Annotated in this window: 53 protein-coding genes (1 of these 53 only partly in view); 19 read left to right on the top strand and 34 right to left on the bottom strand. The window is 59.5% G+C overall.

Annotated features, from left to right (window positions below; all coding sequences use genetic code 11):
• Nucleotides 1-1,070, bottom strand: the 5' portion of a protein-coding gene (locus tag ACPF7Z_RS13985; RefSeq protein WP_425193862.1) for a class-II fumarase/aspartase family protein. Its footprint begins 268 nt before the window's first position; the window shows 1,070 of its 1,338 coding nt (coding positions 1-1,070); its start codon is at nt 1,068-1,070; its stop codon lies off the left edge, out of view.
• Nucleotides 1,071-1,191: 121 nt separating this feature from the next.
• On the opposite strand from ACPF7Z_RS13985, the gene ACPF7Z_RS13980 reads away from it, so the two are divergent.
• Nucleotides 1,192-1,983 carry an IclR family transcriptional regulator domain-containing protein gene (locus ACPF7Z_RS13980; RefSeq protein ID WP_425193861.1) on the top strand — a complete coding sequence of 264 codons (792 nt, stop codon included), beginning with the start codon at nt 1,192-1,194 and terminating at the stop codon, nt 1,981-1,983.
• Nucleotides 1,984-2,015: 32 nt separating this feature from the next.
• On the opposite strand, the gene pobA is transcribed toward ACPF7Z_RS13980, so the two are convergent.
• The 4 genes from pobA to ACPF7Z_RS13960 are packed head-to-tail and all read right to left on the bottom strand — an operon-like array spanning nt 2,016 to nt 6,098.
• Nucleotides 2,016-3,200, bottom strand: a complete 1,185-nt coding sequence (pobA, locus tag ACPF7Z_RS13975; protein WP_425193860.1) for a 4-hydroxybenzoate 3-monooxygenase — start codon at nt 3,198-3,200, stop codon at nt 2,016-2,018.
• Between the two features lie 55 nt (nt 3,201-3,255).
• On the bottom strand, nt 3,256-4,545 hold the full coding sequence (locus ACPF7Z_RS13970) for a TRAP transporter large permease (RefSeq protein WP_425193859.1): 1,290 nt from the start codon (nt 4,543-4,545) through the stop codon (nt 3,256-3,258).
• Entirely contained in the window at nt 4,535-5,062 is a 528-nt protein-coding gene (locus tag ACPF7Z_RS13965; RefSeq protein WP_425193858.1) for a TRAP transporter small permease, read from the bottom strand. Before ACPF7Z_RS13965 ends, ACPF7Z_RS13970 begins: the two co-directional genes overlap by 11 nt.
• Before the next feature lie 13 nt (nt 5,063-5,075).
• Nucleotides 5,076-6,098 carry a TRAP transporter substrate-binding protein gene (locus ACPF7Z_RS13960; RefSeq protein ID WP_425193857.1) on the bottom strand — a complete coding sequence of 341 codons (1,023 nt, stop codon included), beginning with the start codon at nt 6,096-6,098 and terminating at the stop codon, nt 5,076-5,078.
• A 494-nt stretch (nt 6,099-6,592) separates the two neighbouring features.
• On the opposite strand from ACPF7Z_RS13960, the gene ACPF7Z_RS13955 reads away from it, so the two are divergent.
• On the top strand, nt 6,593-6,727 hold the full coding sequence (locus ACPF7Z_RS13955) for a hypothetical protein (protein WP_425193856.1): 135 nt from the start codon (nt 6,593-6,595) through the stop codon (nt 6,725-6,727).
• A 39-nt stretch (nt 6,728-6,766) separates the two neighbouring features.
• Here the strand turns inward: ACPF7Z_RS13955 and ACPF7Z_RS13950 are convergent, their stop codons facing one another.
• The 9 genes from ACPF7Z_RS13950 to ACPF7Z_RS13910 form a co-directional block, all read right to left on the bottom strand.
• Nucleotides 6,767-7,978, bottom strand: coding sequence for a benzoate/H(+) symporter BenE family transporter (locus ACPF7Z_RS13950; RefSeq protein ID WP_425193855.1), 1,212 nt, complete (start codon nt 7,976-7,978; stop codon nt 6,767-6,769).
• A gap of 115 nt (nt 7,979-8,093) precedes the next feature.
• Nucleotides 8,094-9,332 carry a benzoate/H(+) symporter BenE family transporter gene (locus ACPF7Z_RS13945; protein ID WP_425193854.1) on the bottom strand — a complete coding sequence of 413 codons (1,239 nt, stop codon included), beginning with the start codon at nt 9,330-9,332 and terminating at the stop codon, nt 8,094-8,096.
• A 123-nt stretch (nt 9,333-9,455) separates the two neighbouring features.
• Complete coding sequence (gene benD, locus ACPF7Z_RS13940; RefSeq protein ID WP_425193853.1) at nt 9,456-10,250, bottom strand: benzoate diol dehydrogenase BenD; 795 nt, start codon at nt 10,248-10,250, stop codon at nt 9,456-9,458.
• Nucleotides 10,247-11,278 carry a benzoate 1,2-dioxygenase electron transfer component BenC gene (gene benC / locus ACPF7Z_RS13935; protein WP_425193852.1) on the bottom strand — a complete coding sequence of 344 codons (1,032 nt, stop codon included), beginning with the start codon at nt 11,276-11,278 and terminating at the stop codon, nt 10,247-10,249. The genes benD and benC overlap by 4 nt, the downstream gene beginning before the upstream one ends.
• 28 nt (nt 11,279-11,306) lie before the next feature.
• Entirely contained in the window at nt 11,307-11,798 is a 492-nt protein-coding gene (benB, locus tag ACPF7Z_RS13930; RefSeq protein ID WP_425193851.1) for a benzoate 1,2-dioxygenase small subunit, read from the bottom strand.
• Nucleotides 11,799-11,832: 34 nt separating this feature from the next.
• Entirely contained in the window at nt 11,833-13,203 is a 1,371-nt protein-coding gene (locus tag ACPF7Z_RS13925; protein WP_425193850.1) for a Rieske 2Fe-2S domain-containing protein, read from the bottom strand.
• A 34-nt stretch (nt 13,204-13,237) separates the two neighbouring features.
• Entirely contained in the window at nt 13,238-14,176 is a 939-nt protein-coding gene (catA, locus tag ACPF7Z_RS13920; protein WP_425193849.1) for a catechol 1,2-dioxygenase, read from the bottom strand.
• 41 nt (nt 14,177-14,217) lie between these two features.
• Entirely contained in the window at nt 14,218-14,508 is a 291-nt protein-coding gene (gene catC, locus ACPF7Z_RS13915; protein ID WP_425193848.1) for a muconolactone Delta-isomerase, read from the bottom strand.
• Nucleotides 14,509-14,554: 46 nt separating this feature from the next.
• Nucleotides 14,555-15,673: a muconate/chloromuconate family cycloisomerase gene (locus ACPF7Z_RS13910; protein WP_425193847.1), complete on the bottom strand. Its 1,119-nt coding sequence runs from the start codon at nt 15,671-15,673 to the stop codon at nt 14,555-14,557.
• Nucleotides 15,674-15,777: 104 nt separating this feature from the next.
• Between ACPF7Z_RS13910 and ACPF7Z_RS13905 the strand changes: the two genes are divergently transcribed.
• The 3 genes from ACPF7Z_RS13905 (at nt 15,778) to ACPF7Z_RS13895 (ending at nt 18,110) form a co-directional block, all read left to right on the top strand.
• Nucleotides 15,778-16,680, top strand: a complete 903-nt coding sequence (locus ACPF7Z_RS13905) for a LysR family transcriptional regulator (protein ID WP_425193846.1) — start codon at nt 15,778-15,780, stop codon at nt 16,678-16,680.
• Between the two features lie 222 nt (nt 16,681-16,902).
• Nucleotides 16,903-17,451, top strand: coding sequence for a porin family protein (locus ACPF7Z_RS13900; protein ID WP_425193845.1), 549 nt, complete (start codon nt 16,903-16,905; stop codon nt 17,449-17,451).
• A gap of 206 nt (nt 17,452-17,657) precedes the next feature.
• Nucleotides 17,658-18,110 carry a DUF2501 domain-containing protein gene (locus ACPF7Z_RS13895; protein WP_425193844.1) on the top strand — a complete coding sequence of 151 codons (453 nt, stop codon included), beginning with the start codon at nt 17,658-17,660 and terminating at the stop codon, nt 18,108-18,110.
• 70 nt (nt 18,111-18,180) lie between these two features.
• On the opposite strand, the gene ACPF7Z_RS13890 is transcribed toward ACPF7Z_RS13895, so the two are convergent.
• A complete protein-coding gene (locus tag ACPF7Z_RS13890) occupies nt 18,181-19,890 on the bottom strand; it encodes a potassium/proton antiporter (RefSeq protein WP_425193843.1) in 1,710 nt (569 codons plus the stop codon).
• Nucleotides 19,891-20,088: 198 nt separating this feature from the next.
• Between ACPF7Z_RS13890 and ACPF7Z_RS13885 the strand changes: the two genes are divergently transcribed.
• Both ACPF7Z_RS13885 and ACPF7Z_RS13880 read left to right on the top strand, forming a co-directional pair.
• Nucleotides 20,089-21,255: an ABC transporter substrate-binding protein gene (locus tag ACPF7Z_RS13885; protein WP_425193842.1), complete on the top strand. Its 1,167-nt coding sequence runs from the start codon at nt 20,089-20,091 to the stop codon at nt 21,253-21,255.
• Nucleotides 21,256-21,273: 18 nt separating this feature from the next.
• Entirely contained in the window at nt 21,274-22,665 is a 1,392-nt protein-coding gene (locus ACPF7Z_RS13880) for an exonuclease domain-containing protein (protein WP_425193841.1), read from the top strand.
• Between the two features lie 20 nt (nt 22,666-22,685).
• Here ACPF7Z_RS13880 and ACPF7Z_RS13875 read toward each other — a convergent pair whose 3' ends face one another.
• The 3 genes from ACPF7Z_RS13875 to ACPF7Z_RS13865 form a co-directional block, all read right to left on the bottom strand.
• Nucleotides 22,686-23,504 (bottom strand): alpha/beta fold hydrolase, encoded by an 819-nt coding sequence (locus tag ACPF7Z_RS13875; protein WP_425193840.1) that lies wholly within the window; start codon nt 23,502-23,504, stop codon nt 22,686-22,688.
• 26 nt (nt 23,505-23,530) lie between these two features.
• Nucleotides 23,531-24,196 carry a 7-cyano-7-deazaguanine/7-aminomethyl-7-deazaguanine transporter gene (locus ACPF7Z_RS13870; RefSeq protein WP_425193839.1) on the bottom strand — a complete coding sequence of 222 codons (666 nt, stop codon included), beginning with the start codon at nt 24,194-24,196 and terminating at the stop codon, nt 23,531-23,533.
• 133 nt (nt 24,197-24,329) lie between these two features.
• On the bottom strand, nt 24,330-26,240 hold the full coding sequence (locus ACPF7Z_RS13865; protein WP_425193838.1) for a propionyl-CoA synthetase: 1,911 nt from the start codon (nt 26,238-26,240) through the stop codon (nt 24,330-24,332).
• 383 nt (nt 26,241-26,623) lie between these two features.
• On the opposite strand from ACPF7Z_RS13865, the gene ACPF7Z_RS13860 reads away from it, so the two are divergent.
• The gene (locus ACPF7Z_RS13860) at nt 26,624-26,938 is read left to right on the top strand and encodes an ArsR/SmtB family transcription factor (protein ID WP_425193837.1); all 315 of its coding nucleotides are present in this window, start codon (nt 26,624-26,626) and stop codon (nt 26,936-26,938) included.
• Nucleotides 26,939-26,973: 35 nt separating this feature from the next.
• Here the strand turns inward: ACPF7Z_RS13860 and sohB are convergent, their stop codons facing one another.
• Nucleotides 26,974-28,014 (bottom strand): protease SohB, encoded by a 1,041-nt coding sequence (sohB, locus tag ACPF7Z_RS13855; RefSeq protein WP_425193836.1) that lies wholly within the window; start codon nt 28,012-28,014, stop codon nt 26,974-26,976.
• A 135-nt stretch (nt 28,015-28,149) separates the two neighbouring features.
• Between sohB and ACPF7Z_RS13850 the strand changes: the two genes are divergently transcribed.
• On the top strand, nt 28,150-28,467 hold the full coding sequence (locus ACPF7Z_RS13850; RefSeq protein WP_425193835.1) for an SCP2 sterol-binding domain-containing protein: 318 nt from the start codon (nt 28,150-28,152) through the stop codon (nt 28,465-28,467).
• On the opposite strand, the gene nudC is transcribed toward ACPF7Z_RS13850, so the two are convergent.
• The 4 genes from nudC to ACPF7Z_RS13830 are packed head-to-tail and all read right to left on the bottom strand — an operon-like array spanning nt 28,458 to nt 31,294.
• Nucleotides 28,458-29,225 (bottom strand): NAD(+) diphosphatase, encoded by a 768-nt coding sequence (gene nudC, locus ACPF7Z_RS13845; RefSeq protein ID WP_425193908.1) that lies wholly within the window; start codon nt 29,223-29,225, stop codon nt 28,458-28,460. The two genes, ACPF7Z_RS13850 and nudC, sit on opposite strands and share 10 nt — an antisense overlap.
• The gene (gene dnaQ, locus ACPF7Z_RS13840; protein ID WP_425193834.1) at nt 29,225-30,001 is read right to left on the bottom strand and encodes a DNA polymerase III subunit epsilon; all 777 of its coding nucleotides are present in this window, start codon (nt 29,999-30,001) and stop codon (nt 29,225-29,227) included. The genes nudC and dnaQ overlap by 1 nt, the downstream gene beginning before the upstream one ends.
• 53 nt (nt 30,002-30,054) lie before the next feature.
• Entirely contained in the window at nt 30,055-30,525 is a 471-nt protein-coding gene (gene rnhA / locus ACPF7Z_RS13835; protein ID WP_425193833.1) for a ribonuclease HI, read from the bottom strand.
• Complete coding sequence (locus tag ACPF7Z_RS13830) at nt 30,518-31,294, bottom strand: methyltransferase domain-containing protein (protein ID WP_425193832.1); 777 nt, start codon at nt 31,292-31,294, stop codon at nt 30,518-30,520. Before ACPF7Z_RS13830 ends, rnhA begins: the two co-directional genes overlap by 8 nt.
• Nucleotides 31,295-31,404: 110 nt before the next feature.
• Between ACPF7Z_RS13830 and gloB the strand changes: the two genes are divergently transcribed.
• The 6 genes from gloB (at nt 31,405) to ACPF7Z_RS13800 (ending at nt 39,190) form a co-directional block, all read left to right on the top strand.
• Complete coding sequence (gene gloB / locus ACPF7Z_RS13825) at nt 31,405-32,172, top strand: hydroxyacylglutathione hydrolase (protein ID WP_425193831.1); 768 nt, start codon at nt 31,405-31,407, stop codon at nt 32,170-32,172.
• 45 nt (nt 32,173-32,217) lie between these two features.
• Nucleotides 32,218-33,381, top strand: coding sequence for a transglycosylase SLT domain-containing protein (locus ACPF7Z_RS13820; RefSeq protein WP_425193830.1), 1,164 nt, complete (start codon nt 32,218-32,220; stop codon nt 33,379-33,381).
• A gap of 196 nt (nt 33,382-33,577) precedes the next feature.
• Complete coding sequence (locus tag ACPF7Z_RS13815) at nt 33,578-35,407, top strand: extracellular solute-binding protein (protein ID WP_425193907.1); 1,830 nt, start codon at nt 33,578-33,580, stop codon at nt 35,405-35,407.
• Nucleotides 35,408-35,425: 18 nt separating this feature from the next.
• The gene (locus ACPF7Z_RS13810; RefSeq protein WP_425193829.1) at nt 35,426-36,502 is read left to right on the top strand and encodes a microcin C ABC transporter permease YejB; all 1,077 of its coding nucleotides are present in this window, start codon (nt 35,426-35,428) and stop codon (nt 36,500-36,502) included.
• Nucleotides 36,502-37,608, top strand: coding sequence for an ABC transporter permease (locus ACPF7Z_RS13805; RefSeq protein ID WP_425193828.1), 1,107 nt, complete (start codon nt 36,502-36,504; stop codon nt 37,606-37,608). Before ACPF7Z_RS13810 ends, ACPF7Z_RS13805 begins: the two co-directional genes overlap by 1 nt.
• A complete protein-coding gene (locus ACPF7Z_RS13800; protein WP_425193827.1) occupies nt 37,598-39,190 on the top strand; it encodes an ABC transporter ATP-binding protein in 1,593 nt (530 codons plus the stop codon). The genes ACPF7Z_RS13805 and ACPF7Z_RS13800 overlap by 11 nt, the downstream gene beginning before the upstream one ends.
• Here ACPF7Z_RS13800 and ACPF7Z_RS13795 read toward each other — a convergent pair.
• The 3 genes from ACPF7Z_RS13795 to ACPF7Z_RS13785 form a co-directional block, all read right to left on the bottom strand.
• Nucleotides 39,187-39,846: an endonuclease gene (locus ACPF7Z_RS13795; protein WP_425193826.1), complete on the bottom strand. Its 660-nt coding sequence runs from the start codon at nt 39,844-39,846 to the stop codon at nt 39,187-39,189. The two genes, ACPF7Z_RS13800 and ACPF7Z_RS13795, sit on opposite strands and share 4 nt — an antisense overlap.
• 64 nt (nt 39,847-39,910) lie before the next feature.
• On the bottom strand, nt 39,911-40,612 hold the full coding sequence (locus tag ACPF7Z_RS13790; protein WP_425193825.1) for a pseudouridine synthase: 702 nt from the start codon (nt 40,610-40,612) through the stop codon (nt 39,911-39,913).
• On the bottom strand, nt 40,612-41,415 hold the full coding sequence (locus tag ACPF7Z_RS13785) for an amidohydrolase (protein ID WP_425193824.1): 804 nt from the start codon (nt 41,413-41,415) through the stop codon (nt 40,612-40,614). Before ACPF7Z_RS13785 ends, ACPF7Z_RS13790 begins: the two co-directional genes overlap by 1 nt.
• Before the next feature lie 193 nt (nt 41,416-41,608).
• Here ACPF7Z_RS13785 and rarD point away from each other — a divergent pair, with 193 nt between their 5' ends.
• On the top strand, nt 41,609-42,526 hold the full coding sequence (gene rarD / locus ACPF7Z_RS13780) for an EamA family transporter RarD (protein WP_425193823.1): 918 nt from the start codon (nt 41,609-41,611) through the stop codon (nt 42,524-42,526).
• On the opposite strand, the gene ACPF7Z_RS13775 is transcribed toward rarD, so the two are convergent.
• The 5 genes from ACPF7Z_RS13775 to ACPF7Z_RS13755 all read right to left on the bottom strand — a co-directional run bounded on the left by ACPF7Z_RS13775 (nt 42,527) and on the right by ACPF7Z_RS13755 (nt 47,407).
• Entirely contained in the window at nt 42,527-43,537 is a 1,011-nt protein-coding gene (locus tag ACPF7Z_RS13775; protein WP_425193822.1) for a hypothetical protein, read from the bottom strand.
• A gap of 223 nt (nt 43,538-43,760) precedes the next feature.
• The gene (locus tag ACPF7Z_RS13770) at nt 43,761-44,873 is read right to left on the bottom strand and encodes a sulfotransferase family protein (protein ID WP_425193821.1); all 1,113 of its coding nucleotides are present in this window, start codon (nt 44,871-44,873) and stop codon (nt 43,761-43,763) included.
• Entirely contained in the window at nt 44,870-45,616 is a 747-nt protein-coding gene (locus tag ACPF7Z_RS13765) for a hypothetical protein (RefSeq protein WP_425193820.1), read from the bottom strand. Before ACPF7Z_RS13765 ends, ACPF7Z_RS13770 begins: the two co-directional genes overlap by 4 nt.
• A gap of 94 nt (nt 45,617-45,710) precedes the next feature.
• Nucleotides 45,711-46,064 (bottom strand): hypothetical protein, encoded by a 354-nt coding sequence (locus ACPF7Z_RS13760; protein WP_425193819.1) that lies wholly within the window; start codon nt 46,062-46,064, stop codon nt 45,711-45,713.
• Nucleotides 46,061-47,407: an arylsulfotransferase family protein gene (locus ACPF7Z_RS13755; protein ID WP_425193818.1), complete on the bottom strand. Its 1,347-nt coding sequence runs from the start codon at nt 47,405-47,407 to the stop codon at nt 46,061-46,063. The genes ACPF7Z_RS13760 and ACPF7Z_RS13755 overlap by 4 nt, the downstream gene beginning before the upstream one ends.
• Nucleotides 47,408-47,643: 236 nt before the next feature.
• On the opposite strand from ACPF7Z_RS13755, the gene ACPF7Z_RS13750 reads away from it, so the two are divergent.
• Both ACPF7Z_RS13750 and ACPF7Z_RS13745 read left to right on the top strand, forming a co-directional pair.
• Nucleotides 47,644-49,350: a SulP family inorganic anion transporter gene (locus ACPF7Z_RS13750; protein ID WP_425193817.1), complete on the top strand. Its 1,707-nt coding sequence runs from the start codon at nt 47,644-47,646 to the stop codon at nt 49,348-49,350.
• Between the two features lie 217 nt (nt 49,351-49,567).
• Complete coding sequence (locus ACPF7Z_RS13745; RefSeq protein ID WP_425193816.1) at nt 49,568-50,953, top strand: nicotinate phosphoribosyltransferase; 1,386 nt, start codon at nt 49,568-49,570, stop codon at nt 50,951-50,953.
• A 17-nt stretch (nt 50,954-50,970) separates the two neighbouring features.
• Here ACPF7Z_RS13745 and ACPF7Z_RS13740 read toward each other — a convergent pair whose 3' ends face one another.
• Both ACPF7Z_RS13740 and cysQ read right to left on the bottom strand, forming a co-directional pair.
• Entirely contained in the window at nt 50,971-51,381 is a 411-nt protein-coding gene (locus ACPF7Z_RS13740; protein ID WP_425193815.1) for a hypothetical protein, read from the bottom strand.
• Nucleotides 51,382-51,593: 212 nt separating this feature from the next.
• On the bottom strand, nt 51,594-52,424 hold the full coding sequence (gene cysQ / locus ACPF7Z_RS13735; protein ID WP_425193814.1) for a 3'(2'),5'-bisphosphate nucleotidase CysQ: 831 nt from the start codon (nt 52,422-52,424) through the stop codon (nt 51,594-51,596).
• Between the two features lie 108 nt (nt 52,425-52,532).
• Between cysQ and ACPF7Z_RS13730 the strand changes: the two genes are divergently transcribed.
• The gene (locus ACPF7Z_RS13730; protein WP_425193813.1) at nt 52,533-54,536 is read left to right on the top strand and encodes a RecQ family ATP-dependent DNA helicase; all 2,004 of its coding nucleotides are present in this window, start codon (nt 52,533-52,535) and stop codon (nt 54,534-54,536) included.
• Between the two features lie 30 nt (nt 54,537-54,566).
• Here ACPF7Z_RS13730 and ACPF7Z_RS13725 read toward each other — a convergent pair whose 3' ends face one another.
• Nucleotides 54,567-55,799: a cation:proton antiporter gene (locus tag ACPF7Z_RS13725; protein WP_425193812.1), complete on the bottom strand. Its 1,233-nt coding sequence runs from the start codon at nt 55,797-55,799 to the stop codon at nt 54,567-54,569.
• Nucleotides 55,800-56,403 lie beyond the last annotated feature (604 nt).

Genomic DNA, 56,403 nt, shown 5'->3' with positions numbered 1-56,403 from the left:
TCCAAGTTACGGCGCATGGCTTCTGAATGTACCTCCAGCCCCTCGAACAACTCCACCAGTCGTTCCAGCGCCCCTTCGACCAGCAAGGCACTATCCACCAGCGGCGCCCATTCCGCATGCCATTCCCCCAGCCCCCGTTCCAGGGGTTGGGCGGTGGCATTGAGGATCACCGTCGTGTGGCCATGCACCTGACGCACCGCCCCGCGAATCAGGGCACAGCGCACCGGGTTGCGCTTGTGGGGCATCGACGAGGATTCGCCCATGCCCTCGCCGCCGGGCTCGCTCACCTCGCCGACTTCTGTCTGGGTCAACAAGGCGATATCCAGGGCGGCTTTCTCGGCGGCACCGGCGACGGCATCCAGAGCCGTGGCCAAGGCATGGATCGGTTGCCGATCGGTGTGCCAGGGCAGCACCGGAGTGGCCAGTCCCAGTTTCTGTGCCAGCATGACCATGAGTTCGACCCCCTGCTCTCCCCAGCCCGAATGCACGCCCACTGCGCCGCCGAACTGCACCGGCAGCCCACTCTCGATCAAGGGCGCAAGACGCCGGCGCGCCTGCTCAAGCCCCAGCGCCCAGTGGGCAACCTTGACGCCGAAAGTGATCGGTAGCGCCTGCTGCATCAGGGTGCGGCCGACCATAGGCGTCTCGGCATGAGTGTTCATCAATACGAGGGAGGCTGATTTGGTACGTTGGAGCAGATGATCGATTGCTTTCAGGCGCGGCTTGAGTAGCAGCATCAAGGCCGTGTCGAGCACGTCCTGGCTGGTGGCACCCTGATGCCAACAGGATTTGAGATCTTCGGGGAGCGCGGCGCGGCCCTGCTTGACGAAGGGAATGGCGGCGTTGCCACCGCTGGCGATTCCCGAGGCGATGGCGTCGAGATCGAAGGCATGGTCCCAGAACGCCGTCGTCATGCGCTGACTCGTGCCCTTGGGCAAGATGCCGGCGGTCTCCTGCACCTCGGCCAGGGCCAGCTCGAAGGCCAGCATGGCGCGAACCATCGCCTCGTTGGTACATGTGTTCAGGGCGCCAGTACTCATGAAAGGGTGCTGGATCAGGGCATCAGGCATGACGAGTTCTCCAAGTGATCAGGGCATCAGTCTGCTGCAAGGCTACGCACGTATGTTCGTCATTCGAACATTATGCTAGATTGAGCCCTAGCGCCAAGCAACATGCCAAGGAAGAGATTCGATGAACGCCCCGCTACAAGACGATACCCTGACCGCCGATGATCGCGATTTCGTCACCGCACTGGCCAGCGGTCTGGAGGTCATTCTGGCCTTCGATGCCGCCAATCCGCGCATGACGCTGAGCGAAGTGGCGGCACGCACCGGCATGAACCGTGCCCGCGCCCGACGCTTTTTGCTGACGCTGCACGCCCTGGGCTATGTACGCAAGGAACAGCGCCACTTCACACTGGCGCCCAAGGTGTTGCAACTCGGCTATTCCTTTCTTTCGGCCAACAACTATCGCTCGGTGATCCAGCAATATCTCGAGGACATCACCCATGAAAGCGGCGAGTCCTCGTCGCTGGGCGTGCTGGATGGCGACGAGGTCATCTACGTGGCCCGCTCCGCCGCCAAGCATCGCCTGATGGCGATCTCGCTTTCCGTGGGCACGCGCCTGCCCGCGGCCTACACCTCCATGGGCCGAATGCTGCTGGCGCAATTGCCGGACGATGAGCTCGAGGCCTATCTCGCCAGGGTCACCCTCGAGCGCCATACCGACAAGTCCATCGTCGATCGCGCCCAGTTGCGCAACTGCCTTCTCAAGGTGCGCCAGCAGGGTTACTGCATCGTCGATCAAGAACTGGATTCAGGATTGCGCTCCCTGGCGGTGCCCGCCTTCGATGCCAATGACAGACTGCTGGGCGCAATCAACATCAGCACCAATGCCTCGCGCATCGACTTCGAAACCCTGCGCGATACTTTCCTGCCGCTGCTGCAGGACAAGGCCCGGCTGATCCGTGCCAATGTCAGTTGACACTTGCCGCGCCTCGTTCGCTGATTTTTCCGCTACTCCAGCGATTCGTAGGGCAGCCCCACATAGTTCTCGGCAATGACCTTGAGCCCTGCCTCGGAGCCGGTGTAGTAGTCGAGCTCGGCCCGCTGCATGCGCGCATTGAAGTCCTCTTCCTCGGAAAACTTGTGCAGTATCGAGGTCATCCACCAGGAGAAACGCTCTGCCTTCCAGATGCGCCGCAGACACACCTCGGAATAGCGCTCGATCAGATCGGTACGCCCTTCCTGATACACCTTGACCATCACGCGATAGAGCGTGTTGACGTCGCTGGCGGCTAGATTGAGGCCCTTGGCCCCGGTGGGCGGCACGATGTGGGCGGCATCGCCCACCAGAAACAGGCGGCCATACTGCATGGGCTCGGCGACAAAGCTTCTCAGTGGCGCGATGCTCTTTTCAATGGAGGGGCCCGTGACCAGATTTGCGGCGACGTCGTCGGGTATCCGGCGCTTGAGCTCCTCCCAGAAACGCTCGTCGGACCAGTCTTCGACCCTTTCCTCGTTGGAAACCTGCACGTAGTAGCGGCTGCGGGTCTTGGAGCGCATGCTGCACAGGGCAAAGCCCCGGGCGTGACTGGCGTAGATCAGCTCCTCCGCCACCGGCGGTGTATCCGAGAGCATTCCCAGCCAGCCAAAGGGGTAGTCTCGTTCGAAGGTGTTGATACGATCGGCGGGGATCGACTGACGTGCCACCCCATGGAAGCCGTCGCAGCCTGCGACATAGTCACAGTCCAGACGATGGACCTCACCATCCTTCTCGTACGTGACATAAGGACTATCGCTTTCCAAATCGTGAGGCTGAGCGTTTTCCGCTTCGTAGATCGTCTGGGCACCGACGGCCTCGCGGGCTTCCATCAGATCCCGAGTAACTTCGGTCTGGCCGTAGACCATCACTGTCTTGCCGCCGGTCAACTCCTTGAGATCGACCCGCTCGCGTCGATTGTCGAAGGCCAGCTCGAAGCCCTCGTGGGGTAGCCCTTCCGCATCCATGTTCTCGTCGACGCCGGCCTCGCGCAGCAGGTCGACCATGCTCTGCTCCAGCACCCCGGCGCGAATGCGGCTCAGCACATACTCGCCGGTACGCCGCTCGAGAATGACGTTCTCGATACCCTGGCGCTGAAGCAACTGGCCCAGCAGCAAGCCGGACGGCCCCGCACCGATAATGGCCACTTGTGTTTTCATGAAGGCACCTCTTCGCAGTGTGGTTGTCGGTACGTCGATAAAAACACTGTCTGTTTCAGAGCAGGAACAGCGTGGTCAGGACCGGGAACAGGATCAGCAGTGCCAGGCGCAGGAAGTCCGAGACGATGAAGGGGGTCACGCCCTTGAAGATCTCCCCCAGCCCCACATGGGGCGCCATCGCCTTGATAACGAAGACGTTCATGCCCACCGGCGGGGTGATAAGACCGAGCTCTACCGTGAGCACTGTGATAATGCCGAACCACACCGGATCAATGCCGAGCGATTGGATGATCGGAAAGACCACCGGCACCGTGATCACGAGCATCGCGATAGCGTCCATGAACATGCCGAGCACGAAGTACAGCAGCAGGATGCACAGCACCACCACCATCGGCGACAGGTCCATGGTGTATAGCAGATCGCTGATCGAGAACGCGATGCGCGACACCGAGATGAAGTAGCCCAGGGTCTCGGCCCCTACGAGCATGAAGAACACCACCGTGGAAAGCGCCAGGGTTTCCTGTACCGCCTGCCACAGCTCCCTAGCGCGCAGCCCCTTGATCAGCGCATAGAGCAAGGTGGCGAAGGCCCCCACGCTGGCTCCTTCCGTGGGGGTGAAGGCGCCGAAGTAAATGCCCAGGATGATTATCAGAAAGACCACCAGGAAAGGCACTAGCCCCACCAGAGAGGCAAATTTCTCTTTCCACGAGGTCGATTCCCCGGCGGCGACCAATCCTGGCTTGAGGCGCACCATCACCATGACCGTCAAGGCATACATCGCCATTCCCATTAGTCCCGGCACCAGCCCGGCCATGAACATGTCGCCCACCGACTGCTCGGTGAGGATGGCGTAGATCAGAAGCGCAATACTCGGCGGGATCATGATGCCCAGGGTGCCACCGGCGGCCAGCGCCCCTGTGGCCAGGCCGCGATCGTAGCCGTAGCGCTCCATCTCCGGCAGCGCCACCCGGGTCATGGTGCTGGCCGTGGCCAGTGAGGACCCCGAAATCGAGGAGAAGATACCGCAGGAGCCTACCGCGGCGATGGCCAGACCGCCCTTCCAGCCGCCGCAGATCACCCGGGTCGATTCGAACAGCTTGCCGGCCATGCCCGAATGCGCCGCCAGTACGCCCATGAGGATGAACATGGGAATGGCGCTGAAGCTGTAGTTGGTGAGCACCTCCACCGGCACCGACTTGAGCATCGAAATGGCCGCACCCCAGTCGATCACCTGGGCAAATCCCACCACCCCGACGATCAGCATGGTCAAGGCTACCGGTACGCGCAGCACCATCAGCACCAGCAGCAGGCCAAGCCCCAGCGCGCCTATGGTTTCAGTCGCCATGGGAGAACTCCCCAGGCACGCCATGCACGGCACTCAACCAGGCGTGGATCAGGCTGCGCAACGCGAGTAGCAGACTCAACGCCGCCGCCACATAATAAATGGGACTCATCGGCAGGCGCAGGTCCTGGGTGACTTCACCGTAGCCGGCGGCGCTGTATGCCGCATCCCACAAGCCGATGCACAACACCCCACCCAGCACCGTGAACCCCAGCAGGTAGATGCCGTGGAGACGGGTCTTCAAGGCATCGCTCAGGTTATGACTGAAGGCCTCCACCACCACCTGGCTCTTCTCGACATTGGCGGCCATCGCCGCGAGCAGCGCAAACAACATCGAATAGCTCACCAGTTCCACGCTACCGAGAATGGTGAAGGAGAACGCCCCCTCGGTGAGCCTGTACAGGTAACGCGTGGCGACATCGACGATGGTCACCAGCAGCGGCAGCACCAGGAAAATGCCGGCCACTAGCCGGCACAGGCGCTCGAGGCCGCGACTGAGTTGCTGGAGTCGCTGTTGCATGTGAGGTTCCTGGTTAGCTCGAAGGGCAGGATTGCCGCGCTTTCAGCGCCGCCTGATAGACTTCCTGGGCCTGATCGAGACCGCGTTCCTCGAGCCGTGCCAGATAATTATCGATCCCATCCTGCAGCGGCTTCTGCCAGTCGGGATTCTCGAGAGGCTTCTCCACCACGCGAATGGTGTGGCCCGCCTCCTCGGCTTCCTGCTTGCCGGCCTTGTCCAGGGCAGCAAAGACTTCCCCGGCGTTCTTCGCCCACTGCATGCCCGAATTGGCGTCGATCACCGCCTGTTGCTCAGCGCTCAGCCGGTCGTAGCTGCGCTGGCTCATGGTGGCGACGAAGATCAGCGTGTAGAACGGCACCTGGGTGTGATAGTTGGCCAACTCGTTGAGTCGGAAGACCTTCATGCCCTCCCAGGGAAAGCTCAGGCCGTCGATCACACCACGCTGCATGGCGGTGTAAATGTCCGGCGCGGGCATGCCGACCGGGCTGGCCCCCATGTTATCGAGAATGTCACCGGCCACGGCGGTGGGGCGGCGAATGCGCAGTCCTTCCAGATCGGCGGGCACCTGTACGTCGGTGTCCTTGGTATGGATGTAGCCCGGTCCGGTGGTAAACATGAACAGCACATGGGTGTCGTCGTATTCCTGCTCGATGCGGCCCTCGTCGTAAAGTGTCTGCAGGATACAGGCCCCTTGCGGGGCGGAATCCGCCACGCCGGGCAACTCGACGATCTGCGACAGCGGGAAGCGGCCCGCCGTGTAGCCCTGGGCGGTGATGGCGATATCGGAGATGCCCTTGACCGCGCCTTCGTAAGCGTCGTCGGCCTTGCTCAGAGTACCGGAGGGAAAGTTCTGCACCCGTAACTCGCCTCCAGATTCCTCCTCGACAGTGTCCGCCCACGCCTGAAAAATATCCTCATTGATGGCCGAGGCGCCGGGCCAAAAATGCGACATGCGCAGGGTGGTGGCGGCCTGGGCCGAGAGACTGGCCCCGGCGATGGCCAACATGAGCGCACAGCAGGTGAGCTTACGATGCATGGGAATCTCCGGATGTGTCGTTGTGATTGTTTGCCGTTGCATGCTCATTATAGAATGTTCGTATAATGAACATGCGTTCGTCTATCATTCGTTTAGTTATAGCACCTAGTGTCCTCGATGAAAATCGACCTTGGTCGAATCACAAGCCTCTTCCTTGCGAAACAGCGAACACCTCCGCCAGATAGTCGATCATTGTTCGAATCTTGGCCGGCGGCCGCCTTTGGGAAGGACCATGCCGCTGAAGGTACGCCGGAGCGGCACATACCAGCATCTTGCACTCCCCCAGCTTCCTTGGCCCGCAACGGGCTGTCACCCAGACGACCAACACGGATGGCCAGATCCCACATCTCGATCTCCCTGGCCGTGAGTTAAGCAGGACGTCTCGGACTGGATTGCTTGCTGATCGAGGACATGACCTTCCCCTCGGTGCTTGATTCTTCTGGCCATGCCCTCCACGTAGTCAAATGGAGACGAATCAGCGACAGGAGAATCCGATGAAACGCTATATCGTTGCGGCAGTGGCCAACTGGCTGAGAAAGCCCGAGAACCGCGAGAAGGCCAAGCAACAGGCAAGGCAGGTGTGGAACAAGTATCAGAACCGCAAAGGGGGCTCCACCCATCGAAGATGAAGCACCTCAATCTTGACGCCCCTCTTTACGCGCGTCTGGCTATGATCGGCCACCCGCCCTTTTCTCCACAAGCGGCGCCTTTCGGCTGCTATCACTCAATACCGCATAGGCTCCACAGCCGATCACCACGCCCCAGAAGGCCGAGCCGAGGCCAAACAGACTCATGCCCGAGGCGGTGGCCATGAAGGTGATGATCGCGGCTTCGCGATGCTCTACCTCGGCGACGGCGGCAAGGATGTTGTTGCTGATCGCCCCGATCAGCGCCAGGCCCGCCAGCACAGCGACGAAGGCGGCGGGCAGCGAGGTGAAGAGTGTCACGATGGTACCGGCGAATAGCCCGCCGACCAGATAGAAGACGCCATTGGCAATACCCGCCACGTAGCGCTTGTCCGGGTCCTCATGAGCATCCTTGCCGGTACAGATCGCCGCCGTGATCGCTGCCACCACCGTGGTGATACCACCGAACAGCGCCATCACCACGGACACCAGGCTGGTGACGGTGATGATGGGCTTGGCCTGGGTGTGATAGCCCGCTGCGCGCATGATCGCCATGCCGGGCAGGAACTGGCCGGTCAGGCTGACCAGCACCAGGGGCAAGGCCAGGCTCAGGGTGCCACTCCAGGTCCATTCAGGAACGATGAAGACCGGTGTCGCCAGCTGCCATTGCACGCCCGCAAGCGACGCATCCTCCAGCCACACCGCCAGCACGACACCGGTCAGCAATAGCAGAATCAGGCAGTATCGTGGCAGCAGGCGCTTGAATACCAGATAGGCGCTCAGCATGCCGATGGCGAGTGCCGGTGTGGTCTCGATGGCCAGAAAGGCCTCGAGCCCGAACTGAAAGAGGATGCCCGCCATCATGCCCGCCGCGATCCCTTTGGGAATGACTTGCACCAGGCGATCGAAGGAACCCGTTATGCCGACCACGAGGATGACCACGGCCGCCACGATATAGGCCCCTACCGCCTCGTTGACCGAGATCTCCGGAAACAGCGTGACCAGCAGTGCCGTGCCGGGGGGCGACCAGGCGGTGATCACCGGCGCCTTCAACCAGACGCTCAACAGGATACCGGAGACCGCCGCCCCCATTGAAATCGCCCACACCCAGGAGGTCATCATCGCGGTCGAGATATCGGCACTCTGGGCGGCCTGAAAGAAGATCGCCAACGGGCCGGAATAGGAAATCAGCACCGCCAAGAACCCTGCGGTGGTCGCGGACAGCGACCAGTCTTTCGATAATGTCCTGAACATTGACATTCCCATCGCTGACCTGGAAAAGCCCGCGCTTTGGAACCGCTCGCGGGCAAGAAGGATACAAACCGAACGATACCGGGATCATCGGAGATACCCGGAATACGTCAGATCGTTATGTCGCAGGCTCGTCCGCGATTCGAGGAGTAAATTCGAAGTCCTTGAACTCGACAAGCAACGAGAGTCCCACCCCCAATACCAGTGCCCAGAAGGAGGAGCCGATACCGAGAATCTGAATCCCGGAGACGGCGATCAGGAAGGAAAACATGGCGCCCACTTCATGCTTGCCGGAAAAGGTGATGTACATGGCCGAGCCAATCACACGCAGCAGCGCCAGGCCGGCAATGATGGCGATGAAATAGCTCGGCATGACCTCGATCAGGCTGAACACGAAGCCATAAAAAGGCGCCGCCACGACGAAAATGATGCCGACGATGACGGCGGCTACCCAGCGCTTGTCGTGGTCGCCAGCCTCCGGCCCGGAGCAGATACCGGTCATGGGGGCGGCGATGCAGGTGCTATGAAGGTTGAAGAAGGCCGAGACCATGGTGCCGACGCCACCCACGACGGTGATCGCATTGGCCGGCGCTTCCTTGTAGCCCATCCCCTTGACCAGGCCCACCCCGGCAGGCGTTTCCATGCCCACCAGAATCAGCGTCAAGGGCAAACCGTAGGCCAGGAAAGCCTCGAGGGTGAACCTGGGCATGATGAACTCGGGGAATCTTATCGAGAACTCCACCGTAGAGAAATCGGCGCCGGAAAATGCCATGTAGGCGACACCGACCAGTAAAGCGACGACCAGCGGTGGTACCCGGCGCAGGTAGCGTGCCGCCATGAAGAAGGACAGGATCATGATGACCGCCGGTAGCATGGCATTCTGCAGCGGCATCACCATATTGGTACCGAACTTGAGCAGAATACCCGCGACCATGCCCATGACAATGGGCATCGGGATCAGCCGCATGACCATGCTCATCATCCCGGCCAGACCGACGACCAGCGAGAGGGCACCGGCGATCAGCGTCGCCCCTAGCGCTTCATTGAGCCCTACGATGGGAATGATGGCCGCGAACAACAACGCGCCGGGAATGGAGTTGGCCATTGGCAGAGGCAGCCGATAATAGGCCGGCAGAAAGAGCCCAAACAAACCGTTGATCATCAAATAGCTGATGACCCATAGCAAAGTGAATTCCTGAGGGAGGCCAGCGGCGGTGCCGGCACTGATATGGATGATACCCGCGCTGAGGCCAAAGATACCGGCCACCAGACCGGCACTGAAATTGTCTGCATTGAGGTCTCTCATGAAGTCGCGGGGCGCCGACATGAGACCCACACCTTTTTCGATATGCTTCACGTTATTCTCCAGGGGTTTTGATATTGTTTTTAAAGCGCGCGCCCGGCAAGGCCTCACATCGAGCATGATTCATGAACCCGATAACAAGGCGCTGCTCTGTTGACTCGTTTTAGTGCTCAGGGGCTATCCCTGATCGCCACCGGCCACCGGCACGACCGTCCCGGTGATATAGCTGGCATCGTCGGAGGCCAGAAACAGGATCGGACCGGCCTGTTCATCCAGAGTGCCGTAGCGGTGCATCAGGCTGGAGGCCGTGGTCTGATCGATCAGCTGCTGATACCACACCTTCTCCTGCTCACTCTGGTTTTCGTTGTTGCGCGGTGTGCGCCTCGGCGGCGCCTCGGTGCCACCGGGGGCGGTGGCGTTGATGCGCACCCCAGCGTCGGCATAGTCGATGGACAACGCCACGGTCAGGGCGTTGACCCCCCCCTTGGCCGCGGCATAAGGCACTCGATTGACGCCCCGCGTGGCCACAGAGGAGACGTTGACGATGTTGCCCTGGCTTTCGAGCAGATGCGGCAGGGCTGCGCGACAGCACCACAGCGTCGGGAACAGCGAACGACGCACTTCAGCCTCGATCTGCGCCGGCTCGTAATGGCCGTAGGGCTTGGCCCAGATGGTGCCGCCGACATTGTTGATCAAAACGTCGATGCGCCCGAAGTGCGCATGGGTCTTTTGCATGGCCTCCTCTGCACCTTCCCAGGTCTCGAGATCCGCTTGCAAAGCGATGGCCTCGACACCCTGTTCACCCAACGCCTTGGCCAATTCCTTCACGTAGTCGGCACGATCCACCAGCGCCAGACGCGCGCCCTCCATGGCGGCACGTTCGGCGACCCGCCGCCCGATGCCTTGGGCGGCGCCGGTGATCACCATCACCCGATCCTGAAAGCGAGAAGATCGAACTCCGTCGATACTCATGCGGCGCCCTCCTGCTTGGCCTGATTGGGCGTGAATTTCTCGTAGTGAAAGCTCTGGGGCGCAATGCCCTGGTCGTCGAAGTAGTGCAGTACCGCATCCACCATCGGCGGTGGCCCGCACAGATAGACGTCCACGTCGCCATCGTTCAGCACCTTCCGATCCATATGATGGGTCACGTAGCCCTTGCGCGGATGATCGCTGGCCTCGTCCACCACCACGGTGGTGTAGCTGAAGCCCGGCAATTTTTCGACAAAGGCGTCCAGGGCCTCACACTTGACCAGATGGTCGTCCTTGTTGACCCCGTAGATCAGGTGGATCGGTTGATCGCAGCCCTTCTCCGCCAATTGAGCAAGCATCGAGAGAAACGGGGCCAGCCCGGTACCGCCGGCCAGCATCAGCACCGGCCGGGTGATATCCCGAAGGTAGAAGCTGCCCATGGGGCCGGTCATGGTGAGCCGGTCCCCAGGCTTGGCGGCGCCGTTGAGATAGCCACTCATCAACCCCTGAGGAATATTGCGGATCAGGAACGAGGCCTGCGTGCTGCCCGGGAACGAGCTGAACGAGTAGGATCGGGTTTGATCACTGCCCGGGATCTGAATATGGACGTATTGCCCCGGCAGAAAAGCCAGCTCGGCATTCTCGTCAAGGTCCACGACCAGATCGATGCTGTCTTCCGAGAGCGGCTCGATCGCCGCCACCTTGCCTTCGAAAGCGCCTATCTGGGTCTTGCACAGGGCCGAGGCCATTGGCACTTGGATCACGCAATCGGAACTCGGCACCATCTGGCAGGTCAGCACCAGACCTTCGGCCTCCTCTTCCTCGGAAAGCGCGTCTTCCAGATAGTCGTCCCCCAGGTCGAAGTCGCCCTGCACGCAGTGGCCCTTGCAGGTACCGCAGACCCCGTCCGAGCAGTCCATGGGCAGGTTGACCTTCTGGCGATAGGCGGCGTCGAGTACCGTCTCGCCTTCCTTGCAGCCGATGAAGCGGGTCACGCCATCCTCAAAATTGAGCGCTATGTTGTAGCTCATGTTCGTCCTCCCTCCACCGAGTCACCGTTCAGACGTGATAGATATCGATGACCTGATGGATATTGTCGTTGTTGAGCTGCACGGTCTTCTTTTCGATCAGTGGCGTCTCGCCGGACACATCCAGGGTGTAGAAGGAGATACCGAAGTAGTCGATCGTCTCCTGATAGCGATAGCTCAGGTTGTGCCAGTTGAAGCGCAGCTCCACCTTGTCGCCCTGCTGACTCAGTACCTCCAGGTTGCTGATCATGTGAGTCGTGCGCGGTTCGGGAAGGCTCGTGGCACCGGAACGCTCGGTCTTGATGCGATAGACTCGATCCTCCAGCCCCTCGCGGTTGGGGTAGTAGATCAGCGAGACATCGTTCTGCGGATCCGTGACCAGGGTGTCATCATCGTCCCAGGTCGGCATCCAGAACACCGCATTCTTGCTGTAACAGGTCAGCCACTCGTCCCACTCGCGGTCGTCCAGCAGCCGCGCCTCGCGGTGGATGAAGGCCTGAATATCGAGAAAGTTCATACTCATGTGGTGCACTCCCATTCTTGTGTCGTGGTGACGTTCAAGCACTCTCGGCGGCGATGTACTGGCTGCGCTCCTTGTCGATGGCGCGCAGCATCTCCTCGATCCAGTGCTTGTGGTGCAACACGTACAAGCCTTCGTCTTCCGGCGCCGCACCACTCATCAACGGTTTCATCTCGATGGCACGGGCGTTGTCGTCGGCTCCCTCGATCCACTGCTTGGCACCTCGCGACAGATCATTCCATTCCATTGCCCGGGCCTCGTAGCCTTTCTGACAGGCGCGAAACTCTTCCATGTCGTCCGGTGTGCCCATGCCGCTGGCGTTGAAGAAATCCTCGTACTGGCGGATGCGCAGCGCACGGTTTTCCGCGGACTCGCCCTTGGGCGCGAAGCAGTAGATGGTGACTTCGCTCTTGGTCACCGAAATCGGGCGGATCACGCGGATCTGAGTGGAGAACTGATCCATCAGATAGACGTTGGGATACAGGCACAGATTGCGCGTCTGATTGACGATGGAGTCGGCGCGGGCCTCACCCAGGCGCTCGGTGATCTCGTCCTGACGGGTATAGACCGGACGCACTTCCGGGTTGAGCAGCCGCGTCCACAGCATCATGTGGCCGTTCTCGTAGGAGTAGAAACCGCCGATGCTCTTCGACCAGCCGTCGGCATCCACGGCCTTGGTGCCGCCGGCATCGTAGTTGCGACGGCTCATGGTGGAGGCGTAGTTCCAGTGCACAGAGCTTACGTGATAGCCATCGGCGCCAATTTCCGCGCCCAGCTTCCAGTTGCCCTCGAAGGTATAGGTCGAGGCACCCCGCAGGATCTCGAGACCTTCCGGCGCCTGATCGACGATGTTGTCGATGATCTTGGTGGTCTCACCAAGATGTTCATCGAGCGGCAGCACGTCATCGCTCAGGCTGCCGAACAGGAAGCCGCGATAGTTCTCGAAGCGCGGCAGCTTCTTAAGATCGTGAGAGCCATCCTTCTTGAAACCATCCGGATAGGCCCCGGTCTTTTCGTTCTTGGCCTTGAGCAGTTTGCCATCGTTCTTGAACGACCAACCGTGGAACGGGCAGGTGAAGGTGCCCTTGTTACCCCGCCTCTTGCGACACAGCGTGGCGCCACGGTGGCTGCAGGTATTGAGCATTGCATGCAGCTCGCCCTGCTTGTCCCGGGTGATGACCACCGGCTGGCGCCCCATGGTCAAGGTATAGAAGTCGCCTGGTTCCGGAATCTGGCTCTCATGGGCCAGAAACAGCCAGTTACCTTCGAAGACGTGCTTCATTTCCAGCTCAAAGAAGTCCGGTTCGGTGAACATGCTGCGATGGCAGCGAAAGATACCGTTCTCCGGGTCGTCGACGACGGCGCCGCGAACACGCTTTTCAAGATGATCGAGTCGTTGTGTTGTCATGTTGGTACTCCTCTTTCTCAAGCTTCGGATCGGATCAGACTTCGCCTTCCAGCGCACGGGCACGCTTGTGACGCTGCTGCAGTTCGGGGTCCTCGGTCGCCGGCAGCACCACGTCGAACACCACCTCGGTGAAGGGACCCTCGAGTTCACGCTGCTTAACTTCTGCGGGATCTTCGATGCGTCTGCCCGCCACCACCAGCTCCTCTCGCGTGGCAAAAGCGAAGTCATCGAAGGTGTAGGGGTCGCCGGCCAGGTTGATCTGGGTGGTCAGGTGGCGATAGCCCGGGGCAGAGAAGAAGAAGTGAATATGCGCCGGGCGCTGACCGTGACGGCCGAGCAGATCGAGCACTTGCTGGGTAGGGCTATCCGGCGGGCAGCCATAGCCGGAAGGAATGATGCTGCGCGCCCGGTAGCGGCCTTCGCTATCGGCGATGATAGTGCGACGCAGGTGGTAGTCGGACTGGGACGGGTCAAAGAAGGAGTAGTTGCCCTTCGCGTCCGCGTGCCAGATCTCCACCTGGGCACCGGCAATCGGCTTGCCTGCGGTATCGCGTACCTGCCCGGTCAGCCACATGACCTCGGAGTCGTTGTCACTGCCGTCGTCCATGCGTGCGAACCCCTCGGACACCGGCGCACCGGCGACATACAGCGGGCCCTCGATGGTGCGTGGCGTGGTGCCTTCGATCGCGGCTTGCGCTTCCGCGGCGTCCATGCGCATGTCCAGATAGTGATCGAAGCCCAGTCCCGGGGCCAGAAGACCGCCCTGCTTGGCGCCGCCGAGTTCATTGAACAGATTGACCGCCGACCAGAACTCATCCGGAGAGACGTCGAAATCATCGATCAGCCGGTACACATCGGAGAGCAATCGATGCAGGATCTGCTTGGCGCGATCGCTGCCACCGTCCTTGTCGAAGCCACTGACGACGTTCAGAAAGTTCTGGACCTCGGGGGTATCGTAAATCTTCACGTTCATGCTGGTGTCCTCATCGTTGTGATTGTTCTGCCATGGCAGGTCTAGCGGTCGTCCTCGCGGATCGACGATGGATGGCGACACAGCGGCTTGACGCTGATCTCCATGTAAGGGAACAGGGGCAGGTTGCTGATCAGGCCCTGCAGTTCGGCGTTGTCCTCGACGTCGAAGATGCTGACGTTGGCGTAGCTCCCGGCGACCCGCCACAGGTGCCGCCACTTGCCCTGGCGTTGCAGTTCCTGGGAGTAAGCCTTCTCCTTCGCCTTGATCTCGTTGGCCTGCTCGGCCGGCATGGCAGGCGGCAGCTTGACGGTCATTTCCACCTGAAACAGCATGGTCTTCTCCTCTTCGAGGGTTTTGCTCGATGGCGCACGTCGTCGATTACTTGCGTGCGTAATGAGCGAGTTTGTCTTCGTCCAGGCTGATGCCCAGCCCGGGCCCTTTCGGTAGCTCGACGCCGAAGTCGCGATAGCTCAGCGATTCGGTCACGATGTCGTCCTTGAGCAGCAAGGGGGCGAACATCTCGGTGCCCCAGGCCATTTCGGGAAGCGTCGCCCAGGCGTGCAGCGCGGCGGCGCTGCCGATACTGCCCTCCAGCAAGGTGCCGCCGTAGAGACCGAGGCCCGCGGCCTGGGCCAGGCTGGCCAATTCCAGCGCTCCGCGCGGACCGCCGGATTTGGCGATCTTCAGGGCGAAGGCACCGCTGAAGCCGCCGCCGATCAGATCGAGACCGTCGCGAACATCCTGCACCGCCTCATCGGCCAGCATGGGGACGTCGAAGCGATTGGCTAGACGGATCAGGCCGGCCTGATCGCGGGCGGGTGTGGGCTGCTCGATGAGCTCGATGCCTGCCTCCTGTAGCGCCTTGATGCCACGCACCGCGGTAGCCTCGTCCCAGGCTTGATTAACGTCGACTCGGATACCGGCACGCTCACCAAGAGCCGCCTTGATCGCCGCCACATGACGCACATCCTCGTCCACCGGGTTGGCGCCAATCTTGAGTTTGAAATTGCAATGGCGGCGAGTCTCGAGATGCTGAAAGGCCTCGTCGATATCCTTCTGGGTATCGCCGCTGGCCAGCACCCACAGCACCGGCAAGTACTCGTGGCGCGCTCCACCCAACAGCTCCGCTACACAAAGATTCAGGCGCTTGCCCTGCGCATCCAGCAGCGCGGTTTCCAGCGCCGACTTGGCGATGGCGTTGCCGCGAACATGGCGATTCAAGCGAGCACGCAGGGCATTGAGGTTGCTCGAAGGCTGGCCGATCAACAGTGGTGCCAGATAGGTATCGATGTTGAGCTTGATGCTCTCGGGGCTTTCCGGTCCGTAACTCAAGCCGCCGATAGTGGTCCCTTCGCCCAGCCCCTCGATGCCATCGGAGTGGCGCATGCGCACGATCACCAAGGTCTGACAGGCCATGGTGGCCACCGACAGCTTGTGGGGCCGGATGGTCGGCAGGTCGACCAGTAAAGTCTCGATGGATTCGATTAGCGGGGTCATGAGGCGCATCCAGTTCCAGGATCAAAGAAGATAGGAAGAGCTTGACCCCATCCAGGCAAGGCAACCAATATCGTTTGGGTGCCCTGTCATACCCTGGAGGTATCGTGGAACTACGTCATCTGCGCTATTTCTGTGCCGTGGCCGAGGAGTTGAACCTCACCCGCGCGGCCGAGCGGCTGCACATGGCGCAACCGCCGCTGACCCGCCAGATCAAGCACCTGGAGACCCATCTGGGAGCGCCTCTGTTTCAACGCCATTCCCGGGGACTGGTGCTCACGCCGGCGGGCCAGTTCTTTTACGAGCACGCCCTGCAGATCCTTGAAAAGATTGACGTCACCGTGACATCCACGCGGCACATGGCACGCAGTAAGCACCGGACATTCGGCATCGGCTTCGTGCCATCGGTGTTCTACGGGCAGTTGCCCCTACTAGTACGGGGATTACGACAAAAGGATGATCTTGAACTAACTTTGTCAGAGTTGATCACGGTACAGCAGGTTCAGGCGCTCAAGGCGGGGCGTATCGACATGGGGTTCGGGCGGCTACTGATTGACGATCCAGAGGTGGAGCAGGAGGTGTTATTCGAAGAGCCGATGATGGTGGCTCTTCCGGCCGGACACCCCTTGGAAAATACGCGCCCGACACTGGCGCAATTGGCGACGGACCCGCTGATCCTGTTCCCGGCCAAACCCCGGCCCAGTCTGGCAGACATGGTACTGGGACTGTTTCGCCGACATGGACTCAAGGTACAGGTGGCTCAGGAGGCCAACGAACTGCAAACCGCACTCGGCCTGGTGATCTCGGGATTGGGGATCACTTTGGTGCCCGAGCAGGTCAGCCGCCTCAAGCGTGACGGCATCGTCTATGCCTACCTGGCGGATAGCGGCATTACCACACCGATCATCTGCAGTCGACGCAAGGGCGAAGTGCCCTCCGAGATCATGCTGGCGGCCAATAAGATCCTGAATGTGCTGGTGGAGAATCGGCGCAGCGGACGATACCCATGAAGTATCGTTTTATTAGACATGATGGAATCTTGTAGTATCACCAAAGCAGTCTCTTATTGGTTACATAGCAAGCCGCTTCTAACACCGAATATGGCGCCATAATTCCCTCTACATCACTGATTCAAAATGATTCTCGCTCGTTAGAATGAATTAGCTTTTGCTGTGAGACATTTCCGTCCATGGCCAGGAGCGTTCAAACGAATAGCTGCAAGGGTCATTAGAATGAAATTGAAAATCAGCGCTCTGCTTATTGCGGGTCTCGTTTCCGGCACCGCCTATGCGGATATCGGCGATGCCGGGACCAGCTATGCCGGTCTTCAGTATGCCAAGGCCAGTTACGAAGCAGATTACGACATAGAAGCAGATCCGAGTGTTCTCGTGGGACGTTTCGGCCATTATCTGACCGACTATTTCTCCGTCGAGGGGCGCGTTGGGTTGGGGCTTTCCGACGATAACGTGTCAGTCGATGGTTCCAATACCGATGCAACGGTGGAAATCGACCACCTGTTCGGCGCCTACGCGGTCGGCCATCTTCCGGTGACGGATGTGGCGTCGATCTATGCGCTGGCGGGGTTTACTCAGGGCGAGGCCACCGCAGAGTATGGCAGTTTCTCCAAAAGCGACGATGACGGCGGGTTCTCCTTCGGCGTCGGCGGCGAGGTCAACTTCTTCTCACCACGCTTCTCGGGAACCCTCGAGTACATGTCCTACCTGGACAAGTCCGACTACGAAGTCAGTGCCATCAGCGCCGGCGTGAACTACCAATTCTAACCTATCCTTGGGGAGCCCATGACCGGCTCCCCTTCTCTTCTAGCTCATCACTGTCTTCATGAGCCATCGGGCAGTCACCGAACCATGCTCGAGGGATTCATGCATTCCATTACTCCTCGCCTTTACAATGAGCTTCTGTCCAAGCCATGCTGGAATCACTATCAGGAGCGATAGTGCTACCACTACTCGGATAAGGAGTTCATTGCATGACCAAACGTTTAGCGTGTCTCGCTGGACTGATCGCCGCCGTTGCTCTGGTGCCCGTTAGTTCGGCATCGAGCATGGACAGCGTCAAGGATAAAGCGGGCAGTCTCATGTCTGGCGGTTCATCCGGAGGCGGTGGCTCCTTGTTGAGTTCGCTTTCTTCGGGCTCTTTCGATCTTGGTAGCATGAGCAATGTGGCGGGCGTGCTCGGCTACTGTCAGGAACAGGGCTACAGCAAGAGCGCGACCCAAACCGTCAAGGAAAAGCTGATGGGCAAACTCGGGGGGCAGCAGGAAGCCTCTCAGGACGAGGGGTACCAGCAAGGCATGAAAGGTATCCTCAAAGGGCAGGAAGAAGGCAAGAGCTTCGACCTGAGCGGAATCAAGGATCAAGTCGGGGAAAAGGTCTGCGGCACCATTGCCGATAAAGCAATGTCTTCGTTTCTTGGCGGCTAATGATATCTCTCCCCCTTTCAGCACGGCGTCCACGGGCGCCGTCGTCCTCTTGATGAAGATCTCACCGAGATTACTGATAGAGCCTGAGCCCCACCTTGGAGACCTTGTTGCCTTCCATGGCACTGACGACCCAGTGAATGCCGTGCCAACCGACATCATCGCCGACCACAGGGTGCCCTCCGACGCGCAGCGAGATGAACTCGCCTAGCGTCATATCCTGCTCGCCGGGGCTCAGGGTCAGACCGTAAGCACTCGCCACCTCGCTCATGAGGGCGGCCCCGTCAAGAGTAAAGGTGCCGAAGAAGGCCCGCTCGCGCTTCAAACGCGCATCACCATTGAAAAGCCGATTGAGCGCCGGAAGATCCTCGCTGCGCCCGATGACACAGATCACATCATCGAGTTTCAAAAGCGTGTTGCCTTTGGGATGCAGCATGACATGCTGACGAAACAGCGCCGAGATCAGCGCCCCGGAGGGAAATCGCAGCAGGCGGATCGGCACGTCTTCAAGCGCCTCGTTGTTCACCTCGTAAACGAACATCTCGAAGTCATTTTCGGGCAATACACCCAAGGGCCCTCGACGGCTGGGTTCGGTGCTGGTCGGCACTTCGGTCTTGGTCCAGCGCGCCATCAGTGACAACGTCGTGCCCTGGATCAACAGCGACATCAGCACCACGAAAAACGCCAAGTTGAAATAGAGTATCGAATTCTCCACCCCGCCGACCACGGGGAAGATAGCGAGGACGATCGGCACTGCACCCCGCAACCCGACCCAGGATATGAAAGCGACCTCACGCCAACGAAAATTGAAAAACGGCTTGATGACCAGTATCACCGCCAATGGGCGCGCGATGAAAATGAGCACCAGAGCGAGCAGTGCTCCAGGGGCGCCATACCCCACCATCTCACTTGGCGACACCAGCAGGCCAAGCACCAGGAAAAGTCCAATCTGGCTCAGCCAGGCCAAGCCATCGTGTACCGGCAGGATGAAATTGATATGTCGCCCCGGCTGGTTGCCGATCATCAACCCCGCGAGGTAAATCGCCAGAAAACCGCTCCCCCCAAGGGCACTGGTAATACCAAAGACACAAAAGCCCAGGGCAAGCGCCAGCAAGGAATAGAGCCCCGGCGCCAGATCCATCCATCTCAGCAAGCGTCCCGACAGCCAGCCGACACCCACGCCAATCACCAACCCCAGACCAAACTGCTTGGTGAACATCAGCAATGTCTCGAGAGGCCCGCCGATATCCCCCACCAGAATCTCGACCAGAGTGATGGTCAAGAATATCGCCATCGGGTCGTTGGTACCGGATTCGATCTCGAGTGTCGCCCCGACGCGCTCGTTGAGATTGACCCCCTGTCCGCGCAGCATCGAAAAAACCGCCGCCGCATCCGTGGAACCTACTATCGCCCCCACCAGCAAGCCTTCAACGAGACTCAGCTCGAAGAACCACATTGAAAAGACCCCGACCACGGCACTGGTGATGAAAACACCAAAAGTCGCTAGAGACAGCGCCGGCTTGAGGCCGACGCGAAAGGTCTTCATGCGCGTGCGCAGCCCGCCGTCGAGAAGAATCATGGCCAGCGCCAGGTGCCCGATGATGAAGGCCAGGGAGTAGCTATCGAACTGAATGCCCAGAATACCGTCTTCACCGGCAAGCATTCCCACCGCAAGAAAAATGAGCAGGAGAGGTAAACCGAACAGTGACGATAGACGACTGGCCAGTACACTAAGGGCAATCAGCGAACCGGCGAAGATGAAGAGAGTATTGATACTATCCATAGTGGCAACACGAAAAATGGGGGATTAAGTATGCCATATCGACACACTGATAACGCATTTCGTGCCTTAAATTGGGTGACGCAAGGGATTGAAAGCATTGAGCCTATCATTGCCTGCTCTGGGCATGTCTGAGCCCCGCGGTTAAACTGTCGAGTGTTCGGACGCAGTCCTGGGATGCCATAAACGGATGAGAACGCCATGATCCTGAAACTGCGTCGCAGACTGGCCGTCGTGTCGGTGCTGCTGCTCGCGATTGCCGCTATTACCATTGTGAAGGTGCAAAGCAGCGATGCTGTCGTGGTTCGCGCGTCAGCGATCAAGGCTGCCGTGGCATTACACGCACAGTCCGGTAACGGTCTCTCCGCGGCTCTTGATCCAGCACTGGCCCAAGAACAGCCGCCCGTCACCGATAAGGCCCCGGAACCACTGATACCGCCGCCTTCGAGGCAACTGCGAGTAGTGCTCGATTGGTATCCAACGCCCTATCACGCCCCCTTGATCGTGGCGCGGGAGCGCGACCTATTCGATCGGGAAGGATTGGATGTCTCGCTGATCACCCCTGCCGACCCGAGCGTATCGCCCAAGTTGGTCGCCGCTCAACGGGCCGAGCTGGCATTGACCTCTCAGCCACAACTTCACTTTCTGGTCGAGCAGGGCCTTCCCCTGGTCCGCGTGGGCACCTTGGTTCCCGCCCCCCTGGCGACCTTATTGACGCGCCAGGACGGAGGCATCGAACGCTTGGCACAGTTGAAAGGCAAGACGATCGGCTACGTCCATGCAAATCTAGCCCACATGTGGCTGGACGCACTGTTGCGGGATCAGCCTATCGGTCCAGAGGATATAACACTGCGCCATATCGATTTCGCGCTGATATCGGCGCTGGTCGACGGCGAGGTCGATGCGGTCATCGGGACGATGCGTCATGTGAGCAAGCAGCAACTGGCCCAGCAGGGCGTCGAGGCCACCGAGTTCATGGTTGAAGAGAGCGACCTAGCGACCTATGACGAGCTGATCCTGGTAGCCAATCGCGATGTGCTGAACCAACATCGCCGCGATATCGCCGGTTTTCTCGATGCGGTGGAAAAGGCAACCCTATGGCTCATCAATCACCCCGACCAGGGCTGGGAGCTGCTACGACGTGCAGAACCGGGGCTCGATACGCTGGCCAACGCTCGCGCCTGGCCCAATGTGCTGCGCTATCTCGCGTTGCGCCCCATCGCCCTGCAACAACAGCGTTATCAGCGTCTTGAAACCTATTTACTGCGCCGCGGTCTGATCGAGACAGCAGCGCCTGTCGAACGTCTCGCGACGGATATTGGTAATGAACTGCCCCAGGACAACCGTACTGCTGCTAAGAATTTTTAAGGACTTCACTTCCCTCTCATGAATGATCGCCCTCTCGTTTTCATCGACCTGGAAACCACCGGCACCCGCACTACCCGAGACCGAATTACTGAAATCGCCGCCCTGCGGGTGATCGACGGACAGGTCATCGAACGCTTCATCACCCTGGTAAACCCGCAGACGGATATTCCCAGGCATATACAGCAGATCACCGGTATCGATGATGCCATGGTGACAGACGCCCCCGTCTTCGAGGAGCTGGCAAACGAACTATTCTCCTGGCTCGATACTGACGCGCTGGTGGCACACAACGCCCGCTTCGATTACGGTTTTCTGCGCAACGAATTCAAGCGTGCCGGCCTGGATTACAGCACTAATGTAATCTGCACGCTCAAGCTGTCGCGACGCCTGGCACCTCAGCAGCGTCATCATAATCTCGATGCACTGCTTGCCCGCCACGGTCTGAGCGACTTTGATCGTCATCGCGCGGAGGGCGATGCCCGAGCCATGCTGGCACTCTGGCAGCGCTGGCACCGTCAGCACGATGAAGAACAGCTCGAGACAATGATTCGCGCCCAGTTGCGACAATCCAGCCTGCCGGCGCACCTGGATCCTGCCCGCCTGCAATCTCTACCCGAACGACCCGGCGTATATCTGTTCCACGGCGAGAATCGCGCCATTTTATACGTGGGCAAGAGTGTCAATCTGCGCGCTCGGGTACTCAGCCACTTCAACAGCGATCATCGCAACGACCGGGAAATGCGCCTGAGTCAGCAGATTCACGATCTTGAGTGGCATGAGACAGCGGGAGATCTGGGCGCTCAATTACTCGAGGCGCAACTGATCAAGGAACTGATGCCGGTCCATAATCGGCAATTACGCCGTCAAAGCCGGCTGGTGAGTTGGCATTGGCCGGAAGATGAGCTGTCGCCTTCTCTGGTCGATGGCGACAACCTCGATCTTTCCCGGGAATTGACTCTCTATGGTCTGTTCCGCACCCGTCGTGATGCACGTAATGCACTGGGCCAGATTGCCGAGGAGTACCGTCTATGCCCCCAGGTACTCGGCCTGACCACCGGGCGGGGTCGCTGTTTCGCACAGCAACTGGGGCGTTGCGCCGGCGCCTGCTGCGGCAAGGAAACCTTGGAGGCTCATGCCCGCCGAGCCCAAGAGGCACTCGAACGCCTCAGAGTACAGCAGTGGGCCTGGCCGGGCCGCGTCGCCTTCGGCGAAACCGCCCAGGACGGTACGCGGGTCTGGCATATCGTCGATCACTGGTGCTACTTGGGCAGCCTGGAACATCTCGGTGAAACCGATCTCGCCTCACTGACCACACAGAAAGCGCGCTTCGATGTGGATACCTACAAGATTCTCAACCGTTTTCTGGCTCGCCAGCCGGAGCAACTCGAGATTCGACCGTTACTGGTTTGATGGCTTCGCTCGCCAGGACATCAAGAGGAGCGACGTTCGAGAAACCCATTCACCGCCTGCTGAAACGCCTCCGGTGCCTCGGCGTGCAGCCAGTGCCCGGCGTCCAACGTCTCGATTTCGGCCTCGGGCAAGACTTCCTTCAATTGAGGGACGAACTTATCGCTGACGTAGTCGGAATGAGCTCCACGCAGCACCAATGTCGGACCTTCATAAGCCCCCTCACCCGCCGGCACAGCCATGATATCCTCATAGGCGGCTTCGATTTCGTCGAGGCCGATCCGCAAGCGCATCACACCGTCGTCGTCGCGTACCAGGTTGGTGGCCAGGAACATGCGCACCGCCGGTGTCTCCACTGCATCGGCCATCAATCCATCGGCTTCCTTGCGGGAGGTGGGCTCACCTTCCACAACCCGGTGAAGGGCGGCAAAGACACTGTCGTGATCGTGGCCGTAGGCGACGGGAGCGATATCCGCAACGATCAACGAGGTCAGGCGTTCGGGCGCCAGGCGGGCCACGGTGATTGCCACTTTGCCCCCCATTGAGTGACCCAGCAGATCGCAGCGTTCGATCTCGAGCGCGTCGAGCAGAGCGATCACATCCCGGGCCATCGCGGGATAGTTCATTTCTTCGGCATGAGGCGAGCGCCCATGGTTGCGTAAATCCACGGTGATGACCCGGCGCTGTTGCTGCCACTTCTTGACATGAGAGCGCCAGTTGTCGGCACTGCCGAACAGGCCGTGTAGTACGACCAATGGCACGCCATCCCTGTCGCTGCTGTCCTGCTCGTTGTTGTCTTGCCTATTGCTATCCTGATAGTGGAGTTCGACCGAATCGCTCATGGTGTCTTCCTTTTCAACCCTTATGCTTAAATGCCTTCCGGTGACGGCCTTGCCCCCCAGCGTAGCAGGCACCGGCTCAACCATCCCAGCAGCAAGCCGTACATGGGCAAGAACAGTGTCAGCGAGACGGTCAATTTGACCGCGTAATCGACCCAGGCGATTTCTACCCAATGGCTGGCCATGAAGGCATCTGGCCCTTGATGAAAGGCAATGGCGAAAAATGCAAAGGTATCCGCCAGATTACCGAGTATCGTCGAAAGCGCCGGCGCTACCCACCAGCGGGCACTGCGTCGCAGTCGATCGAACACCTGAATATCGAGTAACTGACCAATCACGTAAGCCATGAAACTGGCCAGCGCGATACGTGCAACGAACAGATTGAAGTCGCCGAGAGCGTCAAGACTACGGAACTCCCCTTTCTCGAACATGACGGACAATACATAGGAAACCACCAGTGCCGGCAGCATGACCCGGGCGATGATCACCCGCGCCGGCCCTTTGCCAAAGAGCCTGACGGTAAGATCCGTGGCCAGGAAGATGAACGGGAAACTGAACGCGCCCCAGGTGGTGTGCAAGCCCGCGATCGTAAACGGCAGCTGCACCAGATAATTGCTCGCGGCGATCACGAGAATATGAAACGCCACCAGCGCTATCAGGCAGCGGCGTTTTTGCCCTTCGGACAACAACAGCATCGAGAAGTCCTTTTTGTACCGCCGAGGGGTGAGGGAACCCTCGTGCATCGATGGGAATGATTCGAGCGGTGCATGGTACCCACAAATCGGGCCCGCTAAAAGCGGGCCCTATGCAGCAGTTCAAAACAGCTGCTTAAACTTGCCGTGACTGGTGCGCCGCCCCCACTTCCCGATCCACCATATGTTCATGTACCTCCTGAAGACTGGTGGGATCATCGATGGTGGAGGGCATGCCGAACTCCTTGCCATCGGCAATGGTACGCAGGAGTTTGCGCAGTATCTTGCCGGAACGCGTCTTGGGCAGCCGCGATACCACCAGCACCTGCTTCAAGGAAGCCACGGGACCGATCTGCGCGCGAACCAGTGCGATCAACTCCTTTTCAAGGGTGTCTGTATCGCCATCGAAGCCATCCTTGGGTATTACCAATCCGAGAGGCACCTGCCCTTTCAGATCGTCGAGAATGCCGATCACGGCACATTCCGCCACCGCCGAATGCGAACCCAGCACCTCTTCCATCTCACCGGTGGACAGACGATGGCCCGCCACGTTGATGACATCATCGGTACGTCCCATGATGAACAGATAGCCGTCCTCGTCGAAGTAGCCCCCGTCGCCAGTCAGGTAACAGTCGGGGAATGTCGCCATGTAGGCCTGATGAAATCGCTTGGGATTGCGCCAGATACCCGTAAGACACCCTGGTGGCATGGGCTGACGTATGACGATACTACCCTGCTCATAATCCGTGGCGGGCTCCCCCTGACGATTGAGCACCTGCACATTGTAGCCAGGCACCGGCACCGTCGCGGAACCGGGCTTGACCGGCATGGGCTCGAGTCCTTGCAGGTTGGCGGCGATGGCCCAGCCGGTTTCGGTCTGCCACCAATGATCGATCACCGGTACGTCGAGCAGGTCATCAAGCCAGTGAAAGGTCGGGGGGTCCAGACGTTCCCCGGCCAGGAACAACGTCTTGAGACAGGAAATATCGTATTTTTCCAACCACTTGCCATCCGGGTCCTCTTTCTTGACGGCGCGAAACGCGGTCGGCGCAGTAAAGAATGCCTTTACACGATACTCGGAAATGAGTCGCCAGAACGCCCCCGCATCCGGGGTGCGCACCGGCTTGCCTTCATAAACGACGGTGGTGCATCCCAGAATCAAGGGCGCATAGACAATGTAGGAATGCCCTACCACCCAGCCAACATCCGAGGCCGAAAAGAACACCTCCCCCGGCGCCATTCCGTAGACACGCTCCATGGAATAGTGCAGTGCCACCGCATAGCCGCCATGATCGCGCACCACGCCCTTGGGCTTACCGGTCGTACCCGAGGTGTAGAGGATGTAGAGAGGATCGGTACCCTTGACCGGCACGCAGTCCGCAGGCGCAGCGTTTTCCACCAACGTCTGCCAGTCGTGATCGATATCGCCCAGATCGGCCTGGGCCTGCTCACGCTGCAGAATCACACATGCCGATGGCTTATAAGCACTACTGGCGATTGCCTTGTCGACGATCGGCTTGTAAGGCAGGACCGTATCGATTTCAATGCCACAGGAAGCAGCCACCACCACCTTGGGTTCGGCGTCCTCGATGCGCATTGCCAATTCATGAGGCGCAAAGCCGCCGAACACTACCGAATGAATTGCCCCCAGGCGTGCGCAGGCATACATCGCCACCAGCGCCTCGGGCACCATGGGCATGTAGATGACCACGCGATCGCCCTTTTCCACACCCAGGCCTGCCAAGGCACCGGCGAAGGTCGCTACCTGATCGCGCAATTCACGGTAACTCAGTTGTCGTTGCTGACCGGACACCGGCGAATCCCAAAAGATCGCCGGCTGGTCGCCACGACCGTTCTCGACGTGATGATCCAATGCCACATGGCAGATATTCAGCTCGCCGTCGTCATACCAGCGCGCATGATGTTGTTCATCGTAACTAAGGATGGTCTGCGGCGACGTGAACCAGGATATGCGCTGGGCTTGTTCTGCCCAGAACGCTTCGGGGTGCTGAATCGATTGCTGAAACTCGGTCTGGTAGGTATGCATGAAAAACCCGCCTCGTTAGGGAATACGCCAAAGGGTCAACGCTAGGGCTCAACAGCGGCATCGCTTCTCAAACCGCCGATTGTTGACACTTTAGGCGATGTCGTAGCGCTTTCCACTCATACCATCGGCTAATCTCGGACAAAAAAGCACAATAAATGAGTCTTCAGAGCCAAAACCGCAATCACATTGTCGACAATGAATGTACTGGAGCGCCACCAGGCCCATTACCGCACGATGATTTATCGTTAAATATCCGTTTGGACAAGTATCCCGGAGTTATTCAAGACTTACTAAATGAGGATATAAACGAAGTAGCCGGCGCCAGCCGAACGAGCGCCGAATGGGGTTCCCGCCACCACCGCAAGACGCAAAGGAGAATTACAATGAGCACTCGTCAAGCTGCGGCACAGCTACTCGAAAAAGGTGATGGCATCGTCGCCGACGCCACCAACCTTCTCAAGGCCATGGCCAACGAAAATCGTCTGCGCATACTGTGCCTGCTTGACGAGACGGAGCTATCCGTTTCGGAACTGAATTCTCGCCTGGCCTTGAGTCAATCCGCCCTGTCCCAGCATCTGGCCATCTTGCGGCGCGAGGGACTGGTCACTACACGGCGCTCATCCCAGACGATCTACTACTCGCTGCAAGGTCAAGAGGCACGTACCGTGGTGGACACTCTCGCCAAGCTTTATGCCTGACAGGTCTTAACACCGGGTCTCAATCGAAGCAAGGCTCAACGCCGCTGCCAGCCGCCCGCTTCGAGCACTTCATACACACGCTGCACTGCGTGCTCGAGCCCCATTGAAACAGCCAACCCAGCACGCTCCGCCAGCCCGCGCTTTTTCTCCAATGCAAGCGTCATCACGCGAGCATGGGCCATGCGCTCGAGGAGATAGGCTTCGCTAGTACCCAGGTCGTCGATCAGGCCGTTCTTCACCGCCTCGCTGCCATACCATATCTCGCCGGTAGCCACGGCCTCGATATCGAGCTCGGGACGCCGTTCACTGACATAACGCTTGAAAAGTTCGTGGGTATTTTCCAAGTCATCAAGGAACTTTTCCCGGCCTTCTTCAGTGTTTTCCCCCAGCACCGTCAAGGTGCGCTTGTAACGCCCGGCGGTCAGCAATTCGACATCGATATCGTTTTTCTTGAGTAGACGATGAATATTGGGTAGCTGCGCCACCACCCCGATGGAACCGATCACGGCGAAGGGCGCTGCCCGCAAGCGATCCGCACAGCAGGCCATGAGATAGCCACCGCTGGCCGCGACCTTATCGATACACACCGTGGTGGTCACCTTTGCCTCGCGCAGACGATCGAATTGCGCCGCCGCAAGACCGTAGGCGTGGACCAGCCCACCGGGCGACTCGAGGCGCAGGACTACCTCGTCATCCTCGTTGATCACGCCTAGCAAGGCGGAGATCTCCTCGCCGAAGCGCGTGGTGGCCGATGCCTTGATATCCCCTTTGAAATCCAGCACCCAGACCGTTGGCTTCCGCTGCTCGCTTTCACTGCTTTCAGGGGCGCGGGCTTCGTGCTTGTCATCTTTCTTGAAACGCTTCAGGGCCATCTTGCGCCGCTTGCGATTCATGCCGGTCAGGCGCAGGCGACGCTGTCGGGAACGCAGACGTTTGTTGAGTTCCTCGACTCGGAGCCGGCTATGTTCCTCATGCCCTCGAGCTTTGCCCGCCAATGCAATCAAGATCACAATGATCAGAGCCAGAGTGATCACCTGCGCCAAAAACATGCCGTATTCCGCCAGCCATTCGCTCACTTGGACCTCTCTTCATCATTTTCGTAGTGTCGAGTTCATGGACATTTAGCAGCCAACCCTTGACGTGAACTGACTATTTGCCACACATTCGCCCTCCCTTCTCAACAGAATTCCAACCGCATGACAGGAGCCTCGATGACCAACCACAGCGCCACCCTAGAGCGTTTAAAAACCCGTTTCGATCCTCAGGCGGCCCAGGGCATGGACGATGTCTTCCAGTTCAATGTCAGTGATGCCGAGGATTATTATCTCCACGTTCAGGACGGCACGCTCGGTATACACTCCGGCGAACACGATGACCCTTCCGTGACTCTGGCGACCGACAGCACCACGCTCAAAGGCCTATTGAACGGCGAGATCGACGGCATGCACGCCTTCATGTCCGGGAAATTGAAAGCCACCGGCAACCTGATGCTGGCCACCAAGCTCAGCACGCTTTTTCCTCAGGAATAAGCCTTGAGATGCGCCTCGATCAGCGCTCGCGAGATCGAGTACGGCGGCGGCAGTTGCGGTAGCCGCCGCGGCGTATACCAGGCTGCATCGGCAATCTCGACGCCATCGATGCGAATACGTCGGGTCGCGGCCTCGGCGAAGAATCCGAGCATCAACGAGTGGGGAAATGGCCAGGGCTGGCTGCGGTAATAGCTAAGATTCCGCACCGTCAGACCGACCTCCTCGTAAATTTCACGATGTACCGCGTCTTCCGCCGTTTCACCCGGCTCTATGAATCCCGCCAGGGTCGAATAACGCCCGGGGGGGAAGCGTGGACTGCGAGCCAGCAACAGATCCTCGCCATGGGTCACCAGCGTGATGATACAAGGCGATATACGCGGATAGTTGCGATGCCCACAAGTTGGACACTGCATGGCGAATTCACCGCCCACTCGCTCTGCAGCCTGACCGCAGCGGCCACAGAAGCGATGATCCCGCTGCCAAGCCACGACCTGTAACGCCGTCGAAATCAAGGTGAACTTTGACTCCGGCAGACGGGCCAACCATTCTCTTGCCGCGGGCCATTGAAACGCTTCAGGCTCAAAATTGACCGCTGCCGGCTGCTCATTCCAGAAACCGATGGGCTGAGCGGTTTGCGGCCATTCATCGACGAATTCCAGCACATCGTCTTCACTGGCGGGCGCGATCGTGCTGCGCTCGCCGATGCGAATCAGCCAGCCCCCGCGCTGCTCCGCCGAGGGAAGATCACGCCGAAACATCAAGATTTCGCCGAGGTATCGAGGATGTGGCCAGCCTCGGATGCCTCCCAGGCCAAGGCGTCCCAGGCGCACTCCCCTGCGTTTTCACGAATGCGCGAAAGCTTGGCATGATGCGCCTCGAGCTCCGCCGGACTCGGCCTCGTCACCGTGAGCCTGGATCGTTCCGCGGACAGACGCTGAATGCCACTGATCCCCCCGCTGTTGGAGCCGGCCTGGGCATCGGCATCGAGTAGCAATGCCGTTTGGCCCCCGGTCATCGCCAGATACACATCGGCCAATATTTCCGCATCGAGCAACGCCCCATGCAGTACGCGGTGACCATTGTCTATCTCGTAACGCTTACACAGGGCATCCAGGCTGTTGCGCTGCCCCGGGTGCTTGTCCCGTGCGAGCTTGAGCGTATCGAGAATGGCACAGTGATCCGCTACCGGTCCCAATCGAGGCTCACCACGGCGGGCATTCAACAGGCCAAATTCATGATCGATGAAGCCCACATCGAACGCGGCATTGTGAATGACCAGTTCTGCCCCCTGAATGAAGGTCCAGAAGGCATCCGCCACCTCGGCAAACCGCGGTTCATCCGCCACGCGCTCGTTGGTGATGCCATGAATGCCGATGGCCTCGGCGTCGATTTCGCGCTCGGGATTGATGTACTGATGATAGGTATTGCCGGTCAAGCGGCGATTGACCATCTCGACGGCCCCAATCTCGATGAGGCGATGCCCCTCCTTGGGATCGATACCGGTGGTTTCGGTATCCAGAATGATCTGGCGCATGGAATGCCTCGTTGTCGCCTGGATGTAACTGATTGTGTGAAAACGCCTTGAATCTAAACGCGGGAACCTTGTCGTTTCATTGCGGCATCGATCGCCTCGTTGGCCAGGGCATCGGCCCGCTCGTTACCCGGATGGCCACTGTGACCCTTGACCCAATGCCAGTGCACATCGTGGCGCTGGCTTTCGGCGAGCAGTTCACGCCACAGTTCGGCATTCTTGACCGGCTGCTTGGCAGCGGTTTTCCAACCGCGTTTCTGCCAGCCATGAATCCACTCGGTGATCCCCTTGCGTAGATACTGCGAATCGGTATGCAGTTCCACCCGACAAGGGCGTTTGAGTTCACGCAGTGCCATGATCGCCGCCATCAATTCCATGCGGTTGTTGGTCGTTGTGGCTTCGAAGCCATTGAGTGTCTTTTCATGGCGTCCCGCGTTGAGAAGCGCGCCCCAGCCACCCGGCCCTGGGTTGCCACGGCAGGCGCCATCGGTATGGATGATCACCTCGGGCAGTGCTTTGTCAGTCAACCTCACTCACCTGTTTGCGTTTTTGTTCACTCGCCACCCGCGGCGAATTACCCAGTAGCGGCCGGCCCATGACTGGCGTCGTAAGACCGGGGCGAACGATCTGCGCCCGCTGCGTTTTGGGCCGAGCACGAATCATGTACATATCGCTGAACGGCAGATTGTAACGCCGTCCGATGGATTCAAGCTTGGCGTTGCTCGGCAATCTGCCCGGCAAGCGAAAGCCGCAATAGTCTACCCGCTCGATTTCAAAGTCGACAAACGCGAGCCAGTCACCCAGACGCCCCGGAGTTCGCCAACGACCACAGCGCGGCATATTGACGCGACTACGTGGCCAGATCCGGCGCGCACCCTCGATGCCCAGGGGAAACCAGCCAAAGATGATCAGGCATCCGTTATCCGCCATGACGCGGGTCGCCTCCTGCAACAGCCGATGGGGTTCCGGCGCCACTTCCAGCATATGATGCACCACCACCAGGGAGAGGCTGTCATCCGGCAATGGCAAGCGGGTCGGATCGCAGACCAGGCAAGCATCGTCTTCAGCCAGTTCTCGGGTCGGCGCCCAGGTCAGCGAATGTCGAATCTGACACATGTCCGTCAGCCGAGGCGCCATCCCAAGATGCAGACTATGGACGCCAAACAGGCGCTCGCAGACCGGCCCGATACAGGCGCGTTCGGCTTGCCAGTGCGCGCGTCCGGCTGGAGAGGACCAGTAAAGACGCCCCCTGCGCACCAGCTGGGCCAAGGATATCGTCATATTAGAATTTGACACAGAACGCTCGCGCCCCCATGGTTAGGCACATTTCGTGCAGTCTGTCTTCCCGTCAACCCAGTCATGGTGGGCAGACGGTGGGTGGACAACCGTACCGAGGTAAGACTTTCATGCTGAGCGTGATACCGATTCCCGCCTTTAATGACAACTATATCTGGCTATTGCGTCAAGACTCTACCACTGATGTTGCAGTGGTCGATCCGGGAGACGCCAAGCCGGTGATGAAATATCTAGAACGGGAAAATCTTAATCTTTCCACAATTCTGATCACCCATCATCATCATGACCATACCGGTGGGCTGCCCGAACTCACCAAGCGCTACTCGCCGCGAGTCATCGGCCCGCATAATCCTGACATCAAAGAGGTTCAGGAGCGCGTGGGAGACGGTGACGACTTCCGCGTACTAGGTCGTCGCTTCGAGGTGATGGCGGTTCCGGGACACACATTGGATCACATAGCCTTCTTCGCCTCCGGTACGCCGTCCTTGCTGTTTTGCGGTGACACCCTCTTCTGCGGAGGCTGTGGGCGCTTGTTCGAAGGCAGCCCCGAACAGATGCATGCGTCATTGTCGCGACTGACCGCCCTCCCGGAAGATACGTTAGTATTCGCAGCGCATGAATATACCCTCGCTAATCTTCGCTTTGCCCAGGCCGCAGAACCGGATAATAAGGTTCGTGATCGTTTGATGAATGAATGTCAGCGTGCGCGCGATCTGGACCGGCCGACACTGCCAAGCACGATTGGTCGCGAGCGTCAGATCAATCCGTTCTTACGGGTCGACAACGAACAGCTGCGTTCAACGGTGGGTACCCATGGTGCTACCGACTCGACCGAGAGTACGTTCGCGACACTGCGTACCTGGAAAGACAATTTTTAAAGTAGCTAGGACGCCGCTCTGCGCGCCAGCGAGGACACACATTAAATGACTCAGCACCCATTGCGCCGCCGGGTATGCCGCCTGGCAGGAGGACTTCTTCTAACGCTCAGCGTCTCGGCCCATGCCCAGACCAACGCCTTGCCTTCCACAACGTCCACGTCGCCATTTTGGGATGCATTGATGCTGCAACCCTTTGCTCAAGGCGATATCTGGACACGCATGCGCGACAATTTCCAATGGGAGATCGATGCCCAGGAGCCGCGGGTACAGAAATGGATCGACTACTACCGCCGCTATCCAGGCAATATCACCACGATCGCCGAGCGGGCGCGCCCCTGGCTATACTGGGTCGTCAGTGAACTCGAGCGGCGCGACATGCCCGGTGAAATCGCTCTGCTCCCCTTCATCGAAAGCGCCTACGATCCGACCGCGCGGCATTCCGGCGGCGCCACCGGCATGTGGCAATTCATGCCGGGCACGGGCGACGCCCTCGGCTTGCGTCGAGACAGGGCCTATGACGGCCGCCTCGATGTCATCGCCTCCACCAAGGCAGCCCTGGACTATATCCAGCAGCAAGCCGATCAATGGTACAACGGTGATATCGAACTCTCGCTCGCGGCTTACAACGCCGGCGCCGGCACGGTCAATCGTGCCCGTCGTGGCGCTATCGCCGCAGGCAAATCCGGGGATTACTGGAGCTTGAGATTGCCGCGTCAGACCATGAACTATGTGCCCAAACTCCTGGCACTCTCGCGCATGATCGCCGATCCGGATCGCTATGATATTGCCTTGCCCAGTGTTCCCGACCAACCCGCCTTCGCCCGGGTACCGATCGAAGGGCGACTCGATCTTGCTCAGGTGGCGCAGATGACCGGCATCAGTCGTTCACGACTGGAATACCTCAATCCCGGCTTGTTGCAGAAAATCACGCTGCCCTCCCGGGCCCCGGAATTGCTGGTGCCACACAGTTTCAAGAATACGCTGGTCTCATTGTTGGCCGAACGCCAGGAAGCGTTTGCCCGCGGCGATCGTTATCAGGTACGCCGCGGCGATTCATTATCCGCCCTGGCCGCCCGCTATGCAGTCTCCGTCAACGAATTGCGTCGTTACAACGGTTTGCGGGGTGACGTCATCCACGTCGGCCAGATATTGAACATACCGGCGCAGGGAGGAGCGGAGAAACATCCCAACACCCTGGTTCGCCGATAACGCTTTGCACGTCATTTTCACTGCGGCTTACTGACGCCAACCGAAGCCGCGAATCGGCCGCGCGCGAAGCAGAACTCAAACGAACTGGCAGCGGGCCGGTATTTACAATCGTGCCTGGGGCTGACACTTTACGCACAAGTGAACCGGCGCAGTGCTATGCGCCGAACAATGGTCGAAAGGAGCATTGATGTTGCGCATGGGTAAGGCCATTCTCGCCGCCGCGGTCTTGTCATTTTCTGGGTTTGCGTTTGCCGCCACCGCCGACAAGGTACCTACCGTGCAAGGCCTTGCCATGTACGACGAACCGGCACTGCCTGATGACTTCACGCATTTTTCGTATGTCAATCCCGATGCCCCGAAAGGTGGCGAGCTCAATCGTGCCACCATCGGCAGCTTCGACTCGACCAATCCGTTCATCGTCAAGGGTACTCCCGCCAGCGGTCTCGCCCAGATCTACGACACCTTGATGGTGAACAATCCCGACGAGCCGTTCACCATGTACGGGTTGCTCGCCGAGGGGGTGCGACTGGACCCGGATCGCCGTTGGATGGAGTTCGATCTACATCCCGAAGCCACCTTTCACGATGGTGAACCGGTGACCGCCGAGGATGTGGTGTTCAGCTTTCGTCTGCTGCGCGATGAAGGCCAGCCCTTCTATGCCGCCTATTACGCGGATGTAACCTCGGCACAGCGTCTGGACGACGATACCGTGCGTTTCGACTTCAGCCCGAACAATTCCCGCGAACTGCCGCTGATCCTGGGTCAGTTGCCGATTCTACCGGAGCATTTCTGGCAGGATCGCGACTTCGCCACACCGACACTCAACCCCCTGCTCGGCTCCGGCCCATATCGCATCGCCCAGGTCGACCCGGGGCGACGTATCGTCTATGAGCGAGTCGAAGACTATTGGGGGGAGGATCTTCCGGTCAACCGCGGACGCCACAACATCAATCGTCTGATTTTCGATTATTACCGCGACCAGACAGTGGCACTGGAGGCCTTCAAGGCCGGTAACCTGGACATGCGTATCGAGTCGAGCGCACGCAATTGGGCGACCGCTTACGATTTCCCTGCATTGAAGCAAGGCTTTGTCGAAAAGCTGCAGATTCCCGACGGGCAGCCAGCGGGGATGCAAGCCTATGTCATGAACCTGCGCCGCGACAAGTTCAAGGACGTACGGGTACGCGAGGCGTTGAACCTTGCCTTCGACTTCCCCTGGTTGAACGACAATATATTCTACGGCGCCTATGAGCGCACCCACAGCTACTTCGAAAACTCCGAAATGGCCGCCCAAGGCATGCCCAGCGCCGGTGAACTTGCGCTGCTCGAACCTCACCGCGATCAACTGCCCAAGCGTGTCTTTGAAGAACCACTGCCGGTGGAGCACCCTGACGATATACGTCCGCGCCTGCGCGAAGCGCTGGGTCTGCTGCGGGAAGCCGGCTACGAGGTGCAGAATGGCCAACTGATCAACCGCGAGAGCAAACAGCCTTTTACACTGGAGATTCTACTTTACGATTCGCAGTTCGAGCGTATCGCCCAGCCGCTATTGCGCAACCTCGAACGCATCGGCATCAAGGGCAAGATTCGTATTGTGGATGTCAATCAATATCTCAATCGCCTGCGCAGTTTCGATTTCGACATGATCATCGGCAGCTTTCCGCAGTCCGCCAACCCAGGCAACGAACAGCGCGAATTCTGGACCAGCGACTTTGCGGACCAACCACAAAGCCGCAATCTCATCGGCCTCAAGAATCCGGTCATCGACGACCTGGTGGAAAAACTGATTCGTGCCGAAACACGCCAGCAACTCGACACCGCAGCCCAGGCCCTGGACCGGGTGCTGCGCTGGGGATTCTATGTCATTCCGCAATTCCACCTCGCCGCAACGCGAATCGCGCTGTGGGACAAGTATGGCTACCCCGACCCGCATCCAGAATACAATATCGATCTGGACGCCTGGTGGGTCGACCCTGAGCGGGCCAAGACGATCAATCAGCGCCAGCACGGCGGTCGCCAACGCTAAGCTAAGGAATTCCTGCCCGTGGCCGCCTATGTTCTACGCCGTCTGCTATTGATGATCCCCACGCTGTTGGGGATCATGTTGTTGAACTTCGTCATCGTGCAGGCAGCGCCCGGTGGGCCCATTGATCAGATCATCGCGCGCTATCAAGGGCTCGACAGCATCGCCAGCACACGCCTCTCCTCCGGCGGCGGTGATTCCGCCGGCGGGGGAAGCGAGTCTCGCGGCGCCCGAGGAGTGGATGAGCGCTTCATCAAATCCCTCGAGGAGCAGTTCGGTTTCGATGAGCCGGCTCATGTGCGTTTCATCAACATGCTTGGCGATTACGCCACCTTCGATTTCGGAGAGAGTTTCTTCCGCGATCGACCGGTCATCGACCTGATGATCGAGCGCTTGCCGGTGTCGATCTCCCTCGGTCTGTGGACCACCCTGCTGGTCTATCTGATTTCGATCCCCCTGGGCATTCGCAAGGCGCTGCGTCACGGCTCACGTTTCGATGTGTGGACCTCGGGACTGGTGATCGTCGGCTATGCCATCCCCGGCTTCCTCTTCGCCATCCTATTGATCGTGCTGTTCGCCGGGGGCAGCTATTTCGATGTCTTCCCGCTGCGAGGCCTGACGTCGCCCTATTTCGATGAATTGAGCCTTTGGGGCAAGATCGGCGACTACTTCTGGCACATCACCTTGCCGGTGATCGCCGCCGCCATCGGCAGCTTCGCCACCCTGACCATGCTCACCAAGAACAGCTTTCTCGACGAAATACACAAGCAGTACGTGCTGACCGCCCGCGCCAAGGGCGCCAGCGACCGTCAGGTGCTCTACGGCCATGTATTTCGCAATGCCATGCTGATCATCATCGCCGGCCTGCCCTCCGCGCTGATCGGCATCTTCTTTACCGGGTCGCTGCTCATCGAGGTGATCTTCTCCCTCGACGGCCTCGGCCTGCTGGGCTTCGAAGCGGTCATGCAGCGGGATTACCCGGTGATCTTCGGCACCCTGTACCTCTACACCCTGATCGGGTTGATCCTCAAACTGGTCTCGGATCTGACCTATGTCTGGGTGGATCCACGCATCGACTTCGAGACGAGAGAGTCCTGATGATGGCATTGTCGCGCTTGAAGCCCCGACTCTCTCCGATTACCCGCCGCCGCCTGGCAGTATTTCGCGGCAATGGCCGGGCGCGGTTCGCTCTGTGGCTATTTTCGCTGCTGTTCATCCTCAGTCTCGGGGCGGAACTGATCGCCAACGACAAGCCCCTGGTGCTCGAGTATCAGGACCGGTGGTATGCTCCCATGCTGGTGGATTACCCCGAGACCGAATTCGGCGGCTTTCTGCCCACCAGCACGGATTATCGTGATTCCTTCGTGATCGATGAAATAGAGGCCAACGGCTGGATGCTGTGGCCGCCGATCCCGTTTGCCTACGACACCCTGGATCAGAATCTCGACCATCCAGCACCCTCGCCTCCCAGCCTGCGCCATTGGCTGGGTACCGACGATCAGGGTCGCGATGTCCTGGCGCGGGTGATTTACGGCTTCCGACTCTCGGTAGTCTTCGCCCTGGTACTGACGGCAGGCTCGCTGGTGCTGGGCGTACTCGTCGGTGGCATTCAGGGATACTTCGGCGGCAAGGTCGACCTGGTCGGCCAGCGCCTCACGGAGATCTGGTCCGGTCTGCCGGTACTGTTCCTGCTCATCATTCTCGCCAGCCTGGTTGAACCCAACCTTTGGTGGTTGCTGGGCATCATGCTGCTGTTCTCCTGGCTGGGGCTGGTGGATATCGTGCGCGCCGAGTTCCTGCGCGCGCGTAATCTCGAATACGTGCGCGCCGCCCGCGCCCTGGGGCTGCCGTCGCGCCTGATCATGTGGCGTCATGTGCTGCCCAATGCCATGGTCGCGACCCTGACGTTCATTCCCTTTCTATTCACCGGGGCGATCACCACCCTGACCGCGCTGGATTTCCTCGGCTTCGGCCTGCCGCCGGGCTCGCCTTCCCTGGGGGAACTCGTGGCCCAGGGCAAAAACAATCTGCAGGCGCCGTGGCTGGGCATCACCGCCTTCGTGACGCTGAGCGTGATGCTCTCGCTGCTGGTATTCATCGGCGAAGGCCTGCGCGACGCCTTCGATCCGCGCCATATCATTGCCCCCATGCCGACCAAACCGGAGCGGGTATCGGCAAACCAGGAGGCCACCGATGAGCGCTGAGATCGTGTTCTCCTTGAAGAATTTCACGGTGGCCTTCGACGGGGTGCCGGTGGTCGATAACCTCTCGCTACACATCCATCGTGGAGAGACCCTGGCCCTGGTGGGTGAATCCGGCTCCGGCAAGTCGGTCAGCGCGCTCGGCGCCATGAGCCTGCTCCCGGCGAGTGCCGCGGTACAGGGTGAACGGCGATTGGGAGAACGCGATCTCGCCCGGCTGAGCGAACGCGACTGGCGTGGCGTACGCGGCAACCAGGTTGGCTTCATTTTCCAGGAGCCGATGACCTCTTTGAATCCGCTACACACCATTGACAAACAGGTCGGCGAGACGCTGCGGCTACATCAGGGGCTCAGCGGCCGCGCCGCTCGCGAGCGCGTGCGCGAACTGCTGGTCCAGGTCAAGCTGCCACGACCGGACGAGCTGCTCGATGCCTGGCCTCATCAGCTTTCCGGGGGTCAGCGACAGCGGGTGATGATCGCCATGGCCATCGCCAACAATCCGCGCTTGCTGATCGCCGATGAGCCGACCACGGCGCTGGATGTCACGGTGCAAAAGGAAATTCTTGCGCTGCTCGCCGATCTGCGCGACCGCCACGGCATGGCCATGCTGTTCATTACCCACGATCTCAATCTGGTGCGGCGCCATGCGGATCGGGTCTACGTTCTTTACCGCGGTCGCGAGCAGGAGAGCGGCCCTGTCGCCGAGGTATTCGGCCAGCCCCGCAGCGACTATACCCGACTCCTGCTCGGCGCCGAACCCGAGGGTCGTCCCGGGGCCATCGGCAGTCGGACACGGGTGCTGGAGGCGCGTAAACTCCAGGTAAGCTTCTCACGCCCCAAGCGGCTGTTCTCGAAACGCCCGGCGCCCTTCATTGCCGTTCAGCCTCTCGATCTGCATCTGGATAAAGGCGAAACCCTGGGCATCGTCGGCGAATCCGGGTCCGGCAAGACGACCCTCGCCATGGCATTGCTGCGCCTTACGCCTTCCTCCGGCGAAATCGATTTCGCCGGCGAACGTCTCGATCGCATGAGCGGTAACGCCTTGAGACGTAGACGCCGGCAGGTACAGATCGTTTTCCAGGATCCTTACGGCTCCCTCTCCCCGCGCTTACCGGTGGCGGACATCATCAGCGAGGGCCTACGCTTTCATCACCCAGAGCTTGGTGACACCGAAATCCAGCAACGCGTGTCCGCTACCCTGAACGAGGTCGGCCTGCCGGAGGATTGCGCCGCCCGCTATCCTCACGAATTCTCCGGGGGGCAGCGTCAGCGTATCGCGGTGGCCCGAGCAATCATCCTCGAACCCCAATTGCTGGTGCTCGACGAGCCCACCTCGGCGCTGGATCGTACCGTACAGAAACAACTGGTCGAACTGCTGCGCGATCTACAGGCCAAGCGCGGCATGAGCTACCTGTTCATCAGCCACGATCTGGCCGTGGTACGTGCCATGGCGCACCGGGTGCTGGTACTCAAGGAGGGTCATGTCGTGGAGCAAGGCGAGTGCGAGCAGGTGCTTGGCGCACCGCGCAGCGAGTATACGCAGGCGCTGGTGGAAGCCGCTGGATTGGACAGCAGGGGCCACTAGCTGGCGCCGGCTACTTCAAGCACCCGGTCATGATCCTTCGCCAACTGCGTACGCACCAGCGCTGCCACCAGCCTCGTAAAGTCATTTGAGTCGACGCGTTCCGCGAGCGTTTCCGCATCGTCACCCAGGTTCAGCTTGCCGCTCGACTTCAATGCCATCTTATCGGCAAAGGGCCGAAACTCATCCCAACACACCTGGACTTCACGCAGGAAGATATCCGCGCCGACGCCACCGATCCCCTTGAACTCCTTGAGCAGGCGTCGAGCCTTCTTGATATCGCCATTTGCCTCACTGCGCAGCCGACGCAGGTCCCCCTCATAAGTCTCTTGCACATGATCGGTCAGGATACCGAGCTGGCGGGCCGTCTTTTCGTCATAGCGCGCATAGCCATTCTCGTTGAGCACCTTGACGCGTTCTTCCCAGGTCGAGTCCGCCATCTTGGCCGGTGTCGTCCAGCCCGCGCTGCCCAGCGCCTTGCAGGCGCGCATGGCGGCACCCGCCCCCAGCGGCGCGCTAGTCAACAGCGACAAGCACAGCAGCCGAAACAAGGGCGACGGCGTATTCCGCTTGAGCTCGATGCCCAGCTCCCGAACGAAGGTGCGCCCATGCATTTCGAGCAATGCCCTGACAATCTGTTTTTTCTTCACCTTGCTCATGTCGGTTACTCTCCCTGTGCGACAGAACCGAAGATGGTCAATAAATTTAAGATAACGGTATAAATCAGAAGGCGGCAATCTCAGCCGGGCGCAGGAAGCGACACTCTCCAGGTTCAAGATCCGGATCGAGCTGCAAGGGGCCGATCGATTCACGGTGCAGCGCTTCCACATGATTGCCAATGGCGGCAAACATGCGGCGCACCTGATGGTACTTGCCTTCCGTGATGGTCAGGCGCACTTCTCGGGGCGAGAGCAACGCAAGCTCCGCAGGCTGGGTCAGCTTGTCCTCACCGTCGAGCTGAACACCCGTGGCAAACGCCTCGATGGCCCGATCGCCTTCCTTGCCTTCCAATGGCTCGGCAAGCGTCGCCCGATAGACCTTGGCGCAGCGCTTCTTGGGCGAGGTCACCCGATGCGACCATTGCCCGTCATCGGTAAGCAGCACCAGCCCGGTTGTGTCGACATCCAGGCGGCCGACGGAATGCAGCCGATCGACATTGGGCAGATCGATCAACTGCTGCACCGTCGGATAGCGCCCGGGGCGAGTCGTGCATTCGACGCCGGGGGGTTTGTGCATCATCAGATAGCGCAGGCCAGTAAGTTCGAGAGGCTCGCCCCGCCAGCGCACATCACTCGACTCATCGACCTGGGTCGCCGGGTTCTTGGTGACTTGTCCATCGACACTGACCTCTTCGCGGTGCAGCGCCTTCTTGGCCAGGCTGCGTGATAGATCCGTGGTCTCGCTGAGAAACTTGTCCAGCCGCATCAAACCTCCAGAGTGAAACGATCGGCATCCATCCAGGCCGGGAACTTGTCGCGAAACTCGGAAAGCGCCTCCCGGTCGAGCGCACCGGTACGAATGAAAGGCTGATCACGGGATTCATCGATCAGCGGATCGCCCTTGAAGTCGACGAGCATCGAATCACCGGCATAGGGCAGCTTCTTGGCATCTTCCCCCACCCGGTTCACGCCGATGACATAGCACAGGTTTTCCACGGCGCGCGCCTGCAACAATGTTCGCCAGGGATGGCGACGCGGCGCCGGCCAATTGGCGATGCACAGCAAGGCGTCGTACTCGAAATGCTCACCCTCATCGGGCTGCTGCCGTAGCCAGACCGGAAAGCGCAGGTCGTAGCACACCGTCAACAGAATGCGAAAGCCCTTGAGTTCGACCATCCTGCGCGCATTGCCCATGCCATAGCGCTCGTGCTCCCCTGCCATGCGGAACAGATGTCGCTTGTCATAGTGAATCAACTCCCCGCCCGGGGTCGCCCAGATCAGACGGTTGTAATATTCGCCATCGGCAATGACCGCGACGCTGCCGGTCATGACGCAGCGGCGTTTGACCGCCTGATCACGCAGCCAGGCTACGCTGCGGCTTTGCTCCATGGGTTCCGCCATCTCACGGGAGTTCATGGTGAACCCGGTAGCGAACATCTCCGGCAGCACGATCAGATCCGTATCATCAGCACCCAGGCTGCCCAACTGCTCGTCAAGCAGGCGGCAATTGGCATCCGGGTCCTCCCAGCGCAGATCGGCCTGAACAAGGGTCGTGCGCAACTCGCTCATGGTATTTCTCCTTGGATGCAGAATGCGTCATCCAGTCGACGGTCATGACGACAAGACTAACCGAGTGAGCAAGGGACTGCAGCCTGGGTAGCATCTTTCTCGGATGAGAAACGTCACAGGATACATTCAAACCATCGCGGAGGCGGAGTGTGTTAGATTAGCGCGTTAATCAAGAACGAGGACACGATAGACCATGAGCCTGCCCTTACAGCCCGACAAGGAAGCCACCCGAGGCGTCATCCTCGGTCTTCTCGCCTATTCGATATTTGGCTGCTTCCCGCTGTTCTTTGCGCTGTTCGAAGGCATTCCCGCCTGGGAAGTGTTGATCCATCGGGTGCTCTGGTCTTGTCTGTTTCTGGCGTTGCTGGTGACCGCACTGCGGCGTTGGTCACCGGTGATTGGCACACTCAAACGTCCACAACGCTTGGGGCGGGTCCTGATCTGTGCGGTGTTGATTGCGCTGAACTGGGGCATCTATATCTATGCAGTGGAAACCCGCCATGTCTTTCAGGCCAGCCTGGGCTATTTTCTTACGCCGCTGGTCAATGTGCTGCTGGGGATGCTGATACTCAAGGAGCGCATGCGGGCACTACAGGGCGTGGCGGTTGGGTTGGCGACGGTGGCTATCGCCATTCAACTGGTGGTATTGGGCGAACTACCCTGGATCACGCTGTGCCTGGCACTGTCCTTTGGCGCCTACGGCCTGTTCCGCAAACAGATCCCGCTCGACGGCGTCACGGGATTGTTCCTCGAAACACTATTGCTGCTGCCGGCGGCGCTCATCGCGCTGTTCTGGCTCATCAATGCGGGCCACTCCCACTTCATGATCGGCGATGAACGCGCCAACCTGTTGTTCATGGCCAGCGGGGTGCTCACGGCGCTGCCCCTGATGGCCTTCGCCGGTGCCACTCAGCGCCTGCGTCTGTCGACGATAGGGTTTCTGATGTACATCAACCCCACGATGCAGTTCTTCATTGCCTTGCTGGTCTTCGAGGAACCGCTGAAACCGATCCAACTGGTCACTTTCGTGATGATCTGGATCGGCCTGGCAATGTATTCCTATGCCGCCTGGCAGGGTCGATCGCGCGCCAGGCCTGCGGCGGCACGCTGATCAGCCTGTGGAGGTAGTCAGATCGTCGGGCTGGCCCAACCGCTCGAGCAACGCCTCGAGCACGCCCAGGGTCGGCACATGGCATTGCCATAACGACTCTTCCGGGGTCAGTCCCAATGCCTCACGGTGCATTGAAGCGGCCGGATCGTCGCTTCGATCCTCCAGTTGCTCCAGTCCCAGGTCATCGATGAGTTGGGGGCTGATGGCCGGGAGCAGCAATACGCAACTGCGCACGCCTTCCGCATTGAGCGCTAGACGCCGCTCTCCGTCTCGTAAATGCCATAACGAAAGGCGCAGCCGACTGATACAACGCTCGAAGACCACCGCCTCGTGATGCTTGAGCTTTTCATTGGCCAGGCGTCCGTTGATGCGGCGGTCCAGGGTCGTGGCATTGATATGGGGATAGATGAAGCCGCTACGCTGTACCATCCAATCGAGTACATCGTCGAGGGGCACGCCCTCGTTCTTGGAATAAGGCATTTCACGTCGGGAGACGGCGTTGCGCACAGTAGTCAACTTGAGCCCACACACCGCGGCGATCTCGACGACACTCACTCCCGACGCCGTAGGCAACAGCGATACATCGATGGCGGGAGTGAGACCCACATGCGCCTCCAGACGCGCCCGCACCCGTACCAGACCGATCAGGTGCATCAATCGCTCCGGCGCGGGAGTGGCGTGAAATTCCGCGAGACTGCGCGCCATGGCGATAAAATGAATGAAATCCTCGAGCGCCGTCGCTGAGATATTCAGCGCGATATCCGGCTCGCTCATCAGCGCCCAGGCCCGAAGTGTCATCAACGGCTCGCGCATTCGCTGAACCAGACTGGCGGCACTCGAGTCGATGCGTTCAGGCTCGTCCGGCGCACCATTCAATCTTAGCAATGGCGCCGCCAGGGTGCGGCTGGCGGCGTCCAGCTCGGCGATCAACGCCTGAGTGGTCAACACCTCTGCCGCCGATTTACCCAATAGCGATTCCTGAAGTAAGGCCAACGGCCTTCCATTCGGCATGTTTGCATTCCCCTGCGTTGGTGCCGTTTGCACCTGATAACGGTTCCAGCCGCGTGTATCCGGGCCTGTCCGTTATTGTCGCACCGCGTGAATTCCGCGGCGGGTGCCGGCTTATAGTGATTACCATCTGTTACCGTGTTTAACGGCAGGTTTAGGAAATCCTTGAGCAGGTTTTATGCAGAAATGAAGTATCGTTAGCCCGACTTGGAGGAATGGAAGACGTTCAGGCGCCGTAGCCGAAGCGCGCCGCCACCTCGCCCGTTATTTCGCTGATCATCGCCCTCTCTCGATCCGTGAAATCCGGTTGGTAATAGGTAGGAAAATGCAGTCCGGATGCCGCTTGTTCGAGGACCGAGGGCTCGACGTCCAGTTGGCAATGCGCATAGAACGCTCTCAGGGTCAGCTCTGGCTGGCCGCACAGATCCTCGTAGCGCAGGACGAGACACGTCTCGCGCAGCGAGGCGTCGTCCTCGAGCGACTCCGCCACATGACGATAGAGCCCCGCCCAGTAATTCGCCCAGCCCTCGACCTCATGCCCTTCCCGCCAAAGAGCGGCGACCCTGGAGGCCAGATCATCGTCACCGACATGAATGGCGCGACGATCCAGACCAAACTCGAAGTGCCCCACCCGGCGCATGTGCTCCAGGGCACGCGGATGCTGGGCTTCACCGCAGGCGAACAACGCCTGCTGCTTCATCAGTGATGCGATATGCGCGACCGGCGAGCGTATGGCCAAGACGAAGCGGGCGTCGGGGTAAAGCCGATGCAAATACCCCAGTCGCGCCAGATTGTAATTGCCCTTGGCGGCATAGCGGCGCTGCTTGCGGATCGCCAACAGCTTGCGAATGTGTTCGTCGTAGAAGCGTTCGAATGCCGAGTGATGTGCCTCACGCCCCAGAACCGAGCTCTTCGTCGGATCATGAGTGTCGGGGAAAAAGGCCATCCACAGCATTTCCTCGAAGGCTTCCGGGCTCTGTGAGGTAACGGCAATGCCGTCCTTGTGGGCACGTTCCCGAGCGACTTCCTCTTGGCGCGGCACCAGCGACAGCCAGCGGTTCCACCAATAGGGCGTGAGTAACATCGGGAAATCGACATAGCGGTGGGTAGCCACCTCCGGATGCTCGGCCAGGCGCTCTAGCAGTATCGTGGTGCCCGAACGGGCCAGACCAGCGACATAGAGCGGGCGATCGACTCGTCTATCCTCGATCACCTCCCGTACCAGGCGCGTCTCCAGATTACCCAGCCCAATCCAGGTCCGCGGTTGTCGGTTTACCCAGCCGCCCAGTACATGCATCCAGGTCGGCACCGAGAAATCATCGTCCTTGTGTTTCGTCATTCTATGCGCGCCCATCGGTAGACCAGCAACGACACGATCAGCATCACTGGAAAGAAGATCACCCACCAGGAGCGCATCCATGATGGCCCTAGCGGCAGATATGTGCGTTGTGGCAAGGCAATCTCGATGCGCTGTACATCACCGCCCTCGGGTAGATAGCCCAGCGGATTGGCGACCAGCCAGTTCCACCATTGATGCTGGGCGATCACCGGCACCGGCGCGGTAAGCGCGACCTCCGCCACCACGGATTCCTCGTCGAGTACCAGGATATGCCGTAACGAATCCCGCCCGTCGTTCTGTCCTGGCGGCTCCCCCTCACCGACCCAATCGGTACGAAGGTGATCGGGTATCGTCGTTAGAGTCGGCGTATTTCCCGGCGCCGGGTAGCTATAGCCATAGGCCGTCTCGATCCATACCAACAACGCCAATAACGGTAGAATGGAGAGCAGCGTGGAGGGCAACACCAACCCGAGATGCCGAAAGGCCGCCACGAACTGCTCCCGAATCAACGGCCCCGCATCGGTGAACTCACCGTCGAAGCGATTCAGGCGCTGCCTGGCTTCGCGGGCGGCACGTTTGGCTCGACCGATACGCGTCTGAGGCGAAAGCGCCCGGTAGAGAAGCAGCGTGCCGGCCCCCGCGATGGCCGCCCAGACCACCAGCCGCAGGCTCGGCGGCAAGACCCAGGCCATGCCGTTATCCATGGCCGCAAACAGCGGTGCGGGAAGATCGAGCAACCCCATGCAACCTCCTGGCATTCAATGCGTTCGTTACCCGCGCAAGCGCCAGCGGAGCCGGTCGACGCTTCGATCGACGGCCGGCTCCGCGCTTGGCGCCTCAGGACGAGGGAGGTGGAGATGAATCCGAGGAGCGGCTCGCCGAACTCTCCGCGCTTTCCGTGCTTCGCATCGGTTGAGGCTGTATCGCCGCTGGCGATGGCTGCTGCGGTTGCGAAGGCTCTGCCGACTCTGCATCGGCCCGACGCATCTTGCGTCGCCGCATCATGCGCCGTATCGGCCACATCACCACGAAGAAGACGGCGATGGCAATGGCGGCGATGATGCCCCACAGGGCACTCAACAGGCTCAGCCCCGCGCCCGGGCCTACATAGGCCTGGGCGGCGACGGGAAAGACGACGACAGCGGTCGCCAGAATCAAGGACGTGGTTACTGCTTGACTACGACGCATCATGAGGATGCCCTCCTGGTGGTATCGATAACGGCGCGGAACTCCGCGTCGAGTTGCTCAGGAGCGATGCGTTGGGCCGATGAGACCACGGGGATGAACTCATCCTTGTCACCCCCGCGTACTGGATTGATGAACTCCCAGACGATCTCACCCTCTCGGGTAACTTCGAACAGACGCCCACCATCCGATTCGGTGATCAGGCGATTGCCATTGGCGAGCGTCTCGGCTGCCCCCCGCAGGCCACTGTCGAAAGGGTGTTCATCGTTTCCAGTGTAATACCAGACAATGGCATCGTTCTGAGGGTTCACTTCCAACATCCGCGATCGATTGTCTTTTTCATAATTGGCCAGATTATCGAACAGCGTGACATTGCCGTTTTCCAGTACCCGGGCGTAGTGCTGGCCCAGCCAGGAACCTCGCATCGCCCAGCTCATCTCGCCGGATTCGGGATCGACCAGGCCGATCGCGCCGGGATGACGAAACGACAAGATCACCTGCCCCGGCTTGCCTCGAGCCGGAGCGAAGGCATCCGTTTGAGACTGCTCGAGATACTCAACGCTGTTGGTATGCATCGGATCCGCAATACCGTAATGAGGTGTCGCGTAGAGTATTCCCGCGTAGGGTGAATCGAAAAACGCATGAAGCAGCGACACCTTGTTCAGCTCATTGCCCGTCTCGCCATCGAGTTCGACCAGATAGTCGTCGAGCCAGGGAGAGGGCAGCTGGGAAAACTTGTCGATGCGCTCGTCGGTGAAGGCATGGGTCAAGGTGAAGACACGCCCGTCCTCGGCGATATCCAGATCGTGATGCACATGCGCCTTGTAGCTCCAGATCAAACGCGAGTCGCGATCGACCTTGACCATCCCATATCCCCAGGGCGAATCGTTGGCCGCGATATAGATGGCGATCAGGTCCCCGTTGGGAAGCATCCGCGCCTTGCGCCAGTACATCAGATCGTCTGGCCGGGGCGTCCGGCCACTCGGTGTTTCTTGCCAGACCTCGCTGAACGGCAATTCCCAGCGATGGGCAACCTCGCCCTCCATGTCGATGAGCTGGGCATAGGTACCGTCCCCGGAGGTGTAGAGCGTATAGCCCGGATAGGCTTGTTCGGGGTCATGAATCGTGACGCCCCGCTCGTCGGTCCGCGCCCGGCGCCAGAGGTCGGTCTCGGTGTAGGGGTCGTCGATCGAGCGCTGAATCATCAGCGCCTGGGCTGCCTTGTAGGCATCGCTGAGATACTGGTAGGGAAACACCTTGGCCAAACTGACGTAAGCGCCGCCGATGAACGCCAGCAGAGCGATGGCCAGAAAGAACATGGCAATGCCCAGACGATCCGAATTGTGCATGCTTATTTCCTGAAAAGCCTGTCATAAGGCCTTCAGTCACCCGCCACGTTAGCGAACACTGTTCTTTTCAATTAAGGATAAACCATCCTGAGAAAAGCGCGAACTTCGCTTCAATTGTGATTCAACGCTTGATTTCAGATAGCGGGCTACCTTGCACCCCTTCGGTAAACTCCTCATCATATTTGAAAATAGCGATCTTACCTTGCTCTCATCTTTGCTCTCACCGTGGCCATTCGATGCTCAAGCGCTACCTACCCATTCTGACCTGGCTACCCCATTATCAACGCAGCCTGTTCACTTACGACCTGATTGCCGGTTTGATCGTGACGGTCATGGTCATTCCCCAGTCCCTGGCCTACGCGCTCCTGGCAGGACTGCCCGCCGTGGTGGGTCTGTATGCCAGCATCCTGCCCCTGCTGGTCTACGCCCTGTTCGGTTCCAGCCGCACCCTGGCGGTGGGGCCGGTCGCGATCCTGGCGCTGATGACCGCCGCAGCGCTGTCCGGCATCGCCCCGCCGGGCTCTGCCGAGTACGTCGAGGCCGCGCTTATCTTGGCCCTGTTATCCGGGATCATGCTCAGTGTGATGGGGTTTTTGCGACTGGGCTTCTTCGCCAATTTCCTGAGCCACCCGGTAATATCCGGTTTCCTTACCGCCTCGGGACTCTTGATCGCCGCCAGTCAGGCGGCGAATCTACTCGGCGTCGAGTCCTCCGGTTTCACCCTGCCCGCTCTGCTGGGTAGCCTGGCCAGCCATCTGGATGATATCCATCTGCCGACCGTGGCCATCGGCACCTTCGCGCTAGTGTTTCTGATTGCCCTGCGCCGCTATGCGAACCCCTTTTTGACACGACTCGGGATGCCCGCCACACCGGCCAATCTGATCACCCGGGCAGGGCCGGTCTATGCCGTATTTCTGACGACGTCGATATGCTGGTATTTCGATCTTGCCGCGAGCGGTGTGGCCGTGGTCGGCGACATACCCAGCGGCCTACCCCCCTTGACACTGCCAACGCTCGATTTGCCCCTCTGGCACCAGCTCTGGGTACCGGCCCTGTTGATCAGCGTGGTAGGCTTTGTCGAATCGGTATCGATGGGCCAGATGCTGGCCGCCAAGCGTCGCGAGCGCATCTCCCCGGATCAGGAACTGATCGGTCTGGGCGCGTCCAATCTTGCCGCCGCCCTCACCGGAGGCATGCCGGTCACCGGGGGACTGTCGCGCACCGTGATCAACTTCGATGCCGGCGCACGCACGCCGATCGCCGGGGTCATCGCGGCCATCGGCATCACCCTGGTAATACTCTTTTTCACCTCCCTGATCGCGTTTCTACCGATTGCCACCCTGGCGGCAATCATCACGGTCTCGATCCTGACCCTGGTGGATATCGACGCCCTGCGTCATACCTGGCGCTATTCCCGCAGCGATTTCGCCGCTCTTCTGGTGACGCTGGTATTGACCCTGGTCGAAGGGGTCGAGGTGGGTATTCTTGCCGGCGTCGGTCTATCGGTCGCCCTATTCCTCTATCGCACCAGCCGCCCGCATAGCGCTCTCGTGGGTCGGGTCCCGGGCACCGAGCATTTTCGCAATCTGGCGCGACACGAGGTCGAAAGCGACGAACGCCTGGCGTTGTTGCGCATCGATGAAAGCCTCTATTTCGCCAATGCCCGCTATCTGGAAGACACCCTGTACGATTTGATCGCCACGCGCCCCGGCATCGATCATGTGGTGCTGATCTGCTCTGCGGTGAATCTCATCGACGCCTCGGCGCTGGAAAGCCTCAAGGCGATCAATTCTCGCCTCAAAGATTCCCAGGTCACCCTGCACCTTGCCGAAGTCAAGGGCCCGGTGATGGATAGACTGGCCCACACCGATCTCATCGAATCCCTGACCGGGCGCGTCTTTTTGAGTACTTATTCGGCCTGGAGGGAACTAAGAGAGAGTTGAGGCCCCCTAGGCTTCGTCTGAAAAGTCAGCGAGCGACGTCTAGACAAGGCAAAAATTGTCGAAAGAACGGACCGGGCTCGCGCACGAGCCAATTCTTAACGCCGTATAGACGAGCGTAGGTACTTTCCGGGCAAAGCCTAGCATTTTCGATCCATCGCCCATACGTGATTAGATTGAAAGGATAGATATCGCATCATCAGCAAGGAGCCCTGTCACGATGCCCCAAGAAACACTGGTCCGGGAGGAAGATCTCGGCTTGCTGGTCGATCTCTACGAGTTGACCATGATCCAGGCCTACTGGGCCGAGGGAATGAACGAGACGGCAAGCTTCAGCCTGTTCTTTCGTACCTTGCCCCCGGGGCGCAATTACATGCTTGCCTGCGGTCAGCAGCACGTCGCCAGGCTGGCAACCCAACTTCGTTTCGGTGAACGTCAGATCGACAAGTTGCGCAGTCTCGGGCTCTTCGAGGAAGATTTTCTCGAATGGCTGGCAGGGTTTCGATTCAGCGGTGACATCCACGCGGTTCAGGAAGGCACGCCGCTGTTTCCTCAGGAGCCGTTGCTCGAGATCGAGGCGCCGATCGCCGAGGCACAGCTACTCGAAAGCCTGGTCATGAACTACGTGCACCTGGAAACGGTGCTGGCGTCCAAGGCCTCTCGGTTGGTGAATGCCGCCCAGGGCCGCGGCGTGGTGGATTTCGGCATGCGCCGCATGCACGGCATCGATGCCGCCGTGCGCGGGGTGCGGGCCTACCATATCGCCGGTCTGGCCGGGACCAGCAATGTACTGGGGAGCGTGACCTACGGGCTTGATGCTCAAGGCACCATGGCGCACAGCTATGTCCAGGCACACGGCAACGAAGATGAAGCGCTACTGGCCTTTGCCCGCCGCTACCCCGGCACCACTCTCCTGGTGGATACCTACGATACCGTCGCCGCGGTCAAGCGGCTCATCGAACGCATGGCGGAAGCCCCCTCTCTGGACATCGGGGCCATCCGCCTGGATTCGGGGGATCTCGAACAACTGGCCAAGACCTGCCGTCGCCTGCTCGACGAGGCGGGTCATCAGTCCATCAAGATCATCGCCAGCGGCGGGCTGAACGAGCACAGCATCCGTGAACTGGTGGTCAATGGCGCTCCCATCGATGGTTTCGGTGTCGGCACGTCCCTGGGTGCTTCCAGCGACTCCCCCTGCCTGGAACTCGCCTACAAGCTGACCGAATACGCCGATGAACCGCGTCTCAAGCACTCCCCGGGCAAACACTCCCTCCCGGGGCGCAAGCAGATCTATCGCGAGCAGACAGCGGACGGACGCTATCACTGCGACCATCTGACCTTGCGTGACGAGCAGGCACCCGGCACTGCCTTGTTGCGGCCCATCGTCACCAAGGGTGACTTCCAGGAGGCGGCGATGGCGTCACCCGATGCCGCCCGACACGCCAGCCTCGACAGCGTTTCACGCCTGCCGCCGGAACTGCGCAGCCTCGTCGAGACCCGAACCTACAACGTCACCATCAGCGACAAATTGCATGAGCGCCGGCGCCTGGCCGAATCACGCCTGGGAGTGATCCAGCGACAGGATGGAGGCGAAACAGAAGTATAGGGAGCGTGAAAATCGCGTTATGAAGTCGGAGGGTGCGTCGAGAATGTCGATGCCCCACCCTCGATTCTGCGCCGCTCCTCTTCGCTATCGACGAAGCGCACGCTGGTAGGATCGATGCCATACAGCTTGGCAACACGCAACACCTCGGCTCGATGCTCTTCCAAAGCCAGGCGCTTCAAATGCCGACGACTCGGGGTGATGCACTTCAGCACTCCCCAGATCACGATGCCCACGCCTAGCAGCCAGCCCCAGTACTCAATGACAAAGCGAGCCAGCTCCAGGCCGCTGGCAAACCAGCCGGTGAGACCGATCATCATCGTGACGATCGAACTCCAGATCGGATTCGGCAATCCCAGAAAGCGATTGGCGTCGAGTAGCGTCTTTTCATAGTATCGCTGGGAATACGCCACGGGTGTTTTGGCGATCATGGGTTGCTCGGTAAACGGTTTGCTGGAGATAGCCAGTGTGCACCGCCATGCGCAGTGCCAATCTACCGAAATGAGGAATTTATGAAGGGTAGTTTGTCCGGGCGACTGCATAAATACGCAAAAAGATTACGTTGTCACACAGTCACTCGCATTCGCTACAACAAATCCGTTCCATGCAACGGTGATGTAAACCGCCGTCCTTGTCTGTCTTTCTACGACAGTGACGATAACGCCTTCCCGAGCGCCTGAGTCCAGCGCTCATCCTGACCGTTACAGACGATGAAAAAGGGATTGTAGAGACTTTCTTTACGGTTATAGCGCAGTGGCTCCAGCGTCCTTGCATCCAGTACATCACCTCCCGCCGCCAGCACCACGGCATGAGCGGCGGCGGTATCCCATTCGCAGGTGGGCGCCAGACGCGGGTAGAGGTCGGCGGCGCCCTCGGCGACCAGGCACAGTTTGAGGGAACTTCCCATGGTCAGGCATTCATGATGCGGTAATTCTTGACAAAAGGCCTCGAAAGCCACGGCCCCATGAGAGCGACTCCCGACGATCTTCCAGGGCGCTTGATCCGGTTCCGGCAGTTCGCGCACCTGGATGGTGTGGCTCCGACCGCCAGCGATCTTGCACGCCCCCAATTCTCGCTGCCCCCACCAGGTCGTTTCCAGTGCCGGGGCATGCACGATGCCGAACACCGGCACCCCATCCACGATCAGGGCTATATTGAGGGTGAATTCGCCATTGCGTTTGATGAACTCCTTGGTGCCATCGATCGGATCGATCAGCCAATAACGCTGCCAGTCGCGGCGAACATCATAGCTGGCCTGCTCCGACTCCTCGGACAATATGGGAATATCAGGCTGCACTTCCTGCAAAAGCGTCGTCAACAACCGATGGGCGAGCAGATCGGCTTCGGTCAATGGGCTGTCATCCGCCTTGGTCTCGACGTCGAAATCCCGCCGATAGATGACCATCACCCGACGACCAACATCTTCGACGCCTTGCAGAAGCCTTTGGTGTTGCTGCCAATCGAGATCCTTCACGGCTTTCTCCTACCCATGAATATGACGGCATAGTCTACGCGACAACCCGCTCACTATCCCGTGCATGCTAGGGTGGGCCTCTCTTCAATCCATAGACGATCGCCCACGATGCATCAGAGCATTCACCAGACCCTGCAGCAGGCCTTCGGCTATCGCGATTTCCGTCCGGGTCAGGAAGCGGTGGTCTCCGCCATAATCGCCGGCCACTCCGCCGCCGCTATCTTCCCCACTGGATCGGGAAAGTCACTGTGCTACCAAGTACCCGCTCTACATCTTCCGCATCTGACCTTGGTGGTGTCGCCGCTACTGGCATTGATGCAGGACCAACTGGCCTTTCTCGAGCGCCACGGCATAGCTGCTGCCAGCATCGATTCAGCCCAAAGCCGTGACGAGACCAGCGCGGTAATGGCCGGCGTCCAACGCGGCGACATCAAGATCCTGATGATCTCCGTGGAGCGTCTCAAGAACGAGCGTTTCCGGCATTTCATCGCCCGGGTGCCTGTGTCGCTGCTGGTCGTCGATGAGGCCCACTGCATCTCCGAATGGGGCCATAATTTTCGTCCCGACTATCTCAAGCTGCCGGATTACCAGCGCCAGTTCGGCATACCGCAAGCCTTGCTGTTGACCGCCACCGCCACGCCTCGGGTCATCGATGACATGCGTCAGCGCTTCGCGATCGCCCCGGACCATGTGATTGCCACCGGTTTCTATCGCACCAACCTCAACCTGCTGGTCGAACCGGTAGTCAGTGCCGACAAGCCACAGCGGCTGGGCGAATGGCTGGCGCCCAGGCTTGGGAACACTGAGCCGCAGCCCACCATCGTCTACGTCACCCTGCAGAAAACTGCGGAAGATGTCGCGAGGCGATTGCACCAGCAAGGCCTGGATGCCCAGGCCTATCACGCCGGCCTGCCCTTTGAGCAACGCGAAAGGATCCAACAGCGCTTCATGGACGGCGATATCCATTGCATCGTCGCTACCATCGCCTTCGGCATGGGCATCGACAAGAGCAACATCCGCAATGTCGTACACTTCGATCTGCCCAAGTCGATCGAGAACTACAGCCAGGAAATCGGTCGTGCCGGACGCGACGGGCAACCCGCCGACTGCCTGGTGCTGGCCAATCGGGACAGCCTCAACGTGCTGGAGAACTTCGTCTATGGCGATACACCGGAGTTAGAAGGCATTGCCGTGGTGCTCAAGGAGATCGCCGCGATCCTCCGGCGCGGCGAGAAGCAGTGGGAACTGATGCTCAATCGTCTTTCTCAGCAAAGCAATATCCGGCCACTGCCGCTCAAGACGTTGCTGGTACAACTCGAGATGCGCGGCCTCATTGCGCCCCGCTACGCCTATTTCGCCGAGTATCGCTTCAAGTACCTGATCGATGCCGAGGCCCTGGCGGCACGCTTCGAGGGCGAGCGTCGCCAGTTCGTCGAGGCCATCATGGCGTGTGCGAGCCGCGCCAAGACCTGGTGCACCCTGGACTTCGAAGCGCTCTACAGGCATGGAATCGAACAGGGCATCAATACCGAGCGTAGTCGGGTAATCACGGCGCTCGACTACTTCCACGACAAGGGCTGGATCGCGCTGGAAAGCAAGCAGATGACCGAGGTGTATCAATTACTTGCCGAACGCCTCGATGTAGGGCAGTTGAGCACGGAACTGTATGGGCATTTCAAGCAGCATGAGCAGAGCGAGATCGAGCGTATTCACGCCCTGCTCTCACTCTTCGAGACCGAGACCTGCCTGAGCCGTCGACTCACCGCCTATTTCGGCGACGAACAGGCCCCGGTGCGCTGCGGACACTGCTCGGTCTGTCATGGGCGGGTCGCCACGCTCCCCCCGCCTCCGGCTCTTCCGCCCTTGGCCAATCAGGACTTCGGCGCTTTATGCGACGAGTTCATCGCACGACATCGAGCGCAGTGCGAAGGCCAACCACCCGGCGCCGAACGCCTGACGCGCTTCCTGTGCGGCTTGAGCATGCCGATCTTCACTCGCCTGAAAGCCCGCAGCCTGCGTGATTTTGGTCGCCTGGAAGTCTATCCCTATGCCGAGGTTCGGCGCTGGGTGATCACTCACATGCCCGGGGTTTCGCCTACCGCCGCGCAGTGATGACACTCATCAAACACATCCATGCAGTGCTTATTGATCGAGATTCGCGCTCTTGCGCGCATACAGCCTGGCAAACGGCGCAGCGGTCATTCCATGGGCGATGATCGAGGCGAATACGCTCAGACTACCCACGATCCATACCAGATCGTTACCCGAGCGGCTGGAAGCAAGCACGGCATAGAACAGTGCCGAGACACCGATGGGACCGAACCACCCCATGACCAACGCAATGCCGCGCTCCCGGACCGGGGGCAGCCAGCGTCGCAACAGCAGGATCATTGGCAGGCGACGCAGAAGCAGTACGAGCATGACAAGCATTACCCCACTCCAGCCCAGAGCCAGCCACTCTTGCCAGGGCACCATCAAGCCGAATAACGCGAAAACCGGCATGGTGAAGAACAGATTGACCATCTCCTGAACGTTGTTTTCCTGGCTGCGATCCTGACCGCTTACGCGCTGGTCATAGGCAATGCCCGCGGCGAATACCGCAAGAATGCTATCCGTACCCAGCAATTTGCCTACCCCCAGTACCAGCAAGGTCAGCGCCAGGGTGATCGACATGAAGGAGGGCTGATCAAAGAGACCTTTTCGTTCGGACCATTTCAGTAACTCACCGCAACACCAGCCCAACAAGGCGCCCACTATCACACTTCCGCCCACTTCCCAGAGCCAAACCTTGGAGAACCACTCCAGCCAGACCGCATCTGACGGTTTGGTCAGTAGCAGGATGGGAAGGAAAACCAAGGGATAGGCCAGACCATCGTTAGCGCCGGACTCGGCAGACAGTAGATGACGAAACCCCTCAGGCAGATTCTGTTTGGCAACTCCTCCAGTGACGATCGATGAGGCAATCACCGGATCCGTTGCACAGATACTTGCACCAATCAACAGCGCGATCAGCAAAGGGGCTCCAATGATCCACTGGGTCAGCAAGGCGCTGATCAAGAACATGATCGGCATGCCCAGACAGAGCAGAATTGCGAGTGAGCGCCAATGCTTGAAAGGAAACCTGGCCGGCAGACGCAGAGCAATACCCATGAGACTGATCCCTAGCGTCAGACGTGTCGCTTCTTCGAGTACATGATGGCTATCCCCCCAGGCAGAGGGATCAAGCAGGCCCAAGCCAATGGGGCTGAGCACCACCCCTAGACAGAATGCCACCAAGGGTGGCGACAACCAGGAACGATCGATCGGGCGCGACAATAACCCGAGCACCAACACCAGCAGCCCGACCGCCGCCAGTATGAGATTGATGTCTTTCATGGCCCACTCCTTGGCCTCGAGGGTTTGCTAGCCTCCAAAGCCTAGGTCTAAAGCCGGAACATTCAATAACCTGTGATGAGAATTTTCATCGTCAGCATCTCCGAGCAAATAACAAGCACAATAAAAGTGTCTTTTTATTTCCTGTTCATTGCTTAGATTCCCTCAGGTCAATCTTCCTCGAGCCGATAACCACTCATGTGCATAGGACCTCTCGATCAAGAGAAGCGCCTATCCATTGCCATGATTTCAAGGAGACACCCATCCCATTGGATGGCTTCGAAACGCTGGACACTCTTCATCGTTATCGGCCTTGAAAACATCCGGTATGAATTTGACCTGCACCCAACCATTCGAACGCAATGCAGCCACTTACCCGTGTGGCTGCAAACGAAATCAAAGGTAAAAGAAGACCATGAGTCGTTTTATACGCAACCTCTCCGTCAAGGCCGGCCTGACCGTCGTGCTTGGCCTGTTCACCCTATTGATTCTAGCCCGGATATTGCATCGGGCATGAAAAAAGCGGCTGAAAATCGGTTATAATTCAAGCTCCTACACCAGAATCAACCGCATCAGCCGCCATGACAAAATGTACCATGCCCACCGC

The organism is Halomonas sp. GXIMD04776 (assembly GCF_049808615.1).
In the GTDB taxonomy this organism is placed as follows: domain Bacteria; phylum Pseudomonadota; class Gammaproteobacteria; order Pseudomonadales; family Halomonadaceae; genus Modicisalibacter.
Note: the sequence above shows the minus strand (reverse complement) of the source record. Positions and strands in the feature narration are given on the sequence as shown.

What these genes read in the sequence shown, in the direction of transcription:
- dnaQ (WP_425193834.1), bottom strand. Translation starts at nt 30,001, where the DNA reads ATGCGCCAGATCATTCTGGATACCGAAACCACCGGTATCGATCCCAAG.
- ACPF7Z_RS13865 (WP_425193838.1), bottom strand. Translation starts at nt 26,240, where the DNA reads ATGCATACCTACCAGACCGAGTTTCAGCAATCGATTCAGCACCCCGAA.
- ACPF7Z_RS13965 (WP_425193858.1), bottom strand. Translation starts at nt 5,062, where the DNA reads ATGCAACAGCGACTCCAGCAACTCAGTCGCGGCCTCGAGCGCCTGTGC.
- ACPF7Z_RS13970 (WP_425193859.1), bottom strand. Translation starts at nt 4,545, where the DNA reads ATGGCGACTGAAACCATAGGCGCGCTGGGGCTTGGCCTGCTGCTGGTG.
- ACPF7Z_RS13910 (WP_425193847.1), bottom strand. Translation starts at nt 15,673, where the DNA reads ATGACCCCGCTAATCGAATCCATCGAGACTTTACTGGTCGACCTGCCG.
- ACPF7Z_RS13745 (WP_425193816.1), top strand. Translation starts at nt 49,568, where the DNA reads ATGCCCCAAGAAACACTGGTCCGGGAGGAAGATCTCGGCTTGCTGGTC.
- ACPF7Z_RS13860 (WP_425193837.1), top strand. Translation starts at nt 26,624, where the DNA reads ATGAGCACTCGTCAAGCTGCGGCACAGCTACTCGAAAAAGGTGATGGC.
- ACPF7Z_RS13730 (WP_425193813.1), top strand. Translation starts at nt 52,533, where the DNA reads ATGCATCAGAGCATTCACCAGACCCTGCAGCAGGCCTTCGGCTATCGC.
- ACPF7Z_RS13785 (WP_425193824.1), bottom strand. Translation starts at nt 41,415, where the DNA reads ATGAGCGAGTTGCGCACGACCCTTGTTCAGGCCGATCTGCGCTGGGAG.
- ACPF7Z_RS13765 (WP_425193820.1), bottom strand. Translation starts at nt 45,616, where the DNA reads ATGGGGTTGCTCGATCTTCCCGCACCGCTGTTTGCGGCCATGGATAAC.
- ACPF7Z_RS13925 (WP_425193850.1), bottom strand. Translation starts at nt 13,203, where the DNA reads ATGACAACACAACGACTCGATCATCTTGAAAAGCGTGTTCGCGGCGCC.
- ACPF7Z_RS13820 (WP_425193830.1), top strand. Translation starts at nt 32,218, where the DNA reads ATGACTCAGCACCCATTGCGCCGCCGGGTATGCCGCCTGGCAGGAGGA.
- ACPF7Z_RS13955 (WP_425193856.1), top strand. Translation starts at nt 6,593, where the DNA reads ATGAAACGCTATATCGTTGCGGCAGTGGCCAACTGGCTGAGAAAGCCC.
- ACPF7Z_RS13895 (WP_425193844.1), top strand. Translation starts at nt 17,658, where the DNA reads ATGACCAAACGTTTAGCGTGTCTCGCTGGACTGATCGCCGCCGTTGCT.
- ACPF7Z_RS13770 (WP_425193821.1), bottom strand. Translation starts at nt 44,873, where the DNA reads ATGACGAAACACAAGGACGATGATTTCTCGGTGCCGACCTGGATGCAT.
- ACPF7Z_RS13815 (WP_425193907.1), top strand. Translation starts at nt 33,578, where the DNA reads ATGGGTAAGGCCATTCTCGCCGCCGCGGTCTTGTCATTTTCTGGGTTT.
- gloB (WP_425193831.1), top strand. Translation starts at nt 31,405, where the DNA reads ATGCTGAGCGTGATACCGATTCCCGCCTTTAATGACAACTATATCTGG.
- rarD (WP_425193823.1), top strand. Translation starts at nt 41,609, where the DNA reads ATGAGCCTGCCCTTACAGCCCGACAAGGAAGCCACCCGAGGCGTCATC.
- ACPF7Z_RS13900 (WP_425193845.1), top strand. Translation starts at nt 16,903, where the DNA reads ATGAAATTGAAAATCAGCGCTCTGCTTATTGCGGGTCTCGTTTCCGGC.
- ACPF7Z_RS13795 (WP_425193826.1), bottom strand. Translation starts at nt 39,846, where the DNA reads ATGAGCAAGGTGAAGAAAAAACAGATTGTCAGGGCATTGCTCGAAATG.
- ACPF7Z_RS13760 (WP_425193819.1), bottom strand. Translation starts at nt 46,064, where the DNA reads ATGATGCGTCGTAGTCAAGCAGTAACCACGTCCTTGATTCTGGCGACC.
- ACPF7Z_RS13850 (WP_425193835.1), top strand. Translation starts at nt 28,150, where the DNA reads ATGACCAACCACAGCGCCACCCTAGAGCGTTTAAAAACCCGTTTCGAT.
- ACPF7Z_RS13725 (WP_425193812.1), bottom strand. Translation starts at nt 55,799, where the DNA reads ATGAAAGACATCAATCTCATACTGGCGGCGGTCGGGCTGCTGGTGTTG.
- pobA (WP_425193860.1), bottom strand. Translation starts at nt 3,200, where the DNA reads ATGAAAACACAAGTGGCCATTATCGGTGCGGGGCCGTCCGGCTTGCTG.
- benD (WP_425193853.1), bottom strand. Translation starts at nt 10,250, where the DNA reads ATGAGTATCGACGGAGTTCGATCTTCTCGCTTTCAGGATCGGGTGATG.
- ACPF7Z_RS13790 (WP_425193825.1), bottom strand. Translation starts at nt 40,612, where the DNA reads ATGCGGCTGGACAAGTTTCTCAGCGAGACCACGGATCTATCACGCAGC.
- catA (WP_425193849.1), bottom strand. Translation starts at nt 14,176, where the DNA reads ATGAACGTGAAGATTTACGATACCCCCGAGGTCCAGAACTTTCTGAAC.
- ACPF7Z_RS13885 (WP_425193842.1), top strand. Translation starts at nt 20,089, where the DNA reads ATGATCCTGAAACTGCGTCGCAGACTGGCCGTCGTGTCGGTGCTGCTG.
- ACPF7Z_RS13870 (WP_425193839.1), bottom strand. Translation starts at nt 24,196, where the DNA reads ATGCTGTTGTTGTCCGAAGGGCAAAAACGCCGCTGCCTGATAGCGCTG.
- ACPF7Z_RS13980 (WP_425193861.1), top strand. Translation starts at nt 1,192, where the DNA reads ATGAACGCCCCGCTACAAGACGATACCCTGACCGCCGATGATCGCGAT.
- ACPF7Z_RS13880 (WP_425193841.1), top strand. Translation starts at nt 21,274, where the DNA reads ATGAATGATCGCCCTCTCGTTTTCATCGACCTGGAAACCACCGGCACC.
- ACPF7Z_RS13960 (WP_425193857.1), bottom strand. Translation starts at nt 6,098, where the DNA reads ATGCATCGTAAGCTCACCTGCTGTGCGCTCATGTTGGCCATCGCCGGG.
- benB (WP_425193851.1), bottom strand. Translation starts at nt 11,798, where the DNA reads ATGAGTATGAACTTTCTCGATATTCAGGCCTTCATCCACCGCGAGGCG.
- ACPF7Z_RS13800 (WP_425193827.1), top strand. Translation starts at nt 37,598, where the DNA reads ATGAGCGCTGAGATCGTGTTCTCCTTGAAGAATTTCACGGTGGCCTTC.
- ACPF7Z_RS13805 (WP_425193828.1), top strand. Translation starts at nt 36,502, where the DNA reads ATGATGGCATTGTCGCGCTTGAAGCCCCGACTCTCTCCGATTACCCGC.
- catC (WP_425193848.1), bottom strand. Translation starts at nt 14,508, where the DNA reads ATGCTGTTTCAGGTGGAAATGACCGTCAAGCTGCCGCCTGCCATGCCG.
- ACPF7Z_RS13950 (WP_425193855.1), bottom strand. Translation starts at nt 7,978, where the DNA reads ATGTTCAGGACATTATCGAAAGACTGGTCGCTGTCCGCGACCACCGCA.
- ACPF7Z_RS13890 (WP_425193843.1), bottom strand. Translation starts at nt 19,890, where the DNA reads ATGGATAGTATCAATACTCTCTTCATCTTCGCCGGTTCGCTGATTGCC.
- ACPF7Z_RS13750 (WP_425193817.1), top strand. Translation starts at nt 47,644, where the DNA reads ATGCTCAAGCGCTACCTACCCATTCTGACCTGGCTACCCCATTATCAA.
- ACPF7Z_RS13775 (WP_425193822.1), bottom strand. Translation starts at nt 43,537, where the DNA reads ATGCCGAATGGAAGGCCGTTGGCCTTACTTCAGGAATCGCTATTGGGT.
- nudC (WP_425193908.1), bottom strand. Translation starts at nt 29,225, where the DNA reads ATGTTTCGGCGTGATCTTCCCTCGGCGGAGCAGCGCGGGGGCTGGCTG.
- ACPF7Z_RS13755 (WP_425193818.1), bottom strand. Translation starts at nt 47,407, where the DNA reads ATGCACAATTCGGATCGTCTGGGCATTGCCATGTTCTTTCTGGCCATC.
- ACPF7Z_RS13740 (WP_425193815.1), bottom strand. Translation starts at nt 51,381, where the DNA reads ATGATCGCCAAAACACCCGTGGCGTATTCCCAGCGATACTATGAAAAG.
- benC (WP_425193852.1), bottom strand. Translation starts at nt 11,278, where the DNA reads ATGAGCTACAACATAGCGCTCAATTTTGAGGATGGCGTGACCCGCTTC.
- ACPF7Z_RS13875 (WP_425193840.1), bottom strand. Translation starts at nt 23,504, where the DNA reads ATGAGCGATTCGGTCGAACTCCACTATCAGGATAGCAATAGGCAAGAC.